The organism is Halomonas getboli (assembly GCF_023094245.1).
Classification (GTDB): Bacteria; Pseudomonadota; Gammaproteobacteria; order Pseudomonadales; family Halomonadaceae; genus Halomonas; species Halomonas getboli.
The window spans coordinates 445,857-500,261 of sequence record NZ_JALMEW010000001.1 but is presented as its reverse complement, the minus strand read 5'-3'; the positions used below and the strand labels follow the sequence as shown (position 1 = coordinate 500,261).

At 68.4% G+C, this 54,405-nt stretch carries 62 protein-coding genes and 5 tRNA genes (2 of these 67 running past the window's edge); 40 read left to right on the top strand and 27 right to left on the bottom strand.

The window, feature by feature from the left end; genetic code table 11:
• From MYL53_RS02495 to ltnD, 10 genes are all read right to left on the bottom strand, one after another.
• Positions 1-327: the 5' end (the start) of an NAD(P)-dependent oxidoreductase gene (locus MYL53_RS02495; RefSeq protein WP_247851805.1), read on the bottom strand. The gene continues 555 nt to the left of window position 1, outside the view; only the first 327 of its 882 coding nucleotides appear in the window; it begins with the start codon at positions 325-327; the stop codon falls past the left edge of the window.
• Between the two features lie 157 nt (positions 328-484).
• Positions 485-1,945 carry an aldehyde dehydrogenase family protein gene (locus MYL53_RS02490; RefSeq protein ID WP_247851804.1) on the bottom strand — a complete coding sequence of 487 codons (1,461 nt, stop codon included), beginning with the start codon at positions 1,943-1,945 and terminating at the stop codon, positions 485-487.
• Positions 1,946-1,965: 20 nt separating this feature from the next.
• Positions 1,966-3,240: a TRAP transporter large permease gene (locus MYL53_RS02485; RefSeq protein WP_247851803.1), complete on the bottom strand. Its 1,275-nt coding sequence runs from the start codon at positions 3,238-3,240 to the stop codon at positions 1,966-1,968.
• Entirely contained in the window at positions 3,237-3,845 is a 609-nt protein-coding gene (locus MYL53_RS02480; RefSeq protein WP_247851802.1) for a TRAP transporter small permease, read from the bottom strand. Before MYL53_RS02480 ends, MYL53_RS02485 begins: the two co-directional genes overlap by 4 nt.
• 59 nt (positions 3,846-3,904) lie before the next feature.
• Positions 3,905-4,897 (bottom strand): TRAP transporter substrate-binding protein, encoded by a 993-nt coding sequence (locus MYL53_RS02475; protein WP_247851800.1) that lies wholly within the window; start codon positions 4,895-4,897, stop codon positions 3,905-3,907.
• A gap of 60 nt (positions 4,898-4,957) precedes the next feature.
• A complete protein-coding gene (gene denD, locus MYL53_RS02470; RefSeq protein WP_247851798.1) occupies positions 4,958-5,920 on the bottom strand; it encodes a D-erythronate dehydrogenase in 963 nt (320 codons plus the stop codon).
• Positions 5,921-5,973: 53 nt separating this feature from the next.
• Entirely contained in the window at positions 5,974-6,780 is an 807-nt protein-coding gene (gene otnI, locus MYL53_RS02465) for a 2-oxo-tetronate isomerase (RefSeq protein ID WP_247851797.1), read from the bottom strand.
• A gap of 21 nt (positions 6,781-6,801) precedes the next feature.
• On the bottom strand, positions 6,802-7,449 hold the full coding sequence (otnC, locus tag MYL53_RS02460) for a 3-oxo-tetronate 4-phosphate decarboxylase (RefSeq protein WP_247851796.1): 648 nt from the start codon (positions 7,447-7,449) through the stop codon (positions 6,802-6,804).
• Positions 7,446-8,726, bottom strand: a complete 1,281-nt coding sequence (gene otnK, locus MYL53_RS02455) for a 3-oxo-tetronate kinase (protein ID WP_247851794.1) — start codon at positions 8,724-8,726, stop codon at positions 7,446-7,448. Before otnK ends, otnC begins: the two co-directional genes overlap by 4 nt.
• A gap of 2 nt (positions 8,727-8,728) precedes the next feature.
• The gene (gene ltnD, locus MYL53_RS02450) at positions 8,729-9,736 is read right to left on the bottom strand and encodes an L-threonate dehydrogenase (protein WP_247851793.1); all 1,008 of its coding nucleotides are present in this window, start codon (positions 9,734-9,736) and stop codon (positions 8,729-8,731) included.
• A gap of 68 nt (positions 9,737-9,804) precedes the next feature.
• On the opposite strand from ltnD, the gene MYL53_RS02445 reads away from it, so the two are divergent.
• Positions 9,805-10,839 (top strand): LacI family DNA-binding transcriptional regulator, encoded by a 1,035-nt coding sequence (locus tag MYL53_RS02445; RefSeq protein WP_247851792.1) that lies wholly within the window; start codon positions 9,805-9,807, stop codon positions 10,837-10,839.
• 21 nt (positions 10,840-10,860) lie between these two features.
• Here MYL53_RS02445 and MYL53_RS02440 read toward each other — a convergent pair whose 3' ends face one another.
• The gene (locus MYL53_RS02440) at positions 10,861-11,754 is read right to left on the bottom strand and encodes a LysR substrate-binding domain-containing protein (RefSeq protein ID WP_247851791.1); all 894 of its coding nucleotides are present in this window, start codon (positions 11,752-11,754) and stop codon (positions 10,861-10,863) included.
• A gap of 146 nt (positions 11,755-11,900) precedes the next feature.
• Between MYL53_RS02440 and MYL53_RS02435 the strand changes: the two genes are divergently transcribed.
• The 4 genes from MYL53_RS02435 (at position 11,901) to MYL53_RS02420 (ending at position 15,044) form a co-directional block, all read left to right on the top strand.
• Positions 11,901-12,494, top strand: a complete 594-nt coding sequence (locus MYL53_RS02435) for an NAD(P)H-dependent oxidoreductase (protein WP_247851789.1) — start codon at positions 11,901-11,903, stop codon at positions 12,492-12,494.
• Positions 12,495-12,515: 21 nt separating this feature from the next.
• The gene (gene dkgB, locus MYL53_RS02430; RefSeq protein ID WP_247851788.1) at positions 12,516-13,325 is read left to right on the top strand and encodes a 2,5-didehydrogluconate reductase DkgB; all 810 of its coding nucleotides are present in this window, start codon (positions 12,516-12,518) and stop codon (positions 13,323-13,325) included.
• 111 nt (positions 13,326-13,436) lie between these two features.
• Positions 13,437-14,123, top strand: a complete 687-nt coding sequence (locus tag MYL53_RS02425) for a type 1 glutamine amidotransferase domain-containing protein (protein ID WP_247851787.1) — start codon at positions 13,437-13,439, stop codon at positions 14,121-14,123.
• Positions 14,124-14,285: 162 nt separating this feature from the next.
• On the top strand, positions 14,286-15,044 hold the full coding sequence (locus tag MYL53_RS02420; RefSeq protein WP_247851786.1) for an SDR family NAD(P)-dependent oxidoreductase: 759 nt from the start codon (positions 14,286-14,288) through the stop codon (positions 15,042-15,044).
• 183 nt (positions 15,045-15,227) lie between these two features.
• Here MYL53_RS02420 and MYL53_RS02415 read toward each other — a convergent pair.
• Both MYL53_RS02415 and MYL53_RS02410 read right to left on the bottom strand, forming a co-directional pair.
• Positions 15,228-15,303 (bottom strand) — tRNA-Ala (locus MYL53_RS02415).
• A gap of 165 nt (positions 15,304-15,468) precedes the next feature.
• Positions 15,469-15,544: transfer RNA gene (locus tag MYL53_RS02410), tRNA-Ala, on the bottom strand.
• Between the two features lie 200 nt (positions 15,545-15,744).
• Between MYL53_RS02410 and uvrY the strand changes: the two genes are divergently transcribed.
• From uvrY to nadB, 8 genes are all read left to right on the top strand, one after another.
• Positions 15,745-16,392, top strand: a complete 648-nt coding sequence (uvrY, locus tag MYL53_RS02405) for a UvrY/SirA/GacA family response regulator transcription factor (RefSeq protein WP_247851785.1) — start codon at positions 15,745-15,747, stop codon at positions 16,390-16,392.
• A 66-nt stretch (positions 16,393-16,458) separates the two neighbouring features.
• Positions 16,459-18,273 (top strand): excinuclease ABC subunit UvrC, encoded by a 1,815-nt coding sequence (gene uvrC, locus MYL53_RS02400; protein WP_247851784.1) that lies wholly within the window; start codon positions 16,459-16,461, stop codon positions 18,271-18,273.
• 126 nt (positions 18,274-18,399) lie between these two features.
• Complete coding sequence (gene pgsA, locus MYL53_RS02395) at positions 18,400-18,948, top strand: CDP-diacylglycerol--glycerol-3-phosphate 3-phosphatidyltransferase (RefSeq protein WP_247851783.1); 549 nt, start codon at positions 18,400-18,402, stop codon at positions 18,946-18,948.
• A 62-nt stretch (positions 18,949-19,010) separates the two neighbouring features.
• Positions 19,011-19,085 (top strand) — tRNA-Gly (locus tag MYL53_RS02390).
• Between the two features lie 106 nt (positions 19,086-19,191).
• Positions 19,192-19,265, top strand: a tRNA-Cys gene (locus MYL53_RS02385).
• Positions 19,266-19,295: 30 nt separating this feature from the next.
• Positions 19,296-19,382, top strand: a tRNA-Leu gene (locus tag MYL53_RS02380).
• A 49-nt stretch (positions 19,383-19,431) separates the two neighbouring features.
• Positions 19,432-20,559 (top strand): FUSC family protein, encoded by a 1,128-nt coding sequence (locus MYL53_RS02375; RefSeq protein ID WP_247851782.1) that lies wholly within the window; start codon positions 19,432-19,434, stop codon positions 20,557-20,559.
• A 27-nt stretch (positions 20,560-20,586) separates the two neighbouring features.
• Positions 20,587-22,173 carry an L-aspartate oxidase gene (nadB, locus tag MYL53_RS02370; RefSeq protein ID WP_247851781.1) on the top strand — a complete coding sequence of 529 codons (1,587 nt, stop codon included), beginning with the start codon at positions 20,587-20,589 and terminating at the stop codon, positions 22,171-22,173.
• A 158-nt stretch (positions 22,174-22,331) separates the two neighbouring features.
• On the opposite strand, the gene MYL53_RS02365 is transcribed toward nadB, so the two are convergent.
• A complete protein-coding gene (locus MYL53_RS02365) occupies positions 22,332-22,592 on the bottom strand; it encodes a hypothetical protein (RefSeq protein WP_247851780.1) in 261 nt (86 codons plus the stop codon).
• Between the two features lie 97 nt (positions 22,593-22,689).
• On the bottom strand, positions 22,690-22,983 hold the full coding sequence (locus tag MYL53_RS02360; RefSeq protein ID WP_247851778.1) for an FAD assembly factor SdhE: 294 nt from the start codon (positions 22,981-22,983) through the stop codon (positions 22,690-22,692).
• A gap of 181 nt (positions 22,984-23,164) precedes the next feature.
• On the opposite strand from MYL53_RS02360, the gene MYL53_RS02355 reads away from it, so the two are divergent.
• The 3 genes from MYL53_RS02355 to lapB are packed head-to-tail and all read left to right on the top strand — an operon-like array spanning position 23,165 to position 25,062.
• The gene (locus MYL53_RS02355; protein ID WP_282103357.1) at positions 23,165-23,518 is read left to right on the top strand and encodes an integration host factor subunit beta; all 354 of its coding nucleotides are present in this window, start codon (positions 23,165-23,167) and stop codon (positions 23,516-23,518) included.
• A 51-nt stretch (positions 23,519-23,569) separates the two neighbouring features.
• Entirely contained in the window at positions 23,570-23,875 is a 306-nt protein-coding gene (locus tag MYL53_RS02350; RefSeq protein ID WP_247851776.1) for a lipopolysaccharide assembly protein LapA domain-containing protein, read from the top strand.
• Between the two features lie 2 nt (positions 23,876-23,877).
• The gene (gene lapB, locus MYL53_RS02345; protein WP_247851775.1) at positions 23,878-25,062 is read left to right on the top strand and encodes a lipopolysaccharide assembly protein LapB; all 1,185 of its coding nucleotides are present in this window, start codon (positions 23,878-23,880) and stop codon (positions 25,060-25,062) included.
• Between the two features lie 7 nt (positions 25,063-25,069).
• On the opposite strand, the gene pyrF is transcribed toward lapB, so the two are convergent.
• A complete protein-coding gene (pyrF, locus tag MYL53_RS02340; RefSeq protein ID WP_247851774.1) occupies positions 25,070-25,771 on the bottom strand; it encodes an orotidine-5'-phosphate decarboxylase in 702 nt (233 codons plus the stop codon).
• Positions 25,772-25,979: 208 nt separating this feature from the next.
• Here pyrF and MYL53_RS02335 point away from each other — a divergent pair, with 208 nt between their 5' ends.
• Positions 25,980-26,258 carry a ComEA family DNA-binding protein gene (locus MYL53_RS02335; protein WP_247852366.1) on the top strand — a complete coding sequence of 93 codons (279 nt, stop codon included), beginning with the start codon at positions 25,980-25,982 and terminating at the stop codon, positions 26,256-26,258.
• A 26-nt stretch (positions 26,259-26,284) separates the two neighbouring features.
• Here MYL53_RS02335 and MYL53_RS02330 read toward each other — a convergent pair whose 3' ends face one another.
• On the bottom strand, positions 26,285-27,046 hold the full coding sequence (locus MYL53_RS02330; RefSeq protein WP_247851772.1) for an SDR family oxidoreductase: 762 nt from the start codon (positions 27,044-27,046) through the stop codon (positions 26,285-26,287).
• Between the two features lie 173 nt (positions 27,047-27,219).
• On the opposite strand from MYL53_RS02330, the gene MYL53_RS02325 reads away from it, so the two are divergent.
• From MYL53_RS02325 to MYL53_RS02300, 6 genes are all read left to right on the top strand, one after another.
• Entirely contained in the window at positions 27,220-27,738 is a 519-nt protein-coding gene (locus MYL53_RS02325; protein ID WP_247851771.1) for an FxsA family protein, read from the top strand.
• 204 nt (positions 27,739-27,942) lie between these two features.
• Positions 27,943-28,236, top strand: coding sequence for a co-chaperone GroES (locus MYL53_RS02320; RefSeq protein ID WP_247851770.1), 294 nt, complete (start codon positions 27,943-27,945; stop codon positions 28,234-28,236).
• 58 nt (positions 28,237-28,294) lie between these two features.
• Entirely contained in the window at positions 28,295-29,944 is a 1,650-nt protein-coding gene (groL, locus tag MYL53_RS02315; RefSeq protein WP_247851769.1) for a chaperonin GroEL, read from the top strand.
• Positions 29,945-30,199: 255 nt separating this feature from the next.
• Positions 30,200-30,931, top strand: coding sequence for an RNA methyltransferase (locus tag MYL53_RS02310; RefSeq protein ID WP_247851768.1), 732 nt, complete (start codon positions 30,200-30,202; stop codon positions 30,929-30,931).
• Positions 30,932-31,204: 273 nt separating this feature from the next.
• On the top strand, positions 31,205-31,699 hold the full coding sequence (locus MYL53_RS02305; RefSeq protein ID WP_247851767.1) for a phosphate-starvation-inducible PsiE family protein: 495 nt from the start codon (positions 31,205-31,207) through the stop codon (positions 31,697-31,699).
• A gap of 149 nt (positions 31,700-31,848) precedes the next feature.
• On the top strand, positions 31,849-32,967 hold the full coding sequence (locus MYL53_RS02300) for a pyridoxal phosphate-dependent aminotransferase (RefSeq protein WP_247851766.1): 1,119 nt from the start codon (positions 31,849-31,851) through the stop codon (positions 32,965-32,967).
• 55 nt (positions 32,968-33,022) lie between these two features.
• Here the strand turns inward: MYL53_RS02300 and MYL53_RS02295 are convergent, their stop codons facing one another.
• The 9 genes from MYL53_RS02295 to MYL53_RS02255 all read right to left on the bottom strand — a co-directional run bounded on the left by MYL53_RS02295 (position 33,023) and on the right by MYL53_RS02255 (position 39,225).
• Positions 33,023-33,994 carry a branched-chain amino acid transaminase gene (locus MYL53_RS02295; protein ID WP_247851764.1) on the bottom strand — a complete coding sequence of 324 codons (972 nt, stop codon included), beginning with the start codon at positions 33,992-33,994 and terminating at the stop codon, positions 33,023-33,025.
• The gene (locus MYL53_RS02290; RefSeq protein ID WP_247851763.1) at positions 33,991-35,145 is read right to left on the bottom strand and encodes a class II histone deacetylase; all 1,155 of its coding nucleotides are present in this window, start codon (positions 35,143-35,145) and stop codon (positions 33,991-33,993) included. The genes MYL53_RS02295 and MYL53_RS02290 overlap by 4 nt, the downstream gene beginning before the upstream one ends.
• Positions 35,142-36,083 carry a bifunctional Delta(1)-pyrroline-2-carboxylate/Delta(1)-piperideine-2-carboxylate reductase gene (gene lhpI / locus MYL53_RS02285; protein ID WP_247851761.1) on the bottom strand — a complete coding sequence of 314 codons (942 nt, stop codon included), beginning with the start codon at positions 36,081-36,083 and terminating at the stop codon, positions 35,142-35,144. Before lhpI ends, MYL53_RS02290 begins: the two co-directional genes overlap by 4 nt.
• Position 36,084: 1 nt before the next feature.
• Complete coding sequence (locus MYL53_RS02280) at positions 36,085-36,441, bottom strand: RidA family protein (RefSeq protein ID WP_247851760.1); 357 nt, start codon at positions 36,439-36,441, stop codon at positions 36,085-36,087.
• A 42-nt stretch (positions 36,442-36,483) separates the two neighbouring features.
• Positions 36,484-37,518, bottom strand: a complete 1,035-nt coding sequence (locus MYL53_RS02275; protein ID WP_247851758.1) for a histone deacetylase family protein — start codon at positions 37,516-37,518, stop codon at positions 36,484-36,486.
• A 152-nt stretch (positions 37,519-37,670) separates the two neighbouring features.
• Positions 37,671-38,447, bottom strand: coding sequence for an AraC family transcriptional regulator (locus MYL53_RS02270; RefSeq protein WP_247851757.1), 777 nt, complete (start codon positions 38,445-38,447; stop codon positions 37,671-37,673).
• Between the two features lie 102 nt (positions 38,448-38,549).
• Entirely contained in the window at positions 38,550-38,705 is a 156-nt protein-coding gene (locus MYL53_RS02265) for a hypothetical protein (protein ID WP_247851756.1), read from the bottom strand.
• Between the two features lie 42 nt (positions 38,706-38,747).
• Positions 38,748-39,035 (bottom strand): hypothetical protein, encoded by a 288-nt coding sequence (locus tag MYL53_RS02260; protein WP_247851755.1) that lies wholly within the window; start codon positions 39,033-39,035, stop codon positions 38,748-38,750.
• A gap of 1 nt (position 39,036) precedes the next feature.
• Positions 39,037-39,225: a hypothetical protein gene (locus tag MYL53_RS02255; RefSeq protein WP_247851753.1), complete on the bottom strand. Its 189-nt coding sequence runs from the start codon at positions 39,223-39,225 to the stop codon at positions 39,037-39,039.
• 230 nt (positions 39,226-39,455) lie between these two features.
• Here MYL53_RS02255 and MYL53_RS02250 point away from each other — a divergent pair, with 230 nt between their 5' ends.
• From MYL53_RS02250 to MYL53_RS02195, 12 genes are all read left to right on the top strand, one after another.
• Positions 39,456-39,707 carry a hypothetical protein gene (locus MYL53_RS02250; protein ID WP_247851751.1) on the top strand — a complete coding sequence of 84 codons (252 nt, stop codon included), beginning with the start codon at positions 39,456-39,458 and terminating at the stop codon, positions 39,705-39,707.
• Between the two features lie 56 nt (positions 39,708-39,763).
• A complete protein-coding gene (locus MYL53_RS02245) occupies positions 39,764-40,423 on the top strand; it encodes a YoaK family protein (RefSeq protein WP_247851750.1) in 660 nt (219 codons plus the stop codon).
• A 116-nt stretch (positions 40,424-40,539) separates the two neighbouring features.
• Entirely contained in the window at positions 40,540-41,715 is a 1,176-nt protein-coding gene (locus MYL53_RS02240) for a zinc-binding dehydrogenase (protein WP_247851748.1), read from the top strand.
• On the top strand, positions 41,712-42,764 hold the full coding sequence (locus MYL53_RS02235) for a proline racemase family protein (RefSeq protein ID WP_247851745.1): 1,053 nt from the start codon (positions 41,712-41,714) through the stop codon (positions 42,762-42,764). Before MYL53_RS02240 ends, MYL53_RS02235 begins: the two co-directional genes overlap by 4 nt.
• Before the next feature lie 89 nt (positions 42,765-42,853).
• Positions 42,854-43,342 carry a LabA-like NYN domain-containing protein gene (locus tag MYL53_RS02230; RefSeq protein ID WP_247851744.1) on the top strand — a complete coding sequence of 163 codons (489 nt, stop codon included), beginning with the start codon at positions 42,854-42,856 and terminating at the stop codon, positions 43,340-43,342.
• Between the two features lie 124 nt (positions 43,343-43,466).
• Positions 43,467-45,209 (top strand): sodium:solute symporter family protein, encoded by a 1,743-nt coding sequence (locus MYL53_RS02225; protein WP_247851743.1) that lies wholly within the window; start codon positions 43,467-43,469, stop codon positions 45,207-45,209.
• A 282-nt stretch (positions 45,210-45,491) separates the two neighbouring features.
• Positions 45,492-46,193, top strand: coding sequence for an RIO1 family regulatory kinase/ATPase domain-containing protein (locus MYL53_RS02220; RefSeq protein ID WP_247851742.1), 702 nt, complete (start codon positions 45,492-45,494; stop codon positions 46,191-46,193).
• Between the two features lie 91 nt (positions 46,194-46,284).
• Entirely contained in the window at positions 46,285-47,376 is a 1,092-nt protein-coding gene (locus MYL53_RS02215; RefSeq protein WP_247851741.1) for a patatin-like phospholipase family protein, read from the top strand.
• 102 nt (positions 47,377-47,478) lie between these two features.
• Complete coding sequence (locus tag MYL53_RS02210) at positions 47,479-47,817, top strand: hypothetical protein (RefSeq protein ID WP_247851740.1); 339 nt, start codon at positions 47,479-47,481, stop codon at positions 47,815-47,817.
• A 29-nt stretch (positions 47,818-47,846) separates the two neighbouring features.
• Complete coding sequence (locus MYL53_RS02205; protein ID WP_247851739.1) at positions 47,847-48,314, top strand: copper chaperone PCu(A)C; 468 nt, start codon at positions 47,847-47,849, stop codon at positions 48,312-48,314.
• Between the two features lie 35 nt (positions 48,315-48,349).
• Positions 48,350-48,925: an SCO family protein gene (locus MYL53_RS02200; RefSeq protein ID WP_247851738.1), complete on the top strand. Its 576-nt coding sequence runs from the start codon at positions 48,350-48,352 to the stop codon at positions 48,923-48,925.
• A gap of 183 nt (positions 48,926-49,108) precedes the next feature.
• On the top strand, positions 49,109-49,432 hold the full coding sequence (locus MYL53_RS02195) for a hypothetical protein (protein ID WP_247851737.1): 324 nt from the start codon (positions 49,109-49,111) through the stop codon (positions 49,430-49,432).
• 48 nt (positions 49,433-49,480) lie between these two features.
• Here MYL53_RS02195 and MYL53_RS02190 read toward each other — a convergent pair whose 3' ends face one another.
• Positions 49,481-50,380, bottom strand: a complete 900-nt coding sequence (locus MYL53_RS02190; RefSeq protein WP_247851736.1) for an AraC family transcriptional regulator — start codon at positions 50,378-50,380, stop codon at positions 49,481-49,483.
• 224 nt (positions 50,381-50,604) lie between these two features.
• Between MYL53_RS02190 and MYL53_RS02185 the strand changes: the two genes are divergently transcribed.
• From MYL53_RS02185 to MYL53_RS02165, 5 genes are all read left to right on the top strand, one after another.
• Positions 50,605-51,657 carry an NAD(P)-dependent alcohol dehydrogenase gene (locus MYL53_RS02185; protein ID WP_247851735.1) on the top strand — a complete coding sequence of 351 codons (1,053 nt, stop codon included), beginning with the start codon at positions 50,605-50,607 and terminating at the stop codon, positions 51,655-51,657.
• 102 nt (positions 51,658-51,759) lie between these two features.
• Complete coding sequence (locus MYL53_RS02180) at positions 51,760-52,758, top strand: NADP-dependent oxidoreductase (RefSeq protein ID WP_247851734.1); 999 nt, start codon at positions 51,760-51,762, stop codon at positions 52,756-52,758.
• A complete protein-coding gene (locus MYL53_RS02175; protein ID WP_247851733.1) occupies positions 52,755-53,363 on the top strand; it encodes a nucleotidyltransferase family protein in 609 nt (202 codons plus the stop codon). Before MYL53_RS02180 ends, MYL53_RS02175 begins: the two co-directional genes overlap by 4 nt.
• A 51-nt stretch (positions 53,364-53,414) precedes the next feature.
• Positions 53,415-53,885, top strand: a complete 471-nt coding sequence (locus MYL53_RS02170) for a (2Fe-2S)-binding protein (RefSeq protein ID WP_247851732.1) — start codon at positions 53,415-53,417, stop codon at positions 53,883-53,885.
• Positions 53,885-54,405, top strand: partial view of a xanthine dehydrogenase family protein molybdopterin-binding subunit gene (locus tag MYL53_RS02165; RefSeq protein WP_247851731.1) — the 5' portion only. The gene runs 1,744 nt beyond the window's last position; the window shows 521 of its 2,265 coding nt (coding positions 1-521); its start codon is at positions 53,885-53,887; its stop codon lies beyond the right edge, outside the window. The genes MYL53_RS02170 and MYL53_RS02165 overlap by 1 nt, the downstream gene beginning before the upstream one ends.

The window sequence follows — 54,405 nt, the reverse complement described above, 5'->3', positions numbered from 1 at the left end:
GATGGCCAGGGTGGAGCTCGGAATCGCCGTCGAGCAGTCGATGATCACGCCGCCCGCCCGCAGGCCTTCCAGCACGCCGCCGGCATCGGACAGCACGCTCTCCACCTGGGGCGTGCCGGTCACGCAGAGGATCACCACTTCGGCATGCTCGGCCACCTCGCGGGCGCTGGTGCGCCTCTCGGCACCGGCCGCCAGAAGGTCCTCGACCGGCTGGTTGCCGGGATGGTCGAGAAAACTCAGCCGATGGCCGCTGCGCAGCAGGCTGGTGGCGATGCCGTGGCCCATCAGGCCCACGCCGATCATGCCGATCCGGTATGTCTTGCTCATCTCATCTCTCTCCTTAATGGATAGCCATCCCTCGCCCCCAGGGGCGCTGACCGACCGGCATGCCTCATGACCGCCAGCTGCCCAGCCCTCGGAGGCCGACTCCTGGCGCCGAGTCCGTCACTCCGTCATGCCGGTCGCAGTGGGTTCCGTCGACGCCTCAGCCGTGGCGGATCGCCACCGTCTTGAGCTGGGTGTAGCTCTTCAGTCCCTCGAAGCCCTTCTCGCGGCCGTGGCCGGAGCGGCCCATGCCGCCGAACGGCAGCTCGATGCCGCCGGCGGCACCGTAGTTGTTGACGAAGACCTGGCCGCTGCGGATGCGCTTGGCCAGGCGCAGCTGACGCCCGCCGTCGCGGGTCCAGACACCGGCACACAGGCCGAAGTCGGTGGCATTGGCCAGACGCACGGCATCCTCCTCGTCGTCGAAGCGCTGCACCGCCAGCACCGGACCGAACAGCTCCTCGCGGATCACCTCATGGTCGTCGGGAATGTCGACCAGCAGCTGCGGCACCACGAAATGGCCCTCGGCGGGCACCCCCTCGGCCAGATGGCCGACCGCCGCCACACGAATGCCATCGGCCCGCGCCGCCGCCAGCCGGGTCTCGAGCTTCTCGCGCTGGCGGGCGTTGATCAGCGGGCCGCAGTCGGCATCGCGCTCGCCGGCATCGCAGCGCAGGTCGCCGAAGCGTGCAGCGAGACGCGAAACGACCTCGTCGTAGCAGGAGGCCTCGACCAGCAGTCGGCTTCCCGCCGAGCAGGTCTGGCCGGCGTTCTGGATGATGCCCCGCACCACTGCCGTCAGGGCGGCCTCCAGGTCGGCATCGGCAAACACGATCTGCGGTGACTTGCCGCCGAGCTCCATGGTCACCGGCACGTGATGGACCGCCGCGGCCTGGGTGACCAGGGTCCCGGTCTCCGGCGAGCCGGTGAACGACAGGTGATCGATACCCGGATGCGCGGCCAGCGCCGAGCCCGCCTCGCGTCCCAGACCCGGCACCACGTTGAGCGCCCCGGCCGGCAGCCCGGCCTCGACGGCCAGCTCGGCCAGGCGCAGCACGCTCAGGCAGGCGTCCTCGGCGGGCTTGAGCACCACGCTGTTGCCGGCCGCCAGCGCCGCGGCCACGCAGCGGCCGAAGATCTGCGAGGGGTAGTTCCAGGGAATGATCTGGGCGCAGACACCGTAGGGCTCGCGCAGGGTGAACACGGCGAAGTCGTTGTCGAAGGGGATGGTCTCGCCATGGAGCTTGTCCGCCGCACCGGCGTAGAAGCGGAAGTAGCGGGCACAGGCGGTGATGTCGCCCCGGGCCTGGGACATCGGCTTGCCGGTATCGGCGCACTCCAGCGCGGCCAGGGTCGCGGCGTCGGCGACGATGGCGTCGGCGAAGGCGTGCAGCCATTCGCCGCGCCGGCGAGCCGACCACCGGTGCCAGTCGCCGAGCTCGCCGTCGAAGGCCCGGCGAGCCGCGGCGACCGCGGCGTCCACCTGGTCCGCCCCGCAGCGGGCGATCTCGGCCAGCGGCGAGGCCGTGGCCGGTGCCTCGACGCCCAGGGTGCCGGGCGTGGTCACCCACTCCCCGCCGATCAGTGCCGCGCAGCGCGGCGTTACGGGTAACGCACTCATCGATGTCTCCTCGAGGGTTGTCAGTACAGCAGGTCGACCAGCCCCAGCGAGATCCAGGGCAGATAGGTGATCGCGATCAGGCAAGCCAGCACCACCAGCACGAACCGCATCAGCCAGGGCAGCAGCTGATCCACCGACAGGCGAGCCACCGCGCAGGCGGCGAACAGGTTGACGCCGAGCGGCGGCGTGAACATCCCCAGCGCCAGGTTGACGACGATGATCAGCCCGAAGTGCACCGGGTCGATGCCGTACTGCACGGCGATCGGAGTGAAGATCGGCGCCAGCACCAGGATCGCCGCCGAGGTCTCGATGAACATGCCCACCACCAGCAGCATGACGTTGACCGCCAGCAGGAAGGCGATCGGACTGTCGAACACCTGGGTCACCCAGGCCGCCACCTCGCCAGGCAGCCCGGAGCGGCTGATCAGGAAGCTGAACAGCGCCGCCGCCGCGATGATCAGCATCACCGCCGCCGTCGAGACCACGCTCTGCCTGAAGATGGGCAGCAGCTCCGCCCAGGACAGTTCACGGTAGATCAGCCCGCCGACGATCAGGGCGTAGACCACCGCCACCGCCGAGGCCTCGGTGGGCGTGAAGACGCCGCCGTAGATGCCGCCGATCACCACCACCGGCATCAGCAGTGCGGCCCAGGCCCGCTTGAAGGCGGTCATGAAGTCATGGCGATCCTCGCGGTCCTTGAGCCCGTAGCCGCGCACCTTGCAGAACAGGTACAGGAACAGCAGCAAGGCGCCGCCGATCAGCAGACCCGGGCCGATGCCGGCGATGAACAGCTTGCCGATCGAGGTATCGGTGCTGACGCCGTAGAGGATCAGCGGGATGGAGGGGGGAATCAGCACTCCCAGCTCCGCCGACGACGCCTGGATCGAGGCGGCCAGCGGGCGCGGATAGTCGTGCTTGACCATCGCCGGGATCAGGATCGAGCCGATGGCGAAGGTGGTGGCCACGCTCGAGCCCGATACCGCGGCGAACAGCATGCAGGTCAGCACGCAGGTCATCGCCAGCCCGCCCTGGAGGCCCCCCACCACGGCCTTGGCCAGATCCACCAGGCGCCGGGAAATCCCACCGGCGGCCATCAGGTTGCCGGCCAGGATGAAGAACGGGATCGCCATCAGCGGGAAGCTGTCGATACCCACGAACATCTGCTGCGGCACCAGCAACAGCGGCAGGCGCGAGAAGAACTCGATGCCGACGATCGACGCCAGCAGGATCGAAACGGCGATGGGCACGCCCAGGCTGAACAGGATGATCAGCGAGAGTCCGATGGCGGCATTCATGGGCGGTCACTCCTCTCGTTGAGCCGGTCGGATTCCATGTCCCCGGAGACGCAGCGGCGCGGCTCTGGCGCGGACCGGCTCTCTTCACCGTGTCCCTCCGACACCTCATCCACGACCGGCCCGATGGCCTCCCGGCCGGTCGCCTGCGCCAGCAGGCGGGCGACTACCGCCACCAGTGCGAAGCTCGCACCCACCGGCATGGCGGCATAGGCCCAGGAAATCGAGACCTCGAGCCCGGACAGCATCTGCGACTGGACGCGCAGCGTCATGGCGGTGCCGTAGGTCATCAGTACCAGCAGCACGACGGCACAGCACAGGGCGATCAGCCCCTCCAGCCAGATCAGTCGGCGACCGGGAATCAGCTTGTAAATGACCTCGACGGACATCATGAAGCCGCCGCGAAAGCCCGCCGCGGCTCCCAGGAAGACGCACCAGATCATCGTCGAGCGGGAGATTACCTCGGACCAGGTCGAGGGCGCATCGAAGACGAATCGCGTCATCACCTGGTAGAACCCCAGGGTCACCGACACGATCAGCATGAGCACGGCGCCGAACAGGGCCAGACGCGTGGTCTGGTGCTCGACCCGTAGAAAGAGTTGCAGCATCGTGGCCACCATCAAGTCAACGTGGCCCCGGCCCCCTCAGGCGCCGGGGCTCGGCGGGTTCAGCAGTCGCTGGCGCGCACGCGATCGAGCATTTCGCTGCCGTACTGATCGGTGTAGATCTGGTAGGCCGGCTCGACGGCTTCCTGGAACGGCGCCTTGTCGATGTCCGTTTCCACGGTCATGCCGTTCTCGCGCAGCAGCTCAACGCCCTCGCGCTCGAGGCGCGACACTTCCTCACGGGTGGCCGCGGCCGAGGCCTGAGCGGCCTGGTCGAACCAGCCGCGCTCTTCCTCGGAGAGCCCATCCAGCAGGATCGGTGACCCCAACACGACGGCGGGCGAGTAGACATGGCCGGTCAGTGACAGATTGTCCTGCACTTCCCAGAACTTGGTGGCGACGATCACGGTGATGGGATTTTCCTGGCCGTCGACGGTGCCCTGCTGAAGCGCGGTAAACAGTTCCGGGAAGGCCATCGGCGTGGGATGCGCGCCCATCGCCTCGAAGGCCGCCATGTGCACCTTGTTTTCCATGGTGCGGACCTTGAGCCCTTCGACATCTGCCGGGGTCTCGACCGCGCGCTTGCTGTTGGTCAGATGGCGAAAACCGTTCTCGGACCAGGCCAGGCCAACCAGGTCGTGTTCCCCCATCTTGTTCAGCAGATCCTGACCGATGGGGCCGTCCAGCACGCAGCGCGCCTGATCGTAGTCCTTGAACAGGAACGGCAGGTCGAGCACGTAGGTTTCGGGCACGAAGTTACCCAGCGGCCCGGTGGAGGTGATCACCACGTCCACGGTACCGATCTGCAGGCCCTCGATCATGGCGCGCTCGCCGCCCAGCGCACCGGAAGGATGTTCGACGACCTCGAACTCGCCGTCGCTGAGGCGTTCCAGGGTCTCCTTGAAGGCGTCGGCGCCGACCGAATAGTGCGAACTGTCGGAAAGGGTGTGGCCCAGGTTGATGGTCTGAGCCGCCTGGGCACTGGCGGCCCCGAGGGCCAGGGTGGCACCGGCAATGGCGGTGGACAAGCTGCGACGTGCGAAAGTGGCTGTCATTGTTATCACCTCGTGGGTCGTGATCACGCTTGGGTCATGTGCCTGATCCCGGTGTGGGAATCAGGCGCTCTCTTCCAGGAAGGCCTGGACGATATCGCGGAAGTTCTGGTCGCCCCGGAAGCCCAGCTCCCGGGCGCGGTCGTTGCGAAAGCGTGCCGGCCAGCTGCCGACGATGGCCTCGATGGCCGGATCCGGCTCGTGGCGGACGAGGGCCAGCGCCTGTTCGCCGGCAATCTCGCCCAGGGTCTCGAGCATCTCGGCGACGCTCACCGTGATGCCCGGCAGCATGAAGGCCCGGAAGTCGCCGAGCGCGGCCGCTGGCACCCGGGCGCCGTGAATCAGGGCCTCGATGACGCTGGCCGGCGACATCACGAACAGCGCCAGCTCGGTGGGCACCGGGCAGATCGCCGGCTCGCCGTTGAGCGGCTCGCGCAGGATGCTGGAGGCGAAGCTCGAGGCCGCGGCGTTGGGCCGCCCGGGGCGAATCACGATGGTCGGCAGGCGCAGCACCAGGCCGTCGACCAGGCCACGGCGGCTGTAGTCGTTGACCAGCAGCTCGCACATGGCCTTCTGGGCGCCGTAGGAGTTCTGCGGATGCAGCGCGGTCATGTCGTCGAGGACCTGGGGCAGCTCGCCGCCATAGGCCGCCACGGAGCTGGCCATCACCAGGCGGGTCTCGGACAGCCCATGGGCCCGACAGCCCTCCAGCAGCGCGCGGGTGGCATCGAAGTTGACCCTCATGCCCAGATCCAGGTCCGCCTCGGCGGCCGAGCTGACCACCGCGGCCAGGTGATAGATGACGTTCGGTCGCGCTTCCAGTATCGCGTCCAGGGCGCCCGGGGCGCTGATATCCAGCGCCAGGGCCTCCAGTTCGACGCCCGCGCCGTCGAGGACGGGCGGCTCGGCCTGGTCGATCAGCGTCAGCCGGCGGATCCGCCGGCCGTCGAGCTCACCGAGTTCGAGCAGCCGCTGCACGAGGCGCTGGCCGAGAAAACCGGCGGCGCCGGTGATGACGATATGCATGGCGTCACTTCCTGATCGTGAGAATGTTGTTGTCAGTCGAGGGCAGACCGATCTCAGGGCCGCAGCCCGTAGGCTTGCCCCCAGCCCAGGCCGTCGCGGGTGGCGGCGGCGGGCCGGTACTCGCAGCCGATCCAGCCGCCATAGCCCAGCGCCTCGAGGCGCTCGAGAATGGCCGGGTAGTGCACCTCGCCGACATCCGGCTCGTGCCGCTCGGGCACCCCGGCGATCTGCACGTGGCCGAGATGAGGCAGCAGACGCTCCAGATGACGAATCAGGTCGCCCTCCATGATCTGGCAATGGTAGAGATCGAACTGCAGACGCAGGTTGTCCGCGCCCACCGCCTCGATCACGGCCACGGCCTGGTCCTGCCGCGACAGGAAATAGCCCGGCATGTCGCGGGTATTGATCGGCTCGATCAACAGTTCCCGTCCGGTCCTGGCGGCCTCGCCGGCGGCGAAACGCAGGTTCTCGAGATAGGTGGCGTGATGGGCCTCGCGGGCCTCATCGCGCGCACGGTCATCCAGGCCCTCGGGCAGCAGCCCGGCCATGGCATGCACTCGCGGGCAGCCCAGATGCTCGGCATAGCGCAGCGCCTCGATCACCGCATCGCGGAACTCCGCCTCACGTCCCGGCAGGCTGGCGAGGCCACGCTCGCCGGCCTCCCAGTCGCCGGGCGGCAGGTTGAACAGCACCTGCTCGACGCCCGCCTCCTCCAGCGCCTCGGCGAGGCGCGCCGGCGCATGGGCATAGGGAAACAGGTACTCGACGCCATGGAAGCCGGCATCGGCGGCGGCCTGAAAGCGGTCGAGGAAATCGTGCTCGGTGAACAGCATGCTCAGGTTGGCGGCCAGTCGGGTCATCGTCGCTCCTCGCTGTGGGGGTCAATCGCGCGGAAAGCGCGCTTCGAGTTCGGCCACCTGGTCGGGCGTCAGGCCGCGGGGGTTCTGTCCCCGCAGCAGCAGGTACAGTCGGGCGGTTTCCTCGAGCTCTTCGGTGGCATAGACCGCGGCCTCGAGCGACTTGCCGGCCACCACCGGGCCGTGATTGGCCAGCAGCACCGCGCTGTGACGGCCGGCCAGGCCGCGCACGGCGTCTCCCAGGCTCGGATCCCCGGGGATGTGATAGGGCACCAGCGGCAACCGCCCGATCCGCATCACGTAGTAGGCGGTGAGCGGCGGGATGCAGTCACAGGGATCCACGTCGGGCAGGCAGGAGACGGCCACCGAGTGGGTCGAGTGCAGGTGGACGATGGCACCGGACTGGGGGCGCTCCTGGTACATCGCCGTGTGCAGGAACTGCTCCTTGGTCGGCCTGTCGCCGTCGAGCAGCCGGCCGTCCCGGTCCAGGCGCGCGATGCGCGCCGGGTCGAGCCGGCCCAGGCAGGCATTGGTTGGCGTCATCAGCCAGCCGCCGTCTTCCAGGCGCACGCTGATGTTGCCGCTGGAGCCCATGGTCAGCCCGCGATCGAACAGCGACTTCCCCATGACGGCGATCTGATCGCGCTGGGCATTGATGGCATGCGCGCTCATGTCAGCACCTCGAAGGCTCGGGTAAAGAAATCGGGGCCGCCGAAGTTGCCCGACTTGAGCGCCAGGGACAGCGGCGCCTCGCGGCCGGGCATCGGGGCCTGGGTCCAGGGCACGCCGGGGTCGATCTGCTCGCCGATGCGTAGCGTACGCAGGCCCAGCGCCGAGACCACCGCGCCGGAGGTCTCGCCGCCGGCCACCACCAGCCGGCCCACGCCCTCCTCGACCAGCGTCCGGGCCAGGCGCCCCAGCGCTTCCTCGACCAGTTGACCGGCGCGCTCGGTCCCCAGCGCCGCCTGGGCGGCCTTGACCCGCGCCGGGTCGGCGGAGGCGTAGACCAGCACCGGCCCGCCGTCGGCGATCCGCCCCCGGGCGAAGGTCAGCGCGTCCTGGAAGTGAGTCTCGCCCTCGGCCAGCGCCAGCGGGTCCAGCGCCATGCCGGGGCGATGCTCGAGGAAGCGCGCGATCTGTTCCAAGGTCGCCCGCGAGCAGCTGCCCGACAGCACCAGGGCCGCGCCGGACGACGGCGCCAGGCGGCCGGGATCGGTCACCTCGGCCAGCCAGCCGCGGCGTCGATACTCGGCCGGCAGCGCCTGGCCGAGCCCCGAGCCGCCGGTCACCAGCGGCAGGTCGACCACCGCTTCGGCGATCGCGGCGAGATCCCCCTCATCGAGGGTGTCGCAGACCACAAGGCCGACGCCCTGCTCGCCCAGCGCCTCCAGGTGGTGGCGCGTCGCCTCCCCGCCCCGGGCCAACAGTGGGTGCGGCGCCAGTCCGACCGGGCGCGTGACCTGGCGGGACAGCACCCGCACCAGGTCGGCATCATGCATGGGGTTGAGCGGGTGATGCTGCATGCCGCTCTCGTTGAGCAGCCGATCGCCGACGAACAGATGCCCCTGATAGACGGTGCGGCCGTTGATCGGGAACGCCGGCACCATCACCGTCTGGGCGGCGCCCAGCCGATCCATCAGCGCCTCGGCGACCGGGCCGATGTTGCCGGCGTCGGTGGAATCGAAGGTCGAGCAGTACTTGGAGAAGATCTGGCGCGCGCCCTGCTGCTGCAGCCAGTCGAGAGCAGCGAGCGAGTCCTCGACGGCGCGCTCCACGGCGCAGGAGCGCGACTTCAGCGCCACCACCACGGCGTCGACGTCATCCAGCGCCAGCGCTGCGTCCGGCACGCCGATCACCTGCACGCAGCGCATGCCGCTGCGCACCAGGTTGTTGGCCAGGTCGGTGGCGCCGGTGAAGTCGTCGGCGATGACGCCCAGCACGATAGGCATGGTCATACCCCCTGCGGATCGTTGGCCGCCTCGGGCAGGGTGATGCCCGACAGCCGTTCGTAGACCTTGATCACGGCCGAGTCGTCCTCGCGGCCCAGGCCGGCGCCCTTGGCGGCGGTGAACTGCTGCAGGGCGGAGGCGGTCACCGGGGTCGGCATGGCCAGCTCGCGGCCGGTGTCATGGACGATGTTGAGGTCCTTGACGAAGATGTCGACGGCCGACAGCGGCGTGTAGTCGCCCTTGAGAATGTGCGGCACCCGGTTCTCGAACATCCAGGAATTGCCCGCCGAATGGGTGATCACCTCGTAGATCGTGTCCGGGTCGAGTCCCAGGCGGATGCCCAGCGCCATGGCCTCGGCGGCGGTGGCGATATGGACCCCGGCCAGCAGCTGATTGACGAGCTTCATGCTCGAGCCGACGCCGGGTGCATCGCCCAGTCGGTAGACGGTGGCCGCCATGGCCTCCAACGCCGGAGCCGCCTTGTCGAACGCCGACACCGCACCGGAAGCCATGACCGACAGCTCGCCGCTGCGCGCCTTGGCGGCCCCGCCGCTGATCGGCGCGTCGAGCATCTCGAGGCCGGCCTCGCCCAGCCGCTCGCCCAGTCGGCGCGCGATGCTGGGCGCCACCGTGGCGCACTGCACCACCACGCTACCCGGTGCCAGGCACCCCACCAGCCCCTGGTCACCGAACAGCACCTGCTCGACCTGGTCGGCGTTGACGACCACCAGCAGCACGATATCGCAGCGCTCGGCCAGCGCCGCGGGACTCTCGACGCAGCGCCCTCCTTCTGCCTCGAAGGCCTGTCGCGCCGCGGCCGAGACGTCACAGCCCGTCACCGAAAGACCCTGCTCGAGCAGCGCCGTGGCCGTTCCCAGGCCCATGGCGCCGAGGCCGACGACCCCGATGCGGGGCTTGCTTGCGGAAATGTCGCTCACCTTTGGTTCTCCCGATGTCGTGTGCTGGCCGTCTCGGTGGAGGATGTCACCGGCGCGTGTTAGCGCTATCATGTTAGCGCTAACACCTTTCTAGACGGATGCCCCTGGCGGGGCAAGCGAAGAGCGCAAGGACGAGACCAATGTCTAACCGGGACACCCAACGGACGCGTCGCCGCCGCGGCGCGTCTCAACCGACCCTCAGGGAGGTCGCCGAGGCCGCCGGCGTGTCCGCCATCACCGCCTCGCGCGCGCTGAACGCACCCGAACGGGTCAACGAGGATACCCGAGCGCGGATCCTGGAGGCCATGGAGCGGGTCGGCTACGTGCCCAATCTGGTGGCCGGCAGCCTGGCCTCGGCGCGCTCCCGCTTCATCGCGGTGATCGTTCCCTCATTGGAGAACAGCGTGTTCATCGAGGTGATCCGCGGCCTGCAGGCCACCTTCGAGGCGCGGGGCTACCAGATCCTGCTGGGCAACACCGACTACGACCTCGAACGCGAGCACCAGCTGGTCAGGACCTTCCTGGGCTGGTCCTGTTCGGCCCTGGTCACGGCGGGACTGCGCCACTCACCGGCCTGCCGCGCCCTGCTCGAGCAATGGGACAAGCCGGTCATGGAGGTCATGGAACTCGGCGACGGGCTGGATCTGAACGTCGGCCTCGATCATCGCGAGGCCGGCCGCTGCATGGCCCGCCACCTGCTGGAGCGGGGCCATCGTCGCAGCGTCTTCGTCGGCGCCTGCCTGGATCGCGACTACCGCGCCCTGATGCGCTACGAAGGGCATCGCGAGGTGTTCGAGAACGCCGGCCACGCGGCACCGCTCATCGAGCTCGAGGAGCTGGGCAGCCTGGAGGCCGGCGCCGGCGGGCTGGATCGCGTCATGGCCTCGCATCGCGACGCCGATGCCATCCATTTCGCCAACGACGATCTGGCGGCAGGCGCCCTGCTGCATAGCGTGCGGCTCGGGTTGCAGGTGCCGGACGACATCGCCATCGCCGGCTTCAATGGCCTGCCGCTGGGTCAGCAGCTGACGCCGCGCCTGACGACCATCCGCTCCCCTCGCGAGGCCATGGGCCGCCAGGCCGCCGAGCAGGTACTGCGACGCCTGGACGACCGGCGCGTCACCCGTCGGCGGCGGGACATCGGCTTCGAGCTGCTGGTGGGCGAGAGCACCTGAGCCGACGCCGCCCGACAGGCCTCATAGCGTCAGCCGCGGGGCGATGAAGTCGAGAAAGGCGCCGATACGCGGCGACAGCGCGGTATTGCGGTAGTAGACCGCCTGCACCCGCTCGCGCGGGTTGGGGCTGACGATATGCGCGTCCAGCAGGCCGACCAGATCGCCCCGCGCCAGATCCTCTCGAATCATGAAGCGTGACAGGCAGGCGATGCCGTGGCCCGCCAGGCACAGCTCGCGCATCACCTCGCCGCTGGAGGTCGCGAGCGAGGGACGAATGTTGGGCCCCCGCTCGGCCAGGCCGTCGACCGGCCAGTAGTTGAGCGCCTCGGCGTTGAGAAAGCCCAGCAGGCGATGGTCGTGCAGGGCCTCCGGCGCCTCGGGTAAGCCATGGCGCTCGAGGTAGGCCGGGCTCGCCACCAGCCGCAGCGGCGAGTGGCCGAGGCTGCGGGCATGCAGCGTGGAATCCTCGAGGCCGCCGATGCGAATCGCCACGTCGGCGCGCTGTTCCAGCAGGTCGATGATGTCGTCGGAGGCGCAGAGCTCCAGGGCGATGTCCGGATAGGCGGCCTGGAATTCCCCGATCAGCGGCACCAGCTGATGCAGGATGAAGGGCGTCGCCGCATCTACCCGCAGCGGGCCATGCGGTCGTTCGCGATTCATCCGCACGGCCTCTTCCGCCTCCTCCAGCACGCTCAGCCCCTCCCGCACGCGCTCGATGAAGCGCCGCCCCTCGCTGGTCAGGGTCAGGCTGCGCGTGGTGCGATTGAGCAGCGGCGTCTCCAGCCGCCGTTCGAGGCGCTGCACCGCCCGCGACAGCCGCGACACCGGCAGCCCCAGCCGCCGCGCCGCGGCGCTGAAGCCGCCGCTGTCCACCACCGCCAGCAGCAGGTTGAGCTCCTCGATCTGGCTTTGCACGCCTCTCCTCCATACGCATCGTTTTCCGGCAACGGGGCGACTATTGCATCATTTGCAAAGATGTTTTGCATTTCTCGATGATTGAAGCCCCCGTTGACGGGCCCCACTCTTGGGCGTACGACTGATTAGGAGATTAACGAAAGCCCATGAACATCCTGCTGCTCAACGGTGCCAAGGCCTATGCTCATTCCGGTGGCCGCTACAACGACACCCTGCACGAGACCGCCCGCGGCATCCTGGCCGAGCAGGGCCACACCCTGCAGGAAACCCGCATCGACGACGGCTACACGGCCGAGACCGAGGTCGACAAGTGGCTGTGGGCCGATGCCGTCATCCTGCAGATGCCGGGCTGGTGGATGGGCGCCCCCTGGACCGTCAAGCGCTATCTCGACGAGGTGCTGACCGCCGGGCACGGCAAGCTCTATGCCAGCGACGGCCGCTCGCGCCAGGACCCGAGCCGCCAGTACGGCAGCGGCGGCCTGCTGCAGGGCAAGCGCTATCTGCTGTCGCTGACCTGGAACGCGCCGCTGGAGGCCTTCGACGAGCCGGGCAACTTCTTCGAGGGCCGCGGCGTCGACGCCGTCTACTTCCCGATGCACAAGGCACTGGAATTCCTCGGCATGAGCGCCCTGCCGACCTTCCTGGCCAACGACGTGATCAAGGCACCGGCCATCGACGCGCATCGCGACGCCTACCAGGCCCATCTGGCGAGCGTCTTCGGCGACACCAACCACGCCTGAACCCCACCACAGGAGATGGATATGACGACCCAAACGCTGCCCCAACTCGGTTTCGGTACCTTCCGCCTCGAGGGGGAGACCCTCAAGCAGAGCGTGCAGACCGCGCTCGAGGCCGGCTACCGCCATATCGACACCGCCCAGTTCTATGGCAACGAGGCCGAGGTCGGCCAGGCCATCGCCGAGAGCGGCATCCCCCGCGAGGAGATCTTCCTGACCACCAAGGTCTGGCACGATCGCCTGCGGCCCGGCGACCTGGAAGCCAGCGTCGAGGAGAGCCTGCAAAAGCTCGGCACCGATCATGTCGATCTGCTGCTCATCCACTGGCCCTCGCCGAACGACGAGGTGCCCATGGCCGACTATCTGACCGCGCTCAAGAACGTGCAGCAGGCCGGCAAGACCCGCCACATCGGGGTCTCGAACTTCACTCGCGCCCAGCTCGACCAGGCCGTCGATATCCTCGGCGAGGGCGCGCTGCTGACCAATCAGATCGAGGTGCATCCCTTCCTGCAGAACCGGCCGCTGATCGAGCACTGCGAGCGCCACGGCATCGCGGTGACCGCCTTCATGCCCCTGGCCGTGGGCAAGGTGATGGAAGACGAGACCCTGGCGCGCATCGCCGAGGCCCACGACGCCAGCCCGGCGCAGATCGCCCTGGCCTGGCTGAACCAGCAGGGCATCGCGATCATTCCCTCGTCCACCAAGGCGAAGAACATCGAAAGCAATCTGGCCGCCCTCGAGATCACGCTCAGCGACGAGGAGATGCAGTCCATCGCCGCGCTCGATCGCGGGGCGCGCATCGCCGACCCGGACTTCGCCCCGGCCTGGGACTGAGCGACGATCGCCGCCGGGCTTTACCGGCGGCGACATCCGGTCCAGGCTGATAACCCCCCGCCCCATCCATCGGGCCCGGTATGCCGGGCCCGACACCAAGGAGACGCCTCGATGACACCGCGCATTCTGATCGTGCTGACCTCTCACGACCGCCTCGGCGACACCGGCGAGAAGACCGGCTTCTGGCTCGAGGAGCTGGCCGCGCCCTATTACGTCTTCCAGGACGCCGGCGCCGAGCTCACCCTGGCCTCGCCCCAGGGCGGCCAGCCGCCGCTGGATCCCAAGAGCGACGCCGAGGAGAGCCAGACCGAGGCTACCCGCCGCTTCCAGCAGGACCCGGACGCCAAGGCGCGGCTCGCCGCCACCCATCGCCTGGCCGACGTCAGCGCCGACGACTATGACGCCGTCTTCTATCCCGGCGGCCACGGCCCGCTGTGGGACCTGGTCGACGACGCCGACTCGATCCGCCTGATCGAGGCCTTCTGGGCCCAGGGCAAGCCGGTTTCCGCGGTCTGCCACGCGCCGATCGTGCTGCTCAACGCCCGCGACGAGCAGGGCAAGCCGCTGGTGGAGGGCCGCGAGGTCACCGGCTTTACCAACGGCGAGGAAGACGCCGTAGGCCTGACCCAGATCGTCCCGCAGCTGGTGGAAGACGCACTGATCGCCAAGGGCGGCAAGTACACCAAGGCCGACGACTTCGCGCCCTACACCCGCCAGGACGGCCGGCTGATCACCGGGCAGAACCCGCCCTCCTCCGAGCCGGTCGCCCGCTGCCTGATGGACGCGCTGAAGGGCTGAGCCCGACGCTAGCCTTCTATCGCCATCGCATGACCGCCACGGGCGGCGCCGGAACACCGGCGCCGCCCGCGCGCTTTTCGGCGGCGCCTCGCATCGCCTTCCCCGGCTGCAACGCGCTATGCTGAGGCTCCTACCGATCTCATGCCGCAAAAGGAGCCTGCCATGAACCGTATCGCCTTCATCACCGGAGCCACTTCCGGATTCGGGCGCGCCTGCGCCCACCGCTTCGCCGAGGCGGGCTGGTCGCTGGTGCTCTCGGGCCGCCGCGAGGAGCGCCTCGACGAGCTGCGCGAGGCGCTGAAGGACAAGGTGCCGGTGCACACGGCCGTGCTCGACGTGCGCGACGACGCCGCGGTGAAAGCCGTGGTCGAGGCCCTGCCCGACGCCTTCAAGGGAGTGACCTGCCTGGTCAACAACGCCGGCCTGGCCCTGGCGCCTCAGCCGGCACAAAAGGTCGACCTCGCCGACTGGCACACCATGATCGATACCAACGTCCGCGGCCTGGCCAACGTCACCCATGCCCTGCTGCCGACGCTGATCGAACAGGGGGCCGGCAGCAGCATCATCAACCTCGGCTCGGTGGCCGGCGACACGCCCTACCCGGGCAGCCACGTCTATGGCGCCACCAAGGCCTTCGTCAAGCAGTTCAGCTACAACCTGCGCTGCGACCTGCTGGGCACCGGGGTGCGCGTGACCGACGTGGCGCCGGGTCTGTCCGAGACGGAATTCACCCTGGTGCGCACCGGCGGCAGCCAGGACGCCCACGATGCGCTCTATCGCGACACCACGCCACTGTCCGCCGAGGACATTGCCGAGCAGATCTTCTACGTCGCCACCCTGCCCGCGCATATCAACATCAACCGGATGGACGTGATGCCCGTGCGGCAAGCCTGGGCGCCCTTCGCCATCGACCGCGACTGAGCGACTGGAACGGCCCAATGGACGACGAGCGCGCCGGGGGCTCCGGCGCGCTACGCCGAGCCAAGTCGCAGGCTTAGAGAGGCGCGCCCCGCTGTCAGGCAGAACGCCACGGACACCAGAAATGGACATGCAAAAAAGACGCCGCCCGATGCATGTGCATCGGGCGGCGTCTCGATATTCGGTTGGTGGAGCCTAGCGGGATCGAACCGCTGACCTCAACACTGCCAGTGTTGCGCTCTCCCAGCTGAGCTAAGGCCCCACTGTTGCTCGCCGTTACTGCCTTGCGAGAACGAGGCGTATACTACGCTGCTTTAACCGAGACGTCAAGCCAAGAAGCTCGTCTTTTTTCCTCGGCCTCGCCCCGCTCGTCGAGCATAAAAAGACCGCCCGATGCGCGAGGCATCGGGCGGTTTTCGATATTCGGTGGTGGAGCCTAGCGGGATCGAACCGCTGACCTCAACACTGCCAGTGTTGCGCTCTCCCAGCTGAGCTAAGGCCCCACTGTTGCTCGCATTGCTACCTTGCGAGAACGAGGCAAATACTACGAACATTCCCCTCGCTCGTCAACACCTTGGAGAGAAAAGTCATACCTTGTGAGGGCGCCAATTCCCCTTAAGACAATGTTGTGCCACGCTAGAGTCTGAGCATGGCATCAGTATCGGCGCCAGACGCATTCAACATTATTTGAGGAGCACCTGCCTTGATCAGGGTTCTCGTTGCCGACGACCACCACCTGGTAAGGACCAGTATCGCCCACCTGCTCGATGCCGAGCCGGACATTTCCATCGTGGGCGAAGCCGCGGATGGCGAGGAGGCCATTCGCCTGGCCCGTGAACTCAAGCCGGATATCGTGCTGATGGACATACGCATGCCCGGTATCGGCGGGCTGGAAGCCACCCGCAAGATCCACCGCTTCACCCAGGACATCCGCATCCTGGTGCTGACCGCCTTCCTCGAGGACACCTTCGCCCAGCGCCTGCTCGACGCCGGCGCCCACGGCTTCATCAGCAAGGGTTCGCAGCACGACGAGATGGTCACCGCGGTGCGCAGCGTCTTCGCCGGGCAGCGCTACGTCAGCCCCGAGATCGCCCAGCGCCTGGTACTGTCGCGCATCGACGCCAGCGACAACCCCTTCGATCAGCTCTCCCAGCGCGAGCTGCAGGTGGCGATGATGATCGTCAACTGCCAGAAGGTCGCCGATATCGCCGACCGCATGTTCCTGAGCCCCAAGACCGTCAACACCTATCGCTATCGCATCTTCGAGAAGCTCGACGTGCATTCTGACGTCGAGCTGACGCACCTGGGGCTGCGCCACGGACTGGTCGACGGTTTCAGCGAGGTGGAATAACCCCACCACCCTGTTCGGCGGCGAGTCTGATAGGATGAGTCTCCATCCACGCCAGACCGCCGCCCGATGAGTTTCGATTCGCGTCAGTTCCTCGCCACCGTCACCGAAGCCCCCGGCGTCTACCGCATGCTCGACGAGCGCGGCGAGACCCTCTATGTGGGCAAGGCACGCCGCCTGAAGGCCCGCCTGGCCAGCTACTTCCGCGGCGCGTTGAACACCAAGACCCAGGCGCTGGTGGCGCGCATCGCCGACATCCAGGTCACGGTGACCAACAGCGAAACCGAGGCACTGCTGCTCGAACAGACGCTGATCAAGGAACAGCGTCCGCCCTATAACATCCTGCTGCGGGACGACAAGTCCTACCCCTTCGTGTTCGTCACCGACCGCCATCCCTACCCGGCGCTGGAATACAAGCGGGCCCGCACCCGTCAGGACGACGGTCGCTATCTGGGTCCCTATCCGAGCAGCACCGCGGTCCGCGAGAGCCTGTCGCTGATGCAGAAGATCTTCCGCATCCGCAACTGCGAGGACAGCGTCTTCGCCCATCGCACCCGACCCTGCCTGCAGTATCAGATCAGTCGCTGCAGCGCACCCTGCGTGGGCTACATCTCGGAGGCAGACTATCGGCGCGATCTCGAGCACGCCATCCAGTGCCTGGAAGGCAAGAGCGAGGCCGTGACCCGGGAGCTGACCCGCGACATGGAGGCCGCCAGCCAGGCCCTCGAGTTCGAGGAAGCGGCCCGGCTGCGCGACCAGATCCAGCAGCTGCGCCAGCTGCAGCAGCGCCAGTTCGTCGACACCGGCAGCGGCGACGCGGACGTCTTCGCCCTGGCCTCGCGTCCCGGCGCACTGTGCATCTCGGTGCTCGCGATTCGCCAGGGGCGTCTGCTCGGCGCCCGCCATCATCAGCCGACCAACGGCCTGGACCTGGACCCCGAGGCACTGCTCGGCGAATTCGTCAGCCAGTTCTATCTCGGCCAGGCCCGGGAGATTCCCGCCGAGATCATCACCAGCCACCCGCTGCCAGACGCCGAGCTGCTGGCCCGGGCGCTGAGCGAACACGCCGGCAGGCGCATCCGCGTCACCGATCAGGTGCGCAGCCACCGCGCCCAGTGGCAGGAGCTGGCCCGCACCAACGCCGAACAGCAGCTGGCCGGCCAGCTGGCCAACCAGACCCAGCTCGCGAAGCGCTTCGAGGCGCTGCGCGAGGCGCTCGGCCTCGAGCAGCCCCCGGAACGCCTGGAATGCTTCGACATCAGCCACAGCCAGGGCGAGGCCACCGTGGCCTCCTGCGTGGTGTTCGATGCCGACGGCCCGCGCAAGTCCGACTATCGTCGCTTCAATATCGCGGGCATCGAGCCCGGCGACGACTACGCCGCCATGCGCCAGGCCCTGACCCGCCGCTTCAAGCGCCTCGCCGAGGGCGAAGGCGCGCGGCCGGACATCCTGGTGGTCGACGGCGGGAAGGGGCAACTCAACATGGCCCGCGAGGTGTTCGCCGAGCTCGGCGTGACCGGCGTGATGCTGCTCGGCGTGGCCAAGGGCAGCACCCGCAAGGCGGGGCTCGAGATCCTCTACCTGGAGACCGTCGACCGCACCCTGGATCTCGATGCCACCTCGCCGGCGCTGCACCTGCTGCAGCACATCCGCGACGAATCGCACCGCTTCGCCATCACCGGCCACCGCACCCGCCGCGACAAGGCCCGGCGCACCTCGACGCTGGAGGACATCCCCGGCGTCGGCCCGCGCCGGCGGCGCGAGCTGCTGCGCTTCTTCGGCGGCCTGCAGGGCGTGCAGAAGGCCAGCCGCGACGAGCTCGCCCGGGTGCCCGGCATCAGCGCCACCCTGGCCGACACCATTCACCGCGCCCTGCATGGATAAATACCGCTCGCCAGAACACGAGGCAACGCCACCGACACCATTCATCGCGCCCCGCATGGATGAGCATCGCCTCGCGGGATAGAATGGGCCCAACTCTCGAACCCTCAGGCAAGGACCGCAGCTTCGATGAACATTCCCAACCTCCTGACCCTGGCCAGAATCGTCTTCATCCCGCTGCTGGTCGTGCTGTTCTATCTGCCCTTCTCGTGGAGCCTGCTGGCCACCGGCGCCCTGTTCGGGCTGGCCTCGATCACCGACTGGCTGGACGGCTACCTGGCCCGGCGCTGGAACCAGTCGACGCCATTTGGCGCCTTCCTCGATCCGGTGGCCGACAAGCTGATGGTGGCCGTGGCCCTGGCGCTGCTGATCGAGCGCTACGATGCCAGCTGGCTGACGCTGCCGGCGCTGGTGATCATCGGCCGCGAGATCGTGATCTCGGCGCTGCGCGAGTGGATGGCCGAGATGGGCAAGCGCGGCAAGGTGGCGGTGTCCTGGATCGGCAAGATCAAGACCACGCTGCAGATGATCGCCCTGCTGATGCTGCTGGGCTTCGCCCCCGGCACGCCGATCGCCATGCTGGGCATCATCACGCTGTACGCCGCGGCCCTGCTGACCCTGTGGTCGATGATCCAGTACCTGCGTGCCGCCTGGCCGCATCTCAGCGATTCAATGTAACGGCAGTCGAGAAAAGCGTTTGACAGTCACCGACTTATCCGTATAATACGTCCTCGAGTCAGGCGGGAATAGCTCAGTGGTAGAGCATCGCCTTGCCAAGGCGAGGGTCGCGAGTTCGAATCTCGTTTCCCGCTCCACTCTCTTCGAAGACACGCTTCGGCGAAGAGAACTGACTCGACCGGATCAATGCGCAAGACGGGCCATCGTCTTCGCTCCATCCCCCACGGATGGCACGATCCTTGAGGCTGGATGGCAGAGTGGTTATGCAGCGGACTGCAACTCCGTGTACGCCGGTTCGATTCCGACTCCAGCCTCCATCATTCCTTTAGCTGTGCGCTCGAATCCCCGCCCGGATGGCGAAATTGGTAGACGCAAGGGACTTAAAATCCCTCGGTGGTAACACCGTGCCGGTTCGAGCCCGGCTCCGGGCACCATGATCTCCCGACCCGCCATGGGCTGACCTGTCAACGGTACTCCCCTCCCATGAAGCTGGTGCGCCTGCTCCGAGACCCCTACTTCACGAATCGGCATCGCCGCACGCTGCACGTGCTGCGCGTCGTGCTGGCCATGGTCATCACCTACGCCATCACCGAACCCTTCGAGATCCCCCACCGCGGCTGGGCACTGGTCAGCACCGTCATGGTGATGGGCAACCTGCCCCATATCGGCGGCGTGCTCGACAAGGGGCGCCAGCGCCTGCTCGGCACCCTGCTGGGCGCCCTCTGGGGGCTGCTGCTGATCGTCATTCCCCTGCCCTCGCCGAGCCTCGTTCCTCTGGGCGCACTGGCCGGCATCGCCGCGGTCACCTGGTACACGTTCAGCAAGCGCTTCGGCTACGGCGGCCTGATGTTCGCCATCAGCCTGCTGCTGGTCATCGGCGGCAGCACGCCAGAGCTGGACGTCGCCCTGTGGCGCAGCCTCAACGTGCTGCTGGGCACGCTGATCGGCATCGGCGTCACCGTGCTGGTCCTGCCTCACAAGGCCACCGACCTGCTGCGCTTCGCCCTGGCCGATCATCTGGACCACATGGCTCGTCTCTATCACGCCCACACCTCGGCCAGCGCCCCGCCCGATCTCGACACTCACGAGCTGCTCAAGGGCTGCAGCAAGCTGCTGGTCAAGCAGCGCGGCCTGGTGGACGCCATCCACCGCGAGAACCGGCTGACCCGCGTCGAGCTGGACGCGCTCATTTCCCTGCAGCGCCGCATGTTCTCGACCATCGAGCTGCTGCTGGAGACCCACTGGAACACCCGCGCCGGCCACGAGCGCATCGATGCCATGGACGGGCTGCGCGACCAGCAGCACACCCTGGCCCGCGGCATCGGCACCCTGGCCTTCCAGGTCCGCACCGGCCACCCCATCGACGTCGAGCTCGCGCCCTTCGATCTGCAGCGCCACGCCGATCTCGCCGGCGACGCCTACGGCGATGACGGCCGGAGATTGTTCAGCCCCAGCGGCTACCTGTGGCTCAACCGCGAGCTGGCCCGCCTGACCGGCGAGCTGATCGAGAGCCTGGGCAGCCTCGAGCGTCTGCCCAGCCGCCGCCTGCGCAAGGGCGCCACGCGTCACGGCCTGCTCGAGCCTCAGGATACCGGCAAAGCGCCACGCTGACGCCTCCGCCATGCAAGGAACCCTCCGATGCCCGACAGCCCCCAAGAGACCCTGATCATCGGCGGCGGTATCGCCGGCCTGGTACTGGCGCTGGAGATTGCCGACCAACGCCCGGTGACGCTGCTGCAGCCGTCCCGCGAGGCGCTGGGCGCCAGCCGCTGGGCCCAGGGCGGCATCGCCGCCGTGCTGTCGCCGGACGACGATGTCGAAGCCCACGTCGCCGACACCCTGGTGGCCGGCGACGGCCTGTGCGACGAGGCCGCCGTGCGCTTTACCGTGGAGCAGGGGCCGGCCGCCATCGCGTGGTTGCTGTCGCTGGGCGTGCCCTTCACGCCGGATCCCGACCCCGAGGCCCGCTATCCGTATCACCTGACCCGGGAAGGCGGGCACGGCGCGCGCCGCATCATCCACGCCGACGACGCCACCGGTCGCGCCGTGGTCGAGACCCTGCGCCAGCACGTCGAGGCCCACCCGGGTATCCGCCTGCGCACCGACCTGACCGCCATCGGCCTGATCGGTGATGCCGCCGGCCACTGCCGGGGCGCCCGCTGCCTCGACGAGCCAGGCAACCTGGTGGAACTGCCGGCAGCGGACACCGTGCTGGCCACCGGCGGCGCCAGCGGCCTGTTCCGCCACACCACCAGCCCCGATCCGGCCTGCGGCGAAGGCATGCTGATGGCGGCCGAGCTCGGCGCCGAGCTGATGAACCTGGAATTCCAGCAGTTCCACCCGACCTGCCTGTTCGATCCGGACGGTCCTCCCTTCCTGATCAGCGAAGCCGTACGCGGCGAAGGCGGCCATCTGCTCGACGCCGAGGGGCACCGCTTCATGCCCGAGGTCGACCCGCGCGCCGAACTCGCCCCCCGCGACGTTGTCGCCCGCGCCATCGACGCCGAGATGCAGCGCAGCGGTACCGACCACGTATGGCTCGACGTGCGCCACCTGGGGGAGGCGGTCATTCGCCACCACTTCCCCACCATCCACGCTCACTGCGCCGCGCGCGGCATCGACATCGCCCAGGAACCGATCCCGGTGGTGCCGGCCGCCCACTACAGCTGCGGCGGCGTGCACACGGATCTCGATGGCGCCACCACGGTGCCGCGCCTCTATGCGGTGGGGGAAGTCGCCGGCACCGGCCTGCACGGCGCCAACCGCATGGCCAGCAACTCGCTGCTGGAATGCCTGGCCTTCGCCCGCAGCTGCGCCCGGCGCCTGTGCCGGGCGGTACCTGACGAGAACGCCCCGCTGACGCCCTGGCGGCCCGGCCGGACGGCGATCCCGGAGGCGGAATGTGGCGAGATGCTGGCCCGCGTACGCACCATCATGAGCGAGAACGTCGCCATCGTGCGCCACGACGCCGGGCTCGCCACGGCCGAGCAGCGTCTCGCCGAACTCGCCGAGCGCCTGGCACCGCGCATCGCCGACGCCGCGCCCAGTGTCAGCCTTTATCGGCTATGGCACGCCTTGCGCCTGGCGCGCCTCACCGTGGCCAGCGCCCGGGCACGCCGCGAGTCCCGCGGCCTGCACTTCAACCCTGACTGTCCGCTGCACGGCGACCCCGCACCGCAGCCATCACGCATCCACCTGGGCGACCTGGCCCCGAGCGCCGACTGAGATCGCGCCCACGCCGATGTCGCACGCATCGAAGGAACGCGGGGCGAACATGCCGACTCGGCACCAAGAGACGCCGGCCGGACGCAGCAGAAGCCACAACGGCAGGAAAGGAAAACGCGGAAAGTCGAGGCAGGCGCCGCGAATGAAGGACGCCTGAATCAGGGAAGAGAACGCAGCGCCTTGCGCAGACGCCGCAGGGAGGCGGCATCGCCGCTATCGGGCCAGAGCCACAGGCGCCTGCCGGAGAGACGCAGGCCGATCAGCCAGGGCCCCAGGTGGTCGCAGCGCAGCGGCGCCTCTCGCCACGCCTCGTCCTTCTCGTCTCGCCAGGCGCCTAGCGGCGCCTCGTTCTCCCGAGGCTGAAGCCACAGCATCCCCCTGGGGCGACGCCGCGCCGCATCGATCAGCATCGCGAGCATCACGCTCGCCGCCAAGACGGTTGCCCACCAGGGCGCCTGCACACCCAGACATATCACCACGCCCAGGGCCGACAGCCCCTGGGCACACAGCGACAGCCTAGAGGGTACGATAGTGATCGTTATCGGTGGTCTCGGCATGTTCGACGATCATCTTGACGATGCGACGACGCTCGGGCTCCTCGGGCCACTCGCGGCGCATCAGCCAGGCGAAGAGATCCTGGTCTTCCTCGTCGATCAGGGTCCTGTAAGCGGCCTGGTCACGCTCGTCGAGGTCATCATAGCGCTGCTCCAGGAAGGGAATCAGCAGCAGGTCGAGTTCCCACATGCCACGCCGGGAATGCCAGTAGAGGCGCTTGCGAAGGGCGGCTGCCGCGGACGAATCGTCGTTCAAGATCGGCCTCGTTGATCCGATGAATGTCACGACAGTATACCCGAGCCACCCCGCCCCCGGCAGCCTGCGCGATGGTCGACGCCGCGCCGACACTCCCGGCGTCGCGCGCTGGCCCCGCAGCGCCACGATCTGCCTCCGTGAGGGCTAGTGCGTTGTTTTATCGAAAGTTGCGCAGTATGCTTTGAGGAGCGATCGCCCTGAGCCCAACGGCCAGGCCAGGACAGCACGGAGAGAGCCGATGACCAAGTCCGAATTGATCGAACAGATTGCCATGCGACAGCCCGAGCTGTCCGTCAAGGACGTCGAGGCCGCGGTGCGGCTGATCCTGGATGACATCACCGACACCCTGGCGGAAGGCGGTCGCGTCGAGATCCGCGGCTTCGGCAGCTTTTCGCTGCACTACCGCGAACCGCGCACCGGACGCAATCCCAAGACCGGCGAGCCGGTCGACCTCGATGGCAAGTTCGTGCCGCACTTCAAGCCCGGCAAGGAGCTTCGCGAGCAGGTGGACGCCAGTCGCGCCCTCGGTTACTAAAGGGGCGCTCCCGACGGCCCTTCTCTATCCACACGACACGGGAATTCATACATGCGTTGGCTCAAAGGCCTGATCCTGGCCGTCCTCCTGCTGATAGTACTGCTGGTCGGCATTCTGTTTGCCGTCAACAATCAACAGGCGCTGCCCCTCAACCTAATCTGGATCGAGCTGCCGGCGGCGTCGCTCTCCGTGTGGCTGCTGGCGAGCCTGGTCGTCGGCGTACTGCTGGGCATGCTCGCCATGGGCGGCGTCTATCTGCGCCTGCGGACGCTGCTGACCCGCGCCCAGCGCCATAACCAGCAGCAGCGCAAGGAGCTGGACAAGCTGCGCGTCCAGGAGATGAAGGAACTGTCCTGAGCATGACCGATGTTCTGCTGCTGGCCCTGCTATTGGCAGCGGTCGCCATCGGTTGGTGGCTCGGCCGCCGCGAACGTCGGTCCACCACCCCCGCCTCGCAGTCTCCCACGCTGGTCCGCGATTACTTCGTGGGCCTCAACTATCTGCTCAACGACCAGCAGGACCGCGCCATCGAGACCTTCATCGGCGCCCTGGAGGTCAACAGCGATACCATCGAGACCCATATCGCCCTGGGCAACCTGTTCCGCACCCGCGGCGAGGCCGACCGGGCGGTCAAGGTTCACCAGAACCTGCTGGCCCGCCCCACCCTGAGCGGCGAACAGGGCGATCGGGTGCAGCTGGAGCTGTCGCGCGACTTCCTGCAGCTCGGCCTGCTCGACCGCGCCGAGCGGCTACTCTACTCACTGATCAAGGACAGTCAGAACGGCGAGCATCGCCATGCCGCGCGCCAGCTGCTGGTCGACCTGCTGGAGCGGGAAGGCGAGTATCAGCAGGCGCTGGACGTGGCCCAGCCGGCCCTGGTCAAGGAGAGCGATGACGTGCGGCGCGCGGCGGCCCACTGGCTGTGCGAGATTGCCGAGCAGGAGCGCCAGGCGGCGAGCCCGGTGCTGGCCCGTCGTCACCTCAAACAGGCGCTGTCCACCGATCGACAGTGCGTGCGCGCCAACCTGGCGCTGGCCGACATGGCCCTGGAGACCGGCCAGTACCGGCAGGCGATCCGCCTGCTGCAGCGCATTCCCGATCAGGACAAGCACTTCATTCCCACCCTGCTCGAGCCGCTCGGCCGCGCCTATCGGCTGCTCGACGACGAGGAGGGGCTGATCCGCCACCTCGAGTCGCTGCTGGAGATCGCGCCCTATACCAGCGTGATCATCATGCTGGCGGAGACCCTGCGCCGCCATCACGGCGACACGGACGCCGCCCTGGCGCTGCTGACCCGGGAGCTCGAGCGCTCGCCGAGCCTCGGCGGGGTCGACTACCTGATGCGGCTCTACCACCAGCAGGGAAGCAGCACGGGGAATCCGCGCATCGAGCTGCTGCAGCGCCACACCCACACCCTGCTCAAGGCCCGCCCCCGACATCGCTGCCAGCGCTGCGGCTTCAGCGGCGAACCGCTGCTGTGGCAGTGCCCCCGCTGCCGCAGCTGGGGCACCACCAAGCCGATCACCGGCATCGAGGGCGAATAGACCGGCCTCAGCCGGCGGCCAGTTCCGCCTCGATGGCGGTCAGCGCCGCCATGGGGTCCTCGGCCTGAGTCACCGGCCGCCCCACCACCAGATGGGTACTGCCCGCCGCCATGGCAGCCGACGGCGTCATCACGCGACGCTGATCGCCCGCCTCGGCCGTGGCCGGACGAATCCCCGGCGTCACTTTGAGGAAGTCATCGCCGCACAGAGCACGCAGCCGCTCGGCCTCCTGGGCCGAGCACACCACACCGTCCATGCCGCTGTCGCGGGCCAGCGCCGCCAGCCGCTCGACCTGCTCGGCGGGCGTGGCGGTGACGCCCACCTCGGCCAGATCCTCCGCCGCCATGCTCGTCAGCACCGTGACCGCGATCAGATGGGTCGACAAGCCGTTCTGGACCAGGCGCTGCTTGGCCGCCTCCATCATCCGGCGGCCACCGCCAGCATGGACGTTGACCATCCACACGCCCTGCTCGGCTGCGGCCTGCACGGCGCCGGCCACGGTGTTGGGAATGTCATGGAACTTGAGGTCCAGGAACACCTCGAAGCCGCGCCCGTGCAGCGCCTCGAGCACGTCGGGGCCGCTGCGGGTGAACAGCTCCTTGCCCACCTTGACCCGGCAGCGGGCAGGATCGAGCCGATCGGCCATGCACAGGGCAGCATCCAGGGAGGCGTAGTCGAGAGCGATGATCAGGGGAGACGCGGTGGGCACGGGCAGGGCTCCTGGCAGCTGAATGAACCCGCGCAGTATATCAGCCATGCCCCCGGACGCATGGGGAGATCTCTCCCCGCCGGCATCACCGATGACCGATAACAGCGGGCGACATTCGCTCACATCCGACGCCCCGGGGCGACACTAGCTTGAAACAGGTGGCGTCAGCGAACGCCGATCCGTCGTCATTACCGGAGAGCCCGTCATGATGAAAAGCCAAGCGAAAGCCCTTCTCACCGCCCTCGGCCTGGCGCTGGTGCTCGGCCTGGCCACCCCGGCCATGGCTCAGGAAGCCACGCCGATCAACGTCAACACCGCCGACGCCACCCTGCTGGCCGAGCTGCCGGGCATCGGCGAGACGAAGGCCGCCGCCATCGTCGAGGACCGCGAGGCCAACGGCCCGTTCGAATCCGCCGACGACCTCGCCCGGGTCAACGGCATCGGCGAGATGACCGTGGAGGGACTCGCCGATCAGGTCACCTTCTGAGGAAGCGCCAGACGGCGGCGCTCAGGCTAGATCCTGAGCCCGCCGTCGCATTCCACCACCCGCCCCGTGAAGTAGTCGTTGCTGAAGATGAAGGCTACGCTCTCGGCGATATCGTCGGGCTGCCCCATGTGGCGCAGCGGAATGCCGGCCGTGATGCGCTCGCGGATGTCCTCGCGCAGGGCCGCGGTCATCTCGGTCTCGATGAAACCGGGCGCCACCGCACCCACCCGGATACCGTGCCGCGCCAGCTCCTGGGCCCAGGTCACGGTCAGCGAGGCCACCCCGGCCTTGGCCGCCGCATAGTTGCTCTGGCCAACGTTGCCGCCGCGTACGACGCTGGAAATATTGACGATCACGCCCCGGCGGCCGGCTTCGATCATGCGGGTCGCCGCCTCGCGCCCGCACAGGAAGACGCCGGTCAGATTGACGTCGATCACCTGCTGCCAGTCGGCCAGCGACAGGCGATCCGACACCTCGCCCTCCTTCGCCTTGACCAGCAACCCATCGCGCACGATGCCAGCGTTGTTGACCAGGCCGTCGACGGGGCCCAGCGCCTCCTCGACGGCGGCAAAGGCCGCGGCCACCGAGGCCTCGTCGGCCACGTCGACGACGAAGCCTCGTGCCACGATGCCGGCCTCGGCCAGCCGGCTCACGGCACCATCCAGGCTGTCGCCGTCGTGATCGAGCAGTGCCAGGGTCGCGCCCTCGCGCCCCAGACGCTCGGCCATCGCCAGGCCCAGGCCCCGGGCGCCGCCGGTAATGGCGATGATACGCTCCTTCAATGTCATGTCGGATCTCCCGCTGCTGTCACGTCTCGGCCTGCCCCGCAAACCGACGAGGCCGCCACCTGTCATGGTTAGCTTATCTCGAATGTTGCGATGCAGCACCCGGCCTTTGGTCGAGGCTTGATTTCCCGCCCCGACGCCCTCATCTAACCGGCATTCGTCAACGCGGAGCCACCATGCCTTTTCTCGCTTTCTTTACCGTCTTCGCCCTGCTCGACTTCGTCCTGCTGTTCACGGTCGGCAGCCATATCGGGCTGCTGACCACCCTGGCCCTGGTGCTGGGCACCGGCTTCCTGGGCCTGCACCTGATCCGCCGCGAAGGCGTCGCCACCTTCGCCCGCGCCCAGGAGCGCATGGCCCGGGGCGAGCTGCCGTCCGGCGAGCTGCTCACCGGTGCCGCCCTGATCTTCGGCGGCGCCCTGCTGATGGCGCCGGGCTTCCTGTCCGACGCTCTCGGCTTCATGTGCCTGATTCCCGATGCCCGGCGCCTGCTCGGCAAGCTGCTGGGCCGCCTGGGCATGCGCTTCCAGGGCGTGCACGTGCAGGCCGGCGCCTACCAGGCCCGCCCGGGGCACGACGCCGACTGGCAGCAGGCCGGCGAAGCGCACGGATCACGCCAGCGCCCGTCCTCGCAGGACGACGCCGGAGAACCGCTGGAGGGCGACTTCATCGCCCACGACGAGCGGCGCGGCTGAACGGCAAAAAATTTTCGGGCGGGGGCTTGAAAGCCCACTGGACAGCCCCACCTATCCGACAGCACCGAGTTTCGATTCCGGCTCGCCGGAATCATCCCCACGGAAGGCATGCGCCTTCACTCCGCAGTCCGATCTGCGGGTTGATGATGAAAACGCCGGGGCAGCGACGCCCTGGCACAGCAAACCATCAGGAGAACGTGAGCAATGAACATCCGTCCCTTGCACGATCGCGTCGTCATCCGTCGCGTCGAAGAAGAACAGAAAACCGCTGGCGGCATCGTGCTCCCGGGCAGCGCCCAGGAAAAGCCGACTCGTGGCGAAGTGGTCGCCGTCGGTAACGGCCGGATTCTGGACAGCGGCGACGTTCGCCCGCTCGACGTCAAGGTCGGCGACACCGTGATCTTCAAGGATGGCTTCGGCGTCGAAAAGCAGAAGATCGACGGTGAAGAAGTGCTGATCATGAGCGAGTCCGACATCCTGGCCGTCGTCGAAGGCTGAGCCTAGACCGCCACCCGCTCGAACCCGACGTTCACGAACTCACAGGAAATCTACGAAAATGGCAGCGAAACAAGTCAAGTTCTCCAGCGATGCCCGCACCCGCATGGCCAAGGGTGTCGACACCCTGGCCAACGCCGTCAAGGCCACCCTGGGCCCGAAAGGCCGCAACGTGGTGCTGGAAAAATCCTTCGGCGCGCCGACCGTGACCAAGGACGGCGTGTCCGTGGCCAAGGAAATCGAGCTCAAGGACAAGTTCGAGAACATGGGCGCGCAGATGGTCAAGGAAGTCGCTTCCAAGACCTCCGACGTCGCCGGTGACGGCACCACCACCGCCACCGTGCTGGCCCAGGCCATCGTCAACGAAGGCCTGAAGGGCGTCATCGCGGGCATGAACCCGATGGACCTGAAGCGCGGCATCGACCAGGCCATCCACGCCGCGGTCAAGGAAGTCGGCGAGCTGGCCGTGCCGTGCACCGACTCCAACGCCATCGCCCAGGTCGGCACCATCTCCGCCAACGGCGACACCAACATCGGCCGCATCATCGCCGAGGCGATGGAAAAGGTCGGTAAAGAAGGCGTCATCACCGTCGACGAAGGCCGTGGCTTCGAAGACGAGCTGGACGTCGTGGAAGGCATGCAGTTCGATCGCGGCTACCTGTCACCGTATTTCGTGACCAACCAGGACACCATGGCCGTGGAACTGGAAGATCCGTTCATCCTGTTGGTGGACAAGAAGATCTCCAACATCCGCGAGCTGCTGCCGACCCTCGAGGCCGTCGCCAAGGCCGGCAAGCCGCTGGTGATCATCGCCGAGGACATCGAGGGCGAAGCCCTGGCCACGCTGGTGGTCAACACCATGCGCGGCATCGTCAAGGTCGCGGCCGCCAAGGCCCCGGGCTTCGGCGACCGTCGCAAGGCCATGCTGCAGGACATCGCCATCCTGACCGGCGGCACCGTGATCTCCGAGGAAGTCGGTCTGGATCTCGAGCAGGCCACCCTGGACCACCTGGGCACCGCCAAGCGCGTGACCATGTCCAAGGAGAACACCACCATCATCGACGGCGCCGGCCAGGACGCCGACATCGAGGCCCGCGTCAACCAGATCCGCGCCCAGATCGAGGAGACCTCCTCCGACTACGATCGCGAGAAGCTCCAGGAGCGCGTCGCCAAGCTGGCCGGCGGTGTCGCCGTGATCCGCGTCGGTGCCGCCACCGAAGTGGAGATGAAGGAGAAGAAGGCCCGCGTCGAGGACGCCCTGCACTCCACTCGCGCCGCCGTCGAGGAAGGCGTGGTGCCGGGGGGCGGTACCGCCCTGATCCGCGTGCTGACCAAGATCGCCGGCCTCAAGGGCGAGAACGAAGACCAGACCCACGGCATCGCCATCGCCGTGCGCGCCATGGAAGCCCCGCTGCGCCAGATCGTCACCAATGCCGGCCAGGAGGCGTCCGTCATCCTGAACCGCGTCAAGGACGGTGAAGGCAACTTCGGCTACAACGCCCAGACCGGCGAGTTCGGCGACCTGTTCGACATGGGCGTGCTGGACCCGGCCAAGGTCACCCGCAGCGCCCTGCAGTCTGCAGGCTCCGTTGCCGGCCTGATGATCACCACCGAGTGCATGATCGCCGACGACCCGGACGAGCAGGATGCTGCCGGTGGCGGCGACATGGGTGGCATGGGCGGTATGGGAGGCATGGGCGGCATGATGTAAGCCGTTCCATTCTTCCAGGCCACGCCTGAGACAGACCCCCGCCGGGCAACCGGCGGGGGTCTTTTCGTTAAGGGCGAGGGGCGAGGGGCGAGGGGCGAGGGGCGAGGGGCGAGGGGCGAGGCGAAAAGGATAAGGCGTGAGGCGTGAGGCGTGAGGCGTGAGGCGTGAGGCGTGAGGCGTGAGGCGTGAGGCGTGAGGCGTGACAGGGTAAGATGGCCGCCATTGTCATTCCCACCGTCGCATCACCGAGACCCCATGCTCTCCAATATCCGCATCGTCCTCGTTCAAACCTATCACCCCGGCAATATCGGCGCCTCGGCGCGTGCCATGAAGACCATGGGGCTCACCGACCTGGTGCTGGTCAATCCGCGCCGCTTTCCCGATCCCGAGGCCAGCCGGCTGGCCGCCGGCGCCGAGGACGTGATCGAGGCGGCCCGGGTGGTCGATTCTCTGGAGGCAGCGGTGAGCGACTGCGTCCAGGTGATCGGCGCCAGCGCCCGGCTGCGCAGCATGCCCCTGCCCCACTTCGACGAGCCCACCGAGATGGCCGAATCGCTGGTGGACCACGCCGCCGGCGACCCCGTCGCCCTGGTGTTCGGCCGCGAACGCTTCGGGCTGACCAATGACGAGATCCGCTGCTGCAGCCATCAGGTCAGCATTCCCGCCAACCCGGACTATGGCATCCTCAACCTCTCCCAGGCCGTCCAGGTGCTGGCCTACGAGACCTTCCGCGCCTGGCGCCAGCGCCCTGACAGCGGCTTCCAGGCCGCACGGCCGACCCCGGATCGCCAGCCGACCCGCGAACAGCTGGGCCACTTCCACGAGCACCTGTCGCGCCTGATGCAGACCAGCGGCTTCATCACCCAGCCCCACGCCCGCACCGAAGAGCAGCTGCAGGCGCTGTTCGCCCGCGCCCAGCCCTCGCGCAAGGAACTCTCGCTGCTGCGCGGGCTGCTGAGCTCACTGGAACGTCATCAGGGCGAATAGGCCGCCACGCAAACGTCATCGGCCCTTCACGGCATCGTCATGCGTCTGGCCGAGACTACAACTGCCCAAGACGGGAACCGGCAACGGACACTGCCACTCGCTTCGCCAGGGACGCCAGGGGCAGGACGCCCCGCCAGGGACGCCGATCTCGGCATCGGGACGATGCCCAGGGAGGATGCAGATATCGCCACGACGCTCGCGTCGTGGCGTTTTTCTTTTCCGCCCCGGCACAAGGTGGCAGAGTGGAAGTCGCCACCGGCCAGGAGAGTCGCCATGAGCACCGAGCCTGAGACCCGACCGTCCGCCGCCACCCCGGGGAAGCGCCAGCATCTGCTCCACGACGAACTCCCCGAGGAGCATGAAGATTCGCTGATCGGTATCCTGCACCGAGTCATCCGCGTCGGCGTCAAGGTGCTGGCCGTGCTGATGGTGTTCGTGATCCTGTGGGGCATCTTCGACGTCGTCTACGTGCTCTACCAGCAGCTCGCCTCACCGCCCTTCCTGCTGCTGGAGGTCGGCGACATCTTTCGCCTGTTCGGCGCCTTCATGGTGGTGCTGATCGCCATCGAAATCTTCATCAACATTCGCCTCTACCTGGGAACCAGCGTGCTTCCCATCCAGCTGGTCGTGGCCACGGCGCTGATGGCCATTGCCCGGAAAGTCATCGTGCTGGACATCTCGACCGTCTCGGCCGAGTACGTCTTCGCCATCGCCGCCGTGGTGCTGGCTCTCGGCGTCACCCACTGGCTAGTGGCACGCAAGCACTAGGACGAGGCACTGCCCTCGCCCTTTCGCGACGCGTCTGCCGACCGCGCGCACTGGCAGAACCACCGGCCAGCCCGGTAACCTCATGCGACAGCCATCGACCTGGCCGCCAGCGACCAGGGCTCCACTCCACGCGCATCGAGAGAGGCCCCATGCCCCGCTTCGCCGATCACCTCTATACGCCCGGCCCCGACAACCCCTTTCCCGGCCTCGCGGCGCTGCAGCGGCGCCTGGGTCATGAGATTCCTCACCGTCTGGGCTCCAACGAGGGGCTCGACATGCCCCACGCCGCGCTGCGCGCGCATTTCGGCGATACCATGGTCGAGCACGTCACCTGCTACGGCGACGCCGAGGCGCTGGCCCTGCGCGAGCGCCTGGCGCGTCGCCACGGCTTCGACGTCGACACCCTGCTGGTCGACGCCGGCTGCGATAGCCTGCTGGCCCTGGCCCTGCGCACGGTGGCTCCGACCGGCACCACCGTCATCGCCGCCGCCGGCACCTACCCGACCTTCGGCTACTTCGCCCGGGGCCAGGGCTGCCACCTGGTGGAGGTCGACTATCGGGAGGATGACGAATGCCTGGCCCCGGACCTCGACGCCCTGGCCGCCGCCGCGCATCGGGAAAACGCCCGGCTGGTGTATCTGGCCAACCCGGACAATCCCACCGGCCATCGACACGCCGCCGACGACGTCGACCGGCTGCGCGAGGCGCTGCCCGAGGACTGCTGGCTGCTGCTGGACGAGGCCTATCACGACTTCCGCGACGACGCCGACGAACCGGGCTTCAGCCGCGCCCTGCCCGGCGTGATCCGCTGCCGCACGCTGTCGAAGGCCATGGGATTGGCCGGGCTGCGCGTCGGCTATGCGATCGTCGAGCCCGAGACGCGAGCCATGATGCAGAAGGTACGCATCCACTACGCCGTCTCCTCACTCAGCCTGGCGGCCGCGGAGGTGGTACTGGATCGGCCCGAGGACATCGACCGCCACCTGCGCGACGTCATCGAGCGGCGGGAGCGGCTGACGGCGCACTTCCGCGCCCTGGGCGCCGACGTGCTGCCGAGCGCCACCAATTTCATCGCCCTTCGCCTGCCCAGCGCCGAGATGGCCGCGCGCGTGCACGCCGCGCTGCTGGACGAGGGCAAGCTGACCGCCCGCGCCGCTCACCCAGCGCTCGGCCATCTGCTGCGGATCACCGCCGTGGAGGACGCCCTGGTGCCGGGCCGGCTGGCGACGCTGGAAGCAGCGCTCGAGGAAGCACAGGCGGACGAATGACGACGCGGCCGCGGTGCAGGCCCTCGACATCGGCCATCGCACGCCACACTTGGCTTCAGGCGGGCGTCAGCCAGTCGCCATAGCCCGCCAGGTCGTCGCCCAGGTCGCCGCGGGTGACCCGGCGATACAGCCGCTGCAGCCGAGCGGTCACCGAGTCGTCGGCAATCGGCTCGCCGACCGGCGGCGCCCCCGCCCGCGCCCCGATATGGCGGCCGTCCAGCTCACGCAGCGGCAGGAGCTCGGCCGCGGTGCCGGTCAGGAAGGCCTCATCGGCGGTATACAGCTCGTCCCGGGTGATCCGCCGCTCGACCACCTCGAGCCCCAGCACCTCGCGGGCCAGGCGAATGACGCTGTCGCGGGTGATGCCCTGCAGGCATGAGGTGATCTCCGGCGTATGCAGGGCGCCGTCGCGCAGCAGGAAGACGTTGGCCGCCGAGGCCTCGGCCACGTAGCCCTCGGGGTCGAGCATCAGGGTCTCGTCGAAGCCCGCCTTCACTGCCGTGTTCAGCGCCAGCATCGAGTTCACGTAGTGGCCGTTGGTCTTGGCCCGGCACAGGCTGATGTTGACGTGGTGGCGCGCCCAGGAGGACGTCAGTGCCCTCAGGCCGACCGCCGCCGCCTCGGGGGAGACATAGTCGCCCAGATCCCAGGCGGCGATCATCACATGGCGGGTCAATCCCTTGGCCCGCAGCCCCAGCCCCTCGGCGCCCAGGTAGACCGTGGGCTTGAGATAGGCGTTGGTCAGGCCGTTGCGCGTCAGGCACTCGCGCTGGGCCGTGATCAGAGCCTCGGCGTCGTAAGATAACGGTATATCCAGGGCATGGGCGCTATCCAGCAGCCGGCGGGTATGCTCGGCGACCCGGAACAAGGCCGGTCGGCCATCCAGCCCCTGGTAGGCACGTACGCCCTCGAAGCAGCCCATGCCGTAGTGCAGGGTATGGGTCAGCAGGTGGGTGCTGGCCTCGCGCCAGGGCAGCCAGTCGCCGTCCTGCCAGAGCCAGCCGTCGCGGTCGTAAAGGGGCGTCATGGAGCACTCTCGCTGTTCCGGGAAGTGGCGGCGAACCAGCGCTCGCGCCAGTCGTCGATCAGCGCCCGCTGATGGGGCTGGAGGGCCTGGTAGCCCCAGGCGGCGATCTCGTCGTTCTGCGGGTCGGGCACGGCGATCTCGCTACCCGCCAGCGCCTCGATCACCGCGTGTCCGCAGAAGGGCACGTAGCCCTCGGAGTAACCGCCCTCGTGGACCATCACCAAGCGGCCCGCGCAGACCCGCTCGGCCAGGGCCATGAGCCCGCGAGTCATCTCGCCGAAGGCGCGGCCATTGAGCAGCATCTTGCCCAGCGGGTCCTTGGCGCAGGCGTCATAGCCGCAGGCCACCACGATCAGCTCGGGCCGGAAGGCCTCGAGGGCCGGGAGCACCAGGGTCTCCATGGCATGGGCGTAGGCGCCCAGGCCACAGCCGGGCGGCAGCGGCAGGTTCAGGCAGGCACCACGCCCCGCGCCCTCCCCCTGTTCCTCGAAGGCGCCGGTGTCCAGCGGATAGTTGCCGGCCTGATGGAGCGACACCGTGAACACCTCGGGATCATAATAGAAGGCCGACTGCTGGCCGTTGCCGTGGTGGACGTCCCAGTCGAGGATCGCCACACGCCCCACCTGGCCCAGCGCCCGGGCGCGCATCACCGCCACCGGGATATTGCCCAGCAGGCAGAAGCCGCGCCCCCGATCGGCCTCGGCGTGGTGGCCCGGCGGCCGGCACAGCGCATAGGCGTTGCTCAGCTCGCCGGTGGCCACCGCCTCGACCGCCGCCACGGCGAGCCCGGCCGACTGGCACGCCGCCGCCAGGCTACCCGGGGTGTAGGGCGCGCAGTCTCCAGCGTCGCCGCCGCGGTCGCGATCGCCCGCCTCGAGAGCGTCGAGATAGGCGCCGGTATGGAAGCGCTCGAGGTCCTCCCGCGCGGCGGGCGGCGCCTTGCGCACCGCGAGCTCGTCGATCAGCCCGGACACCTCCAGCAGGTTCTTGAGTCGCCGCTTGCTTTCCGGGCTCTCCGAGGCAGGCTGGGGCTGTCGGAACTCGCCCGGCGAGGCGAACACCCCGATGGCACCGGCATCGTGCCAGAAGCAGCGCTCGTGCCAGTAGAAGCCCGTGACGGCCCGCCCCGTGACAGCCGTTTCGCGCGTCATGGGCTCGCCTCCTGGCGTTCCCAGACCTCGATGGCGGCCGCCAGGTCCTCCAGCGAAGCGCCCACCGACTTGAACACCGTGATGGCCTGATCACCGCTGCGACCGAGCCTGCGGCCATCCAGCAGCTCGCCCAGCTCGGCACGAATGTCATCGAAGGCGAAGGCGCCCTCCTTGACCGCCTGCAGGATATCGCCGGCCTCGCCCCGGGCGCCGGCATAGGTGTCGACGAACACCTCGCCGCGACGCAGGCACTCCGCGTCGGCCTCACGCATGGTCGGCCGGAAGGCGCCGATCAGGTCGAGATGGGTGCCCGGCGACAGCCAGTCGCCGCGAATCAGCGGTTCGGTGGAGAGCGTCACGCAGCTGATCAGATCGGCCTCGCGGGCCGCCGCCTCCAGGTCGGTGACCGCCGCGGTGTCGAAGCGATCCGCGTATTCGGCGGCCAGCCGCTCGGCCTTCTCGGGATGCCGCCCCCAGATGCGCACGCGACGAATCGGGCGCACGGCGGCATGGGCCTCGATCACCATCGGCGCCAGCTTGCCGGTGCCCACCACCAGCAGGGTCTCGGCATCCGCCCGGGCCAGCTCCCGAGCGGCCAGGGCGGATGCCGCCGCAGTGCGGCGCCGGGTCAGCTCGCTGCCGTCGATGCAGGCCAGCGGCTGGCCATGCTGCCCCTCGCTGAGCAGATAGACCCCGGAAATCGCCGGCAGGCCGTGATCGGCGTTCTGGGGAAAGACGTTGACCATCTTCACCCCGATGTAGCCTTCCCGCTCCCAGGCGGGCATCAACAGCAGGGTGGCCTCACCGTCGGGGCGATGCATGGCGTGATGGTGGCGCGGCGGCGACTCCACTCCCTCGCGGAAGGTGGCGGCCAGCCGCTCCACCAGCGCCGGCCAGGCCAGCGCAGCCGCCACGCGATCGGCGTCGATGATGCGCATATCAGGCCTCCGGCAGCGCGGCCACGACCATGATCTCGACCTTCCACTCGGGCTTGGCCAGCCGGGCCTCGACGGCGGCGCGCACCGGCGGACGGCCCGGCGTCACCCAGGCGTCCCAGGCGGCGTTCATCTCGGCGAATTCGTCCATGCTGGTCACCCAGATCTGCGCCGAGATCAGCTGCTCCTTGGAGGTGCCGGCCTTGGCCAGCAGCGCGTCGATGCGCGCCAGCACCTGCTCGGTCTGGCCGCGCATGTCGGCGCCGGCGTCGCTCGGCACCTGGCCGGCCAGGTAGACGGTACCGTTGTGGACGGCGATCTGACTCATGCGTTCGTTGCTGTCGTGATGGCTCAGGCTCATGACGTGTCTCTCTCTTCTCTGTGTCTCTGGTCGGGGACGCCCTCAGGCGCCTTGGAAGCCGCCCATGAAGGCGGCCAGGTTATGGCTCAGGTGCTCGGTGGGGTAGCCGCCCTCCTGCACCAGCACCGTGGGCAGATCGAGCGCCGCCAGGCGCCTGCCCACGGTGGCGAAGTCGTCGGTCTCGAGGGCCAGCCCCGCCAGGGGATCGTCCTTGTGGGCGTCCAGGCCCAGGGCCACCACCACCGCCTGGGGGACGAACTCGCCGAGCCGCTCGATCAGGATGTCCAGGGCGGCCAGGAAGGCCGCTCCATTGCTGCCCACCGGCAGCGGCAGGTTGACGTTGGCGCCCTGCCCCGCCCCCTCGCCGATCTCGTCGGCGCCGCCCCAGAAGAACGGGTAGAAGTCGGCCGGGTCGGCGTGCAGCGAGCCGGTCCAGACCTCGCCGTCGGCGTAGAAGATGTCCTGGGTGCCGTTGCCGTGATGCAGGTCGACGTCGAGGATCGCCACCCGAGGAAAGCGCTCGCGCAGCAGCGTGGCCGCCAGCGCCGCGTTGTTGAGGAAGCAGAAGCCGCCGGCGCGTTCGGGGCCGGCGTGGTGGCCGGGCGGACGGCACAGCGCATAGGCGGCGCGCTCACCGCCCGCCACCGCCTCGGCGGCGGCCTGGGCGGTGGCCGCGCTGGCCAGGATGCCGGCGAAGCTGTCGGCGGTGATGGGGCAGGCCATGTCATGCAGATGCCAGCCGGCCTGACCGACCGGATGGCGCGGGTAATGGTGGCCGCCGCCGCAGGGGTGCACGTTGGGGGCGACGATCTCGGCGGCGTCCGGCAACGCCTGCCAGCGGGCGTGGATGGTCTCCAGGAAGTCGAGGTAGCGCGGACTGTGAATGCGCGTCAGGCGCTCGCGCAGGCGGTCGCCGTCGGAGTCGCCGGGGGGCGTCAACGCCAGCCCCGCCTCGGCCAGCCCCTCGCTCAACAGCTCGGCCCGCACCGGCCCCTCCGGCGAAGGGGCCGGCCGGCCCCGCAGCAGGAAGGTCTCCGGGGCATGGCGCTCCTGGTCGGGATGATAGAAGAGCTTCATGGGGCTTTCCTTGTCACGGGCTCAGTTGTGGTTGTTATCGAACGCGGGCTCGTAAGGCCCCGACGCCGGTGACTGAACCTCAAGGTAGGTCGGAGAGATGACGCCTGCTTGCCCGAGACTGCGGCAGCCTTGCCCCGGACTCCTGAACCCGCTCAGTCCCGGTGACGCTCCCGGGACGGCGCCACATCGAACTGACGGCGATAGGCGCGGGAGAAACTGCCCTGATCGCGAAAGCCGACCAGGGCGGCGATATGGCCCAGGCTCAGGTCGCTGTGATGCACCAGGGTGCGGGCGTGCTCGAGGCGCCGCCGCTGCACGTAGGCCAGCGGCGTCAGACCAGTGCGTGCGCGGAAGCGGGCGTGGAAGTGTCCGGCACTCAAGGCGCACAGCGCCGCCAGGCGCTCGACCCGGATCTCGTCGGCCAGGTGACGATCGATCCAGGCGTCCAGGCGCGCCAGATCGAGGCGGCCGTCGTCGCCCTCGACGGCGCTCCCCGCCCCGTGGGCCAGAGGCTCGGCGGCCAGATGCAGATAGAGCGCCCGCAGCAGCAGGGCCGCGATCTCGCTGTGCAGCGCCGGGCAGGCCTCGAGCTGCAGCATCAGGCTCTCGGCCAGGCGATTGAGACGTTGCGGAACGCCGAAGAAGCGGGGACGATCGAACAGCCGCTCGATCCGGTCGGCATCGCGCAGACCGGGCAGCGTCGCGGCGGGAATGTCCAGCACGAAGGTGCGGTTACGGCCGTCACCGTGGTACTCGTGGTGACGCGAACAGGGAATGATGCATCCCCGGCTGCCGGTGATGCGCTCGCCACGCCCTTCGATCGAGAGCTCGGTGGCGCCCCGGGTGGCCAGGATCAGCTGGTGGTGATCATGCTCGTGGGCCACATGCTCGCGCTGGAGGGTGGTGGCCCGCAGATCGAGATAGAACATGGCGCCTGCCGGCTTGTCGTCGAATAAGCCTTGTACCATGGGCCCAGGCGGCGGGAAACGCAAACCCCTGCGACCATCGATGGGATGCCCGGCGCCGACCGGTCACTGGGCGTTGCCGTCTTCGCCCTGATCATTCTGCCCTTGATGCCGTGAATGGCCGACGGGATGGTCGACGATCTCGATCAGCGGTGTGGCGTGAAAACGCGCCGGCGTATAGCTGCAGCCCGCCAGCATCAGTCCCATCAGGGCGATGCTCACCGCGACTCGTCCCAATTGACACATAGGCCTTCCTCCCGCTCCTCAGCAGCGCCCATGCCGGGCCTGCCCGGGCGGGCAGAAACCACCGCGATGGTCGCGGTATTCGCGATAGTCGCGGTGATGGCGACGGTGGCGGCGGCGATCCCGATAGTGATCGTCATGATGACGATAGTGACGGCGCTCGTAATGACGATGACCGTCGTGATAACCGCCGACCTCGACCAGCGGTCCGGTGTCGATGCGCGCCGGCGTGTAGCTGCACCCCGAGACCAGCAGCGCAACCGCCAATGCCAGGCCTGCCACAGCGCCACGACGACGTGAGACGGTCATCTCAGCAGCGTCCTTTCTTCGCCTGCCCCGGTGGGCAGAAGCCACCACCATGACTGCGATAGTCGCCACCATGATGATCGCCGATCTCGATCAGCGGTTCGGGATCGATACGGGCGGGCGTGTAGCTGCAGCCGGCCAGAAACAGGGCGGCAAGCAGCAGGGTCGCAAGGGTCAGCGGGCGAAATGACATGGTGCCTCCTGGGCCTGATTGATGGGGCCATTCTAGCGAAGCCCCGAGGCCTTACCCATGTGGCGCCGCGACGACACACCGTGTCTCAAAACGGCAACAAGGTTATTGTGTTACCGTCGAGACACCGCACCGTTGCGCACCTGTGCGCCCGCTCGCATCGCCCCGTTTCAGGCCCGCATCGAGACGCATATCCCCAAAATTTGCACACTGCAAGGAGGCTAAGGAGCGTCATGAAATATCTGGAGCTGAAGGTCAAGACCGCTTATGTCGTGCATGGTTTCGACGAGAACAATCGGGAAATTCGCGAGCCTGGCCAGGACGATTTCACCGCCAAACTGGTGGCCATCGAGCGCATTCAGTCGATCAGCGAGCAGTACCTGCTGGTGACGGGGTCGCACGGGCGCGTGATGTACTGGGAATACGAAGGCGGCCTGGCACAGCTGCGCGAACGGCTGGGCGCGGCGGGGCTGATGCTGCCCTGAAACGACGGCATGATGAAACAACGGCACCAACGGTTCCCATCACTCAAGGACGCATCGTGATTTCCAGGCTGCCCCGCTGGGTCGAATACGGCGCCTTCGTGCTGGCCTTCATCGCCGGCTGCGTCAACGCGGTCGGACTGCTGGGCTTCGAGCACAAGGCCATCTCTCACCTCTCGGGCACGGCCACCCTGATGGGCACGGGGCTCGCCCATGGCGAGATCACATCGGCCCTGCACCTGGCCGGCATCCTGGGCAGCTTCCTGATCGGCGCGGCGCTGTCGGGCATGGTGCTGCCCGGCAGCTCGCTCAGGCTCGGGCGCCACTACGAAACGCTGCTGATCCTCGAGGGGATACTACTGCTGGCCGCCATTCACTTCCTCGGTGACGGCGCCCGCCTGGGCCACTACCTGGCCTCCATGGCCTGCGGGCTGCAGAACGCCATGGCCACCACCTACAGCGGCGCGGTGGTTCGCACCACCCACCTGACCGGCACCATCACCGATATCGGCCTGATCATCGGCAACGCCCTGCGCGGCAAGCCCTTCGATCGGCGGCGCGCCCAGCTGCTGACGATCCTGGTGGTCGGCTTCGTGGCCGGCGGCGGCGCCTGGCTGTTCGCCAGCCTGCACTTCCTGGCGCTGTCGATTCCCGCCACGCTCTGCTTCCTGCTGGCACTCGGCTATCGTCTGTTCAGCCACCGGCGCGGCAAGGCCTGAACACCACCGAAAAAATCCCCCATCGCGTCGCCCGAAATCGGAAAAAACCGCGGATGGAGCGCCCCCGCGACTTTGCTATCGTCACGGGATATCCACCCGACACGAGGAGCAAGCCGATGGGCGCAGCGCCCCTGCCCGACACCGTCCCTGCCACCATGGCCGCCATGCGACTGGTCGGCCACGGCGACGTGGACCAGCTGGTCTATGACGAGACCGTGCCCACGCCACGCCCCGGCGCCGGCGAGGTGCTGGTCAAGGTCACCGCCACGGCCAAGAACAACACCGACCGCAAGGCCCGCGAGGGCCTCTACCCGACCAAGGACCAGGGCGACGTGACCTCGTTCGCCATGGGCGGTTCCCCGACGCTGACCTTCCCGCGCATCCAGGGCGCCGACATCGTGGGCCGGGTGGTTGCCGTGGGCGACGGCGTCGACGCCTCGCGGCTGGGCGAGCGCGGCCTGCTCGACTTCAACCTCTACGCCGACGCCCGCCGCGACATCAACCTGACGCCGGACTACTACGGCCACGGCGCCGACGGCGGCTTCGCCGAATACGTCGCCGTGCCCTCGGACCAGTTCCACCACGTGGCGAACCCCGAACTGGCCGACGCCGAGCTGGCGGCCATGGGCATGTGCTCCTATCAGACCGCCTACCACATGATGACGGCGGCCAACGTGACGGCCGGCGAGCGCGTGCTGGTCACCGGCGCCAGCGGCGGCGTGGGCACCGCCCTGATCCAGCTGTGCCGCGTCGTCGGCGCCATACCCTACGCCCTGAGCCAGCCCGACAAGGCCGACGCCCTGCTCGAGCTCGGCGCCGAGGCGGTGCTCGACCGCTCCGACATGAGCGATTTCGAGGAGCGGGTGAAGGCGGTGACCGGCGGCGCGCCGCTCGACGCGGTGATGGACCTGGTCGGCGGCGAGATGACCGACCGCTTCATCGACGCCATGATCTTCGACATGTCGGTCCGCTCGACCTACCCGCGGCTGTCCATCGCCGGGGCCAGCGGCGGCAACGTCAGCGAGATCATGTGGACCCGCATCTACCTTTACCAGGTGCAGATCTTCGGCGTCTCCCACGGCACCCGGGAGGAGGCCGAGCAGCTGGTGGAATGGATTCGTGGCGGCCAGCTCAAGCCGGTGCTGCACGCCGCCTTCAGGCTCTCCGATCTGCACGCGGCGGAGCGCTACTTCGTCCATCGCGGCAGTCACTATCTGGGCAAGATCGTGATCGTCCCCGACGCCGAATGGGACGAGCACGGCGCGCCCTTCGCCCTCGAGGGAACACAATGAGCAAGCCCGAACTGACCCTGCGGCTGATGGACACCCACGCCGGCGGCGACGTCAGCCGCATCGTGCTCGGCGGCATCGCCCCGCTGCCCGGCGCTTCGGTGCGCGACCAGATGCACTACCTGCGCGACAGCGCCGACGGCCTGCGCACGCTGCTGCTCGACGAGCCCTACGGCATTCCCGAAATGTCGGTGGACCTGATCGTGCCGCCCAGCGACCCGGAGGCCGCGGCCGGCTACATCATCATGGAGGTGATGGGCTACCCGATCTATTCCGGCTCCAACACCATCTGCACCGCCACCGCCGTGCTCGAAGCCGGCCTGGTGCCCAAGCGCGAGGGGCGACAGCAGTTCGTGCTGGAGTCGCCCGCCGGGCGCGTGCAGATCGAGGCGCTGGTCGAGAACGACGTGGTCGAGGCCATCACCTGCGAGGGGCTGCCGAGCTATATCGACACCTACCGTGAGACGATTCACGTCCCGGGCATCGGCGAGGTCACCTACAGCGTGGCCTACAGCGGCGGCTTCTACGCCCTGGTGGACGCCACCGAGCTCGGCTTCTCGCTGGTGCGCGAGGAAGAGCGCGCGCTGTCCGACTGCGCCTACAAGATCGTCGAGGCGCTGCAGGCCGAGCGCGGCTTTACCCACTACACCCTCGGCGACGTGGGCCCGCTGCCCTTCCTGCACTTCATGGGCCCGATGACGGAAGTCGCCGACGGCTTCTACCGTTCGCGCTCCACCACCTACGTGCATCCCGGCGTGATCTGCCGCAGCACCACCGGCACCGGCACCTCGGCGCGCCTGGCGCTGATGCATCACGAGGGCCGCATCCGGCCCGGCGACAAGCTCGAGACCGTCTCGCTGCGCGAGACCGGCTTCATCGGCCAGTTCACCGGCACCCGCCAGGAAGGCGACCAGACGGTGGTCGAGAACACCATCACCGGCAAGGCCTTCGTGCTGGCCCACTCCGATATCGTCGTCAATCCGGACGACCCGATGGTGGATGACAACAGCCTCTATCACATCCTCAGCGCCTGGCACGATACCAGCGCCTGACCCTCTCGCGCCGGCCCCGGCCGGCGCTGCCTTTCCCGTGCCGGGCGCCGTCGCCATGTCGGGCCCGGCCACGCACCTCGAGACCCCGCATGCCCACGGCCCTGATCCTGCTCGACGTCCAGAACCTCTACTACACCAGCCGCCAGGCCCACGGGCGCAACGTCGACTACAACGCCCTCTGGGCCCGCGCCACCGACGGACGCCGGGTGAGCCGCGCCCTCGCCTACGCCATCGACCGCGGCGACGAGAAGCAGCGCCAGTTCCAGAACATCCTTCGCGCCATCGGCTTCGAGGTGAAGCTCAAGCCCCTGATCCGGCGCGCCGACGGCTCGGCCAAGGGCGACTGGGACGTGGGCATCACCCTGGACGCCATCGACTGCGCCAGTGAGGCCGACGTGGTGGTGCTGATCTCCGGCGACGGCGACTTCGCGCCGCTGGTCGACAGGCTGCGCGAGCGCTTCGGCGTCGAGGTGGAAGTGTACGGCGTGCCCGCCTACACCGCCGACGCCCTGATCCGCTCGGCCGACCGCTTCGTCCCCGTCGAAGGCACGCTGCTGATGAGCAACGCCTCTCGCTGAGGCGGCGATAACAAAGCACGGACCATGTCGCATTGGCTCTGTATCATGACGCTGCGAGAACGCTCTCCCTCGGGCGGAACCGCATCATAAGGCGGCACAATTCGACAACACACGGTTCCCACCCATGGTTTATACCAGCGCCATCCTGCTGAGCCTGATCGGCTACTTCGTCATCGGCCATCTGGCCGGGCGACGGGTGCAGCATCTCGACGACTATCTAGTCGCCGGACGCAACGCCCCCACCTTCCTCATCCTCGGCACCCTGGTCGCCAGCTACCTCAGTACCAGCGCCTTTCTCGGCGAGACCGGCTTCGCCTACCAGGGCTATCCCTTCGTGATGCTGATTTTCGCCGCCATCAGCACTTCCGGATGCCTGCTGGGCGCACTGGCCTTCGGCCGCTACCTGCGCCGCAGCGGTGCGCTGACCGTGCCGGAGTTCTTCGGCAAGCGCTTCGCCTCCAAGCGCGTACAGCGGATCGCCGGCCTGACCACGGTGCTCGGCCTGGGCGCCTACCTGCTGGGCGTGATGCAGGGCGCCGGCATCATGTTCCAGGAGCTTACCGGCCTGCCCTACTGGGTCGGCCTGGTGCTGGTCTGGCTGACCTACACCGGCTTCATCCTCTACTCCGGCTCGCCGGGCGTGATGCTGACCGATACGGTCATGTTCGTGATCTTCTCCGTCGCGGCGCTGGGCGGCTCGCTCTACATCATCCAGGACCTGGGCGGCTGGCACGGCGTGGTCGAGGGGCTGCTGGCCCAGGGCGACAAGCCCGGCATCGCGCTGTGGCACGGCATGCTGCAGGGCGACGACGCGACCTTCGCCACCCCGGGCGAGGCGCTGACCTGGGGCCTGACCCTGGGTCTGGTATGGGCCGCCGTGCTGGCGGCGAGCCCCTGGCAGTCCAGCCGCTACCTGATGGCGCGCAACGAGCACGTGGTGATGCGCTCGGCCATGCTCACCGCGGTGTCGCTGGCGGTGTTCTACGCCCTGATGATGATGACCGGCGCGGCGATCAACCTCTACGACCCGACCCTGAACGGCGAACGCGCCATGGTGTGGGCGGCGCTCAACGTGCTGCCGACCTGGCTCGGCGTGGTGATCCTGACCGGCGTCTTCGCCGCCGGCCTGTCCTCCTGCTCGACCTTCCTGTCGATCATCGGCTTCAGCATCTCCAACGACATCATGCCGGCCAACAGCAGCGAGGCCGCGGCCATGCGTACCAGCCGGTTCGCGGTGCTGGGCGCCGGCCTGATCGCCCTGATCCTGGCGCTGTTCCAGCCGCCGGCGGTGATGGCCGTGGTGTGGTTCGCCGCCACCCTGTTCGCCTCTTCCTGGGGCCCGGTGGCGCTGATGAGCATCTGGAGCCGCCGGATCACCGCCGCCGGCGCCGGCTGGGGCCTGACGGTGGGCTTCGTCGGCAATCTCATCCTGTCGCTGATGGTCCAGGCCGAGTGGCTCGAACTGCCGACCTACCTGCACCCCGTGCTGCTCAGCACCCTGATGGCGCTGGTGGCGATCACCGTGGCCTCGTCGCTGACCCGCGTCAGCCAGGCCGAACGCGACTATCGGGCCTTCCTGCATCGCGCCGACGAGCACGAGCCCGCCGGCTGGACCGCCGGCTCCCGCGGCGTCGCCGTGTTCACCATGCTGGCGGGCGTCGGCGTCGGCGCCTTCCTGTGGCGCCAGTACGCCGACACCCTGGACGAGCTGGCCGGGCGCTTCGGCATCGCCGAGTCCGCGGTCACCGGCGCCTACGCCCTGGCCATCGGCTGCGGCGGCATGCTGGTCATCGCCGGCGCCGTGGGCTACCTCGTGGTACGCAGCCGCCGCCAGGACGGCCGCCAGGCGACGGCGCTGCAGAGCTGACGCTCCCCTGACGACGTGGCGCCGCGGTTCTCCGGGACCCGCGGCGCCACCGGCACGTTTCCGAGCCCATCGCGCCGCCTGGCCGATGGGCTCGGTCGTTTTGCCCCAGCCACTCAGACCTGGCCCCTTCCCGCCCTTGCCGGTGTCTCTCCTTTGCTGTCGCTGTCACGCCGCCTTTCTGTCGACGGGGTGCGACATCACGCCTTGGCAAACGGCGTTTTCTTATCATAAACTTAACATTAGTTATCTAATTAGTTTAATAGAAACGTTAAGGCCAGCCTCATGGGCGCTTTCTCCGATCTCGACTCCCTGTATCAGCCGGCGACGCTCCCTACGCCGCCTCCCGACGCCCCACGCCTACTGCAGCGCGGTGAAGGGCTGCTCAAGGCCGACGTGGTGCTGACCGCCCATGAGGGCCAGCCGGTGGTACTCAAGGATTACCGGCGCTATGCCGGCACCTGGCTGGCCCTGCCCGCGCGCCTGCTGTTGCGCCGCGAATCGCGCATGCTGGAACGTCTGCGCGACTGGCCCCACTCCCCCAGGCTGGTCGGCCATCTCGGCAAGCTGACCCTGCTGATGGAATACGTGCCCGGCGAGATGCTCAGCGACGCCATGAGCGCCGGCGTCCCGCTCGAGTTCGGCCAGCTGATGGCGGCGCTGACGTCGCTGCACGCCGCCTCGATCGTCCACAACGACGTGCGCGGCTCCAACATCATCGTCACCCGCGGACGCGTGGTGCTGATCGATTTCGCCTCGGCCCTGCGCCTGCCGGGCGGCCGGGCACTGCGCTTCCTGCTGCGGCCGATGCGCCGCAGCGATCTCTCCAGCGTGCTCAAGCTGAAGCAGCGGCTGACCGGGCAGCCGCTGACCGAGGAAGAGCAGCGCCTGGGACGCAAGCCGCGCTGGATCCGCGCTCTGCAGCGGCTGTGGAAACAGCGCCTGCTGCCGCGTCTCAAGGCCCGAACGGCCCGCCGGGCGACGTAGCCGCCACCGCGACGACGCTCCGCCGGCAGTCAACGCCGTGGCCGCCTATACTGCGCCGCAACATCGTTGAGCGAGAGCGGAGGCGACAGACATGGCGAACGCCACCCCGACGACACGCAAGCGCATCGACCTGGCCCTGCAGGGCGGCGGCTCCCATGGGGCCCTGACCTGGGGCGTGCTCGACCGCCTGCTGGAGGACGAGCGCCTCGAGATCGATGCCATCAGCGGCACCAGCGCCGGGGCCATGAACGCCGTGATGCTCGCCGACGGCCTGCACCGCAACGGCCGCGACGGCGCCCGCGAGGCACTACGCGACTTCTGGCAGGCGGTCAGCCGCCTGTCACGATTCTCGCCACTGCGCCGCACCTTCTGGGACCGGCTGGTGGGCAACGACAGTCTCGATCACTCGCCGGGCTACCTGTTCATGGAGGGGCTGACCCGGCTGGTCGATCCGGCACGGCTCAACCCGCTCGGCATCAACCCGCTGCGCGACCTGGTCGAGGAGCAGGTCGACTTCGAGCGGGTCAACGCCTGCGGCCAGGTCAAGGTCTTCGTCAACGCCACCAACGTGCGCACTGGCCGGGCGACGATCTTCCGCCAGCCCCACCTCACGCTGGACGCGCTGATGGCCTCGGCCTGCCTGCCCACGCTGTTTCCCGCCGTGGAAATCGCCGGCGAGGCCTACTGGGATGGCGGCTTCAGCGGCAACCCGGCGCTCTATCCGCTGGTCGACAGCCGCGGCTGCAGCGACCTCGTCGTGGTCCAGGTCAACCCACTGGTGCGCCGCAAGCTGCCCGACAGCGCCCGCGAGATCATCAACCGGGTCAACGAGATCACCTTCAACTCGAGCCTGGTCAAGGAACTGCGCAGCATCCAGCTGCTCCAGCGTCTGATCGAGGTCGAGGGCCTGGAGCTCGAGCGCGTGCGTGCCATGCGCCTGCACCTGATCCACGCCGAGCAGGACGTCCAGGAGCTCAGCGCCTCGAGCAAGATGAACGCCGAATGGGAGTTCATCTCGCGGCTGCACGACCAGGGCCGCGCCTGGGCCGACCGCTGGCTCGAGGAACACTTCGACGCCATCGGCCAACGCTCCACCTTCGATCTGGACGCCGTCTTCGACGACACCTTCTCGCCGCTCGCCTATCCCGAGGCGGACGACGACGGCGACCAGCGTCAGGCCTGACGCGGCCCGCTGGCGACGCGCCAGCCCCCGCGGCCAAATGCCGCGGCTCCCGCCATCCGACGCGGCTTGTCCGCCCCTCGGGGGCAACATAGAATCGCTCGCATGACTCACAAGCGCCCCTTCCTCTTCCTGCTGGCCATTCCAGTGGTCGCGATCCTGGCCCTGGCCGCCTTCATCTTCGGCGGCGAAGCGCTGTCCGATCGCGGCCGCGACGACGAGATCCGCCGGGCCCTGGCGGCCGAGCTCGACACCAGCGGCAAGATCGAGCTCAAGCACCTGCAGGAAGTCCAGTACGGCTACGGCGTGTGCGGCCTCTACCGCACGGACGACGCCGAGGACGGCTACGCCTCCTTCTTCTACGACACCGTCGGCCATCGACTGACCCTGGACATCACCTCGCGCCGCTACCAGTCGCACTGCAACCTGTCGGCGGTCTGCTGACCGACGGCGCGCTTCGCACGGAGTTTCGCATGACGAGCACACGACATCCCGACCGCCTGAGCCGCATTGCCCGCCGCCTGGCCTGGGGGCTGCTGGCCACCATGATCGCCACCGGCAGCGCACAGGCCGGCGACCTGGACGTCTCGGACGCGCGCCTGCGGCTGATGCCGGGCGACCTGCCGGCCGCCGGCTATTTCCGGCTGCACAACGCCGGCGACCACACCGTCACCCTGACCGGCGCCGACAGCGAGGCCTATGGCAGCGTGATGCTGCACATGACGGTCAGCGAGGACGGCATGTCCAGCATGCACGCGGTCTCCTCGCTCGACATCGCTCCGGGTAACACCCTGGCCTTCGCGCCCAAGGGCTACCATCTGATGTTCATGAAGCGCACCCAGCCGCTCGCCGTGGGCGACAAGGTCGAGGTCACCCTGACGTTCGCCGACGCCCCGGCGCTGCCCGTGACCTTCGACGTGGTCTCCCCCGCCACCCTGTAGGGAACGTTCGTGTGAGAAATCGAGTGAGAGCTTCCATGAGAACCGTCCTGCCGCTGCTGGCCGCCCTGACGCTGGCCGGCTGCAGCGATCAGAACTGGCGCACCACCGACATCTCAGAGATCATGCCGGCGCTCGATTTCACCCTGATCGACGCGAACGGTGAGACGGTGCATGCCGAGGATTACCTCGGCAAGACCACGCTGCTCTACTTCGGCTATACCCACTGCCCGGACGTCTGCCCGACGACGCTGGCTCGGCTCTCGGCCGCCACCCATCAGCTCGACGACGAGGTCCGCGACGACGTCCAGGTGCTGTTCGTCTCGGTCGATCCGGCCCGCGACACGCCCGAGGTCATGGGACAGTACGCCGACGCCTTCGGGCCCCGGTTCATCGGCCTGACCGGTACGACCGATCAGATCGACACCCTGACCAACCGCTATCGCATCACCTATTCCTACGGCGAGAAGGACGCCAACGGCGGCTACGACGTCACCCACTCGAGCGCCGTCTTCGCCTTCGATCCGCAGGGCGATGCCCAGCTGCTGCTGCGCGACAGCGACCCGCTGGACAACATCGTCGCCGACCTGAGCCGCCTGGCCTCCCGCGGCTGACACGCCGCCTTTCCGCCGGCGCCGCGCCACCGTGCCCCGACATGGCTCGGGCCGCGCCGTGGCCGCCCCGCCTGGACCACGGGCTCACCGACGAAGCGCTGGCGGCCCCGGCCAGGCCGATGGCCAATCCCGACCCGATATAGCAGAATCAGCGTTCCCGCTACGCGACAACAAAGGAACCCGATGAGCACAGACGATCTGGAAGATTTCGAGAAGTCCATCAACCAGGAGATCGACGCCTTCCTGGAGGCAGACAGCCAGGCCACCAAGCCGAAGAACCGTCCCGCCCCCAAGAAGCCCCAGCCCCCCCAGGCATCCGCCAGCGAGATCAGGACCGGCCATATCGTCAAGCTGGCCGTGCGCACCAAGCAGCTGGAGCTCGACACCGTCTTCGAGCACCGCTCCACCAGCATCTCCAAGCTCGAGGCCCAGATGGAAGCCGAGAAAGCCGCCAACAAGGCCGGCTACCCGATCATCGGCTACGTCATCGACATCCAGCGGGTATGACCACCAGCACCCTATCCTCAGCTCGAGCTGCCATGCCGGCACACACCCTCACGACGCCTGCAGCGCCCGCTCCTCCTGCCGATGCTTCAGCGGCGAGATGCCGAAGCAGCGCTTATAGTCGCGGCTGAACTGGGAGACGCTGCGATAGCCCACCGCCTCGGCGGCCTGGTTGACGTTGCCGGCCTCCTGAATCAGCAGCTGCTGGGCCTTGATCAGCCGCAGCCGCTTCAGGTACTGCAGCGGCGAGGCCTGGGTGACCTGCTTGAAGTGCTGGTGGAAGGTCGAGGGGCTCATGCTGGCCTGACGCGCCAGTTCCTCCACCGAGACCTCCTCGGCGAAGTGGGCGTGCAGCCACGACAGCACCTGAACGATCCGCGAGTAGTGCCCGTGATGGTGCACCAGCGCCCGCAGCGCGCCGCCCTGGCGGCCGCGCAGCGCCTCGAACACCACGTCGCGCACCCGCTGCGACCCCATGGCGGTGGCCTCGGCGGGATCGTGCAGGGTCCGCAGCAGCCGCTCGACCGCCCCCTGCATACCGTCGGTCATCGACACCGAATCCATGGGCACCGGGGCCGCCTCCGGCATGTCGCCCTGTCCGGCCTCCCCCATCGCCGCCACCAGCTCGCCGAGCAGCGCCGGATCGAGGCGGATCGACACGCCCAGCAACGGCGCCTCCAGCGAGGCTTGGGTCTCGCATTCGAAGGGCAGCGGCAACGTCTGCACCAGGTACTGGCCGGGGCCGTAGTGGATCTCGCGGTCGCCGAGATGACCTATCTTGTAGCCCTGGGCGACGATGATCAGGCTGGGGTCGTAGATCAGCGGCGTGCGCGGCACAGGCCGGCGCGACGCCATCAGCGTCACCTCCGGCAGCCGCGTGGCGGTGTAGCCGTCACGCTCGACCAATGGGGCGATAAGCTCGATCAGGGGGCAGGTTCTCGGCTCGGTCACGGACGTTGGGCTCCTTGGCGTGAACGGGGACGACAGGCGAGGCTCGACAGATAATCGTGACAATTTTACCGACTCTGGCGATAGCCGGTCGCCCCTTCTCGCAGGAATTGGCAAAAATATCGGAGGAACGTCGCCCCAGCATCGCCGCTGCCCCGCCATAATGCCTGGGCGATTCACCGGAGCGCCCGAGGCGCCCGGCCCCATATTCCGCAAGGAGGACTCCCATGAGCGAGACCAAAGCGTACGCTGCCTTTTCCGCCGACAAGCCCCTGGCGCCGTTCACCTTCGAGCGTCGTCAGCCGCGCCCGGATGACGTCGCCATCGAGATCCTCTACAGCGGCGTCTGCCACAGCGACCTGCACTTCGCGCGCGACGACTGGGGCATGAGCCGCTATCCCGTGGTGCCCGGCCACGAGATCGTCGGTCGCGTCACCGCCGTGGGCGACGAGGTCAGCAAGTTTCAGGTCGGCGATATCGTCGGCGTGGGCTGCATGGTCGATTCCTGCCGCCACTGCCAGCCCTGCAAGGACGGCGTCGAGCAGTACTGCCTCGAAGGCTTCACCATGACCTACGGCGGCGACGACCGTCAGGACGGCATCCTGACCCAGGGCGGCTACTCCGACCAGATCGTGGTCAGCGAGCACTTCGTGCTGCGCATGCCCGATGGTATCGACCTGGCCTCCGCCGCGCCGATCCTGTGCGCCGGCATCACCACCTACTCGCCGCTCAAGCATTACGGCGTCAAGCCGGGCCACAAGGTCGGCGTGATCGGCATGGGCGGCCTCGGCCACATGGGCGTCAAGCTGGCCAAGGCGCTGGGCGCCGAAGTCACCGTGTTCACCCGCTCCGAGGCCAAGATCGAGGAGGCCCGTCGCCACGGCGCCCATCACGTGGTCGTTTCCACCGACGAGGAGCAGATGGCCGCGGTCGCCGAGACCTACGACTTCATGCTCGACACCGTGCCGGTTCAGCACGATATCAACCCGTACCTCGGCGCCCTGAAGTACGACGGCACTCACATCCTGGTCGGCCTGCTCGAGCCCATCGAGCCGGCGATCGAGGGCTTCAACCTGGTGTTCAAGCGCCGCGTGCTGGCCGGCTCGCTGATCGGCGGCATCGAGGAGACCCAGGAGCTGCTCGACTTCTGCGCCGAGCACGACATCCGCTGCGAGGTCGAGATGATCGACATGCAGGACATCAACACCGCCTTCGAGCGCATGCAGAAGGGTGACGTGCGCTACCGCTTCGTCATCGACATGGCCTCGCTCAAGGACTGATGCCTCGAGCGCCCCGACCGCCGGCCGCCCCTGTGGGCGGCCGGCGTCGTCGTGGCGTAGGCTGAGACCGAATCAATCTCGTCATCCTCAGGAGAGCACGACATGCAGTCACGCTACTTCACCCTCCACGCCCACCCCGAAGGTACCCCGGCGCGCGAACTGTTCGAGCTGGAAACCGCCGAACTGCCGGCGCTGGCAGAAGGCGAGGTCCGAGTGCGCAATACCTGGCTCTCGGTAGACCCCTACATGCGCGGCCGCATGACCGGCGTGACCACCTATATCGAGCCCTTCACGCTGGGCGCCCCGCTGGAAGGCGCGGCCATCGGCGAGGTCATCGAGTCCCGTGCCGAGGCCTTCCCGGAAGGCACCAAGATCCGCCACATGGGCGGCTGGCGCGACATCGCCCAGCTGCCCGCCGACCGGTGTGAGCGCCTGCCCGCCTTCGACGTGCCGGAACAGGCCTACCTGGGCGTGCTGGGCATGCCCGGCATGACCGCCTGGGCCGGCCTGAACCGCATCGCCGAGATGAAGGAAGGCGACAATGTGCTGGTCAGCGGCGCCGCCGGCGCGGTGGGCTCGCTGGCCGTGCAGCTGGCCAAGGCCAGGGGCGGCACCGTGGTCGGCATCGCCGGCTCCCAGGACAAGCTCGACTGGCTCGAGTCCCGAGGCATCAAGGCGGTCAGCTACAAGGGCCGCGACGCCGCCCAGCTCACCGCGGCGCTCAACGAGGCCTGCCCCGAGGGCTTCGACGTCTACTACGAGAACGTCGGCGGCGTGTGCCTCGAGGCGGCACTCAATACCTTGCGGGTCGGCGCGCGCATCGCGGTATGCGGGCTGATCGCCGGCTACAACGAGGCCACGCCGAGCCCCGGCCCCAGCAACCTGGCGATGGTGCTGATCCGTCGCGCGCGCATGGAAGGCTTCATTGTCTTCGACCACTGGGCCCATTACCCGACGTTCCTCGAGGAAGTCGGCCCCCAGGTGGCCGCCGGCGAGCTCGACTACGAGGAGACCGTGGTGGAAGGCCTGGAGCAGACGCCGGACGCCTTCCTCAAGCTGTTCGAAGGTGCCAACCGCGGCAAGATGCTGGTCCAGCTGTGAGCCAGGCGCCGGTGGCGGTGATCCTGGCCGCCGGCGCCTCGCGGCGCTTCGGCCCCAAGGACAAGCGTCTGGCCCGGCTGCCATCGGGCCGGACGCTGCTGGCCGCCACGCTCATCATGGCGTCGGCGGCCTTTGCGCGTGTGCGGGTGGTGCTGCGCGACGACGACGACCCCGTCGCGCTGGGCCTGCCCGCCGACGCGCCGATCCTGCGCGCGCCCCGCGCCGCGGCCGGGCTCGGCGCCAGCCTGGCCGACGCCTTTACCGCGCTGGGCACCGACCCGAGCCTGTCCCGGGCGCAAGCGGCGGCGGTGCTGCTCGGCGACATGCCCGGCATCGCCCCCGACACCCTCGTGCGGCTGTGCGACGCGGCTGCGCCCGAGCGCATCGTCCGCCCTCTCCATGCCGGCCGTCCGGGCCATCCGGTGCTGTTCGGCCGTGACGTCTGGGCAGAGCTTGCCGACCTCGACGGCGACGAAGGCGCGCGCCGCGTCGTCGCCCGCCATCGCGCTCGCTGCCACGAGCTCGAGATCGACGATCCCGGCATCCATCTCGATATCGACGTGGCCGACGACCTCGCCACCCTGTGGCGCGGGGACGGCGTCTAGACTGATCGAACGAAGCATGCGCCACCCAAGAACGACAAGAGGAGAACGACCGTGACGACCCTGACCATCAACGGGCAGACCCACGAGGTGGACGCCCCGGACGACATGCCCCTGCTGTGGGCGATCCGCGATCTCGTCGGCTTCACCGGCACCAAGTACGGCTGCGGGCGCGGCCTGTGCGGCGCCTGCACCGTGCACCTGGACGGCCAGGCCACCCGCAGCTGCATCACGCCGATCGCCGCGGTGGGCGATCGCGAGATCACCACCATCGAGGCCATCGGCGACGATCCGACCGGGGCCCGCGTGCAGAAGGCCTGGCGCGAGCTCGACGTGGTCCAGTGCGGCTACTGCCAGTCCGGCCAGATCATGTCGGCCACCGCCCTGCTGCAGGGCAATCCCGAGCCGGACGACAGCGCCATCGACGGCGCCATGAGCGGCAACCTCTGCCGCTGCGCCACCTATGTCCGCATTCGCGCCGCCATCCACGAGGCCGCGACCTCTCTCGGTCAGGAGGTGTCCTGATGCACGTCTTGAAACAGCACGCCCAGTCCCGCGCCGCGGCCGCTTTCGCCACGATCAACGTCAGCCGCCGCGGCTTCATGAAGGGCGCCTCCGGCCTCGCCCTGGGCCTCTACATCGCCCCGCTGCTGGGCCGTGACGGCCAGGCCCGAGCCGCCGGCCAAACGGGAGAGCAGGGCGAGTTCGCCCCCAACGCCTTCGTGCGCGTGACGCCGGACGGCGAGGTGGTGGTGATCGCCAAGCACATCGAGATGGGCCAGGGCACCTACACCGGGCTCGCCACCCTGGTCGCCGAGGAACTCGACGCCGACTGGGCGTCGGTACGCGTCGAGGGCGCTCCGGCCGACACCCAGCGCTACCAGAACCTGGCGTTCGGCATCCAGGGCACCGGCGGCAGTACCTCCATTGCCAACTCCTTCGAGCAGATGCGCCAGGCCGGCGCCAAGGCCCGCGCCATGCTGGTGGCCGCCGCCGCCGAGCATCTCGAGGTCTCGCCGGACAGCCTCAGCGTCCATCAGGGCAA

Coding starts and splice junctions, on each gene's coding strand:
- MYL53_RS02490 (WP_247851804.1), bottom strand. CDS start 1,945: ATGAGTGCGTTACCCGTAACGCCGCGCTGCGCGGCACTGATCGGCGGG.
- MYL53_RS02485 (WP_247851803.1), bottom strand. CDS start 3,240: ATGAATGCCGCCATCGGACTCTCGCTGATCATCCTGTTCAGCCTGGGC.
- MYL53_RS02480 (WP_247851802.1), bottom strand. CDS start 3,845: ATGCTGCAACTCTTTCTACGGGTCGAGCACCAGACCACGCGTCTGGCC.
- MYL53_RS02475 (WP_247851800.1), bottom strand. CDS start 4,897: ATGACAGCCACTTTCGCACGTCGCAGCTTGTCCACCGCCATTGCCGGT.
- denD (WP_247851798.1), bottom strand. CDS start 5,920: ATGCATATCGTCATCACCGGCGCCGCCGGTTTTCTCGGCCAGCGCCTC.
- otnI (WP_247851797.1), bottom strand. CDS start 6,780: ATGACCCGACTGGCCGCCAACCTGAGCATGCTGTTCACCGAGCACGAT.
- otnC (WP_247851796.1), bottom strand. CDS start 7,449: ATGAGCGCGCATGCCATCAATGCCCAGCGCGATCAGATCGCCGTCATG.
- otnK (WP_247851794.1), bottom strand. CDS start 8,726: ATGCCTATCGTGCTGGGCGTCATCGCCGACGACTTCACCGGCGCCACC.
- ltnD (WP_247851793.1), bottom strand. CDS start 9,736: ATGATAGCGCTAACACGCGCCGGTGACATCCTCCACCGAGACGGCCAG.
- MYL53_RS02445 (WP_247851792.1), top strand. CDS start 9,805: ATGTCTAACCGGGACACCCAACGGACGCGTCGCCGCCGCGGCGCGTCT.
- MYL53_RS02435 (WP_247851789.1), top strand. CDS start 11,901: ATGAACATCCTGCTGCTCAACGGTGCCAAGGCCTATGCTCATTCCGGT.
- dkgB (WP_247851788.1), top strand. CDS start 12,516: ATGACGACCCAAACGCTGCCCCAACTCGGTTTCGGTACCTTCCGCCTC.
- MYL53_RS02425 (WP_247851787.1), top strand. CDS start 13,437: ATGACACCGCGCATTCTGATCGTGCTGACCTCTCACGACCGCCTCGGC.
- MYL53_RS02420 (WP_247851786.1), top strand. CDS start 14,286: ATGAACCGTATCGCCTTCATCACCGGAGCCACTTCCGGATTCGGGCGC.
- uvrC (WP_247851784.1), top strand. CDS start 16,459: ATGAGTTTCGATTCGCGTCAGTTCCTCGCCACCGTCACCGAAGCCCCC.
- pgsA (WP_247851783.1), top strand. CDS start 18,400: ATGAACATTCCCAACCTCCTGACCCTGGCCAGAATCGTCTTCATCCCG.
- MYL53_RS02375 (WP_247851782.1), top strand. CDS start 19,432: ATGAAGCTGGTGCGCCTGCTCCGAGACCCCTACTTCACGAATCGGCAT.
- nadB (WP_247851781.1), top strand. CDS start 20,587: ATGCCCGACAGCCCCCAAGAGACCCTGATCATCGGCGGCGGTATCGCC.
- MYL53_RS02365 (WP_247851780.1), bottom strand. CDS start 22,592: ATGCTCGCGATGCTGATCGATGCGGCGCGGCGTCGCCCCAGGGGGATG.
- MYL53_RS02350 (WP_247851776.1), top strand. CDS start 23,570: ATGCGTTGGCTCAAAGGCCTGATCCTGGCCGTCCTCCTGCTGATAGTA.
- lapB (WP_247851775.1), top strand. CDS start 23,878: ATGACCGATGTTCTGCTGCTGGCCCTGCTATTGGCAGCGGTCGCCATC.
- MYL53_RS02335 (WP_247852366.1), top strand. CDS start 25,980: ATGAAAAGCCAAGCGAAAGCCCTTCTCACCGCCCTCGGCCTGGCGCTG.
- MYL53_RS02330 (WP_247851772.1), bottom strand. CDS start 27,046: ATGACATTGAAGGAGCGTATCATCGCCATTACCGGCGGCGCCCGGGGC.
- MYL53_RS02325 (WP_247851771.1), top strand. CDS start 27,220: ATGCCTTTTCTCGCTTTCTTTACCGTCTTCGCCCTGCTCGACTTCGTC.
- MYL53_RS02320 (WP_247851770.1), top strand. CDS start 27,943: ATGAACATCCGTCCCTTGCACGATCGCGTCGTCATCCGTCGCGTCGAA.
- groL (WP_247851769.1), top strand. CDS start 28,295: ATGGCAGCGAAACAAGTCAAGTTCTCCAGCGATGCCCGCACCCGCATG.
- MYL53_RS02310 (WP_247851768.1), top strand. CDS start 30,200: ATGCTCTCCAATATCCGCATCGTCCTCGTTCAAACCTATCACCCCGGC.
- MYL53_RS02305 (WP_247851767.1), top strand. CDS start 31,205: ATGAGCACCGAGCCTGAGACCCGACCGTCCGCCGCCACCCCGGGGAAG.
- MYL53_RS02300 (WP_247851766.1), top strand. CDS start 31,849: ATGCCCCGCTTCGCCGATCACCTCTATACGCCCGGCCCCGACAACCCC.
- MYL53_RS02295 (WP_247851764.1), bottom strand. CDS start 33,994: ATGACGCCCCTTTACGACCGCGACGGCTGGCTCTGGCAGGACGGCGAC.
- MYL53_RS02290 (WP_247851763.1), bottom strand. CDS start 35,145: ATGACGCGCGAAACGGCTGTCACGGGGCGGGCCGTCACGGGCTTCTAC.
- lhpI (WP_247851761.1), bottom strand. CDS start 36,083: ATGCGCATCATCGACGCCGATCGCGTGGCGGCTGCGCTGGCCTGGCCG.
- MYL53_RS02280 (WP_247851760.1), bottom strand. CDS start 36,441: ATGAGCCTGAGCCATCACGACAGCAACGAACGCATGAGTCAGATCGCC.
- MYL53_RS02275 (WP_247851758.1), bottom strand. CDS start 37,518: ATGAAGCTCTTCTATCATCCCGACCAGGAGCGCCATGCCCCGGAGACC.
- MYL53_RS02270 (WP_247851757.1), bottom strand. CDS start 38,447: ATGTTCTATCTCGATCTGCGGGCCACCACCCTCCAGCGCGAGCATGTG.
- MYL53_RS02260 (WP_247851755.1), bottom strand. CDS start 39,035: ATGACCGTCTCACGTCGTCGTGGCGCTGTGGCAGGCCTGGCATTGGCG.
- MYL53_RS02255 (WP_247851753.1), bottom strand. CDS start 39,225: ATGTCATTTCGCCCGCTGACCCTTGCGACCCTGCTGCTTGCCGCCCTG.
- MYL53_RS02250 (WP_247851751.1), top strand. CDS start 39,456: ATGAAATATCTGGAGCTGAAGGTCAAGACCGCTTATGTCGTGCATGGT.
- MYL53_RS02240 (WP_247851748.1), top strand. CDS start 40,540: ATGGGCGCAGCGCCCCTGCCCGACACCGTCCCTGCCACCATGGCCGCC.
- MYL53_RS02235 (WP_247851745.1), top strand. CDS start 41,712: ATGAGCAAGCCCGAACTGACCCTGCGGCTGATGGACACCCACGCCGGC.
- MYL53_RS02230 (WP_247851744.1), top strand. CDS start 42,854: ATGCCCACGGCCCTGATCCTGCTCGACGTCCAGAACCTCTACTACACC.
- MYL53_RS02225 (WP_247851743.1), top strand. CDS start 43,467: ATGGTTTATACCAGCGCCATCCTGCTGAGCCTGATCGGCTACTTCGTC.
- MYL53_RS02220 (WP_247851742.1), top strand. CDS start 45,492: ATGGGCGCTTTCTCCGATCTCGACTCCCTGTATCAGCCGGCGACGCTC.
- MYL53_RS02215 (WP_247851741.1), top strand. CDS start 46,285: ATGGCGAACGCCACCCCGACGACACGCAAGCGCATCGACCTGGCCCTG.
- MYL53_RS02210 (WP_247851740.1), top strand. CDS start 47,479: ATGACTCACAAGCGCCCCTTCCTCTTCCTGCTGGCCATTCCAGTGGTC.
- MYL53_RS02205 (WP_247851739.1), top strand. CDS start 47,847: ATGACGAGCACACGACATCCCGACCGCCTGAGCCGCATTGCCCGCCGC.
- MYL53_RS02200 (WP_247851738.1), top strand. CDS start 48,350: ATGAGAACCGTCCTGCCGCTGCTGGCCGCCCTGACGCTGGCCGGCTGC.
- MYL53_RS02195 (WP_247851737.1), top strand. CDS start 49,109: ATGAGCACAGACGATCTGGAAGATTTCGAGAAGTCCATCAACCAGGAG.
- MYL53_RS02185 (WP_247851735.1), top strand. CDS start 50,605: ATGAGCGAGACCAAAGCGTACGCTGCCTTTTCCGCCGACAAGCCCCTG.
- MYL53_RS02180 (WP_247851734.1), top strand. CDS start 51,760: ATGCAGTCACGCTACTTCACCCTCCACGCCCACCCCGAAGGTACCCCG.